45 protein-coding genes and 2 pseudogenes (1 of these 47 running past the window's edge) are annotated in these 57,671 nt (G+C 38.9%); 25 read left to right on the top strand and 22 right to left on the bottom strand.

Annotated elements, in window-relative coordinates; translation table 11 throughout:
• Positions 1-4,806, top strand: partial view of a WD40 domain-containing protein gene (locus AC2JBO_RS01915; protein WP_496951924.1) — the 3' portion only. It extends 300 nt beyond the left edge of the window; 4,806 of the gene's 5,106 nt are visible here — the last part of the coding sequence; its start codon lies beyond the left edge, outside the window; it ends in the stop codon at positions 4,804-4,806.
• A gap of 383 nt (positions 4,807-5,189) precedes the next feature.
• Here the strand turns inward: AC2JBO_RS01915 and AC2JBO_RS01910 are convergent, their stop codons facing one another.
• Positions 5,190-5,465, bottom strand: coding sequence for a hypothetical protein (locus tag AC2JBO_RS01910; RefSeq protein WP_496951923.1), 276 nt, complete (start codon positions 5,463-5,465; stop codon positions 5,190-5,192).
• 221 nt (positions 5,466-5,686) lie between these two features.
• On the opposite strand from AC2JBO_RS01910, the gene AC2JBO_RS01905 reads away from it, so the two are divergent.
• Positions 5,687-6,934 (top strand): Alr2735 family protein, encoded by a 1,248-nt coding sequence (locus AC2JBO_RS01905; protein ID WP_496951922.1) that lies wholly within the window; start codon positions 5,687-5,689, stop codon positions 6,932-6,934.
• 133 nt (positions 6,935-7,067) lie between these two features.
• Here the strand turns inward: AC2JBO_RS01905 and AC2JBO_RS01900 are convergent, their stop codons facing one another.
• From AC2JBO_RS01900 to AC2JBO_RS01875, 6 genes are all read right to left on the bottom strand, one after another.
• Positions 7,068-8,582 carry a GAF domain-containing sensor histidine kinase gene (locus AC2JBO_RS01900; protein WP_496951921.1) on the bottom strand — a complete coding sequence of 505 codons (1,515 nt, stop codon included), beginning with the start codon at positions 8,580-8,582 and terminating at the stop codon, positions 7,068-7,070.
• A 170-nt stretch (positions 8,583-8,752) separates the two neighbouring features.
• Positions 8,753-9,079: a fluorescence recovery protein gene (gene frp, locus AC2JBO_RS01895; RefSeq protein ID WP_496951920.1), complete on the bottom strand. Its 327-nt coding sequence runs from the start codon at positions 9,077-9,079 to the stop codon at positions 8,753-8,755.
• Positions 9,080-9,225: 146 nt separating this feature from the next.
• Positions 9,226-10,185 (bottom strand): orange carotenoid-binding protein, encoded by a 960-nt coding sequence (locus AC2JBO_RS01890; protein WP_496951919.1) that lies wholly within the window; start codon positions 10,183-10,185, stop codon positions 9,226-9,228.
• A 508-nt stretch (positions 10,186-10,693) separates the two neighbouring features.
• Positions 10,694-11,776, bottom strand: a complete 1,083-nt coding sequence (psbA, locus tag AC2JBO_RS01885) for a photosystem II q(b) protein (protein WP_496951918.1) — start codon at positions 11,774-11,776, stop codon at positions 10,694-10,696.
• A 207-nt stretch (positions 11,777-11,983) separates the two neighbouring features.
• The gene (locus tag AC2JBO_RS01880; protein ID WP_496951917.1) at positions 11,984-12,217 is read right to left on the bottom strand and encodes a hypothetical protein; all 234 of its coding nucleotides are present in this window, start codon (positions 12,215-12,217) and stop codon (positions 11,984-11,986) included.
• 46 nt (positions 12,218-12,263) lie between these two features.
• Positions 12,264-13,229 carry an HNH endonuclease gene (locus AC2JBO_RS01875; protein ID WP_496951916.1) on the bottom strand — a complete coding sequence of 322 codons (966 nt, stop codon included), beginning with the start codon at positions 13,227-13,229 and terminating at the stop codon, positions 12,264-12,266.
• 305 nt (positions 13,230-13,534) lie between these two features.
• On the opposite strand from AC2JBO_RS01875, the gene mazE reads away from it, so the two are divergent.
• From mazE to AC2JBO_RS01860, 3 genes are all read left to right on the top strand, one after another.
• Positions 13,535-13,711 (top strand): type II toxin-antitoxin system MazE family antitoxin, encoded by a 177-nt coding sequence (mazE, locus tag AC2JBO_RS01870; RefSeq protein WP_496951915.1) that lies wholly within the window; start codon positions 13,535-13,537, stop codon positions 13,709-13,711.
• On the top strand, positions 13,711-14,064 hold the full coding sequence (locus AC2JBO_RS01865; protein ID WP_496951959.1) for a type II toxin-antitoxin system PemK/MazF family toxin: 354 nt from the start codon (positions 13,711-13,713) through the stop codon (positions 14,062-14,064). The genes mazE and AC2JBO_RS01865 overlap by 1 nt, the downstream gene beginning before the upstream one ends.
• Before the next feature lie 186 nt (positions 14,065-14,250).
• On the top strand, positions 14,251-14,829 hold the full coding sequence (locus AC2JBO_RS01860) for a transposase (protein ID WP_496951914.1): 579 nt from the start codon (positions 14,251-14,253) through the stop codon (positions 14,827-14,829).
• 59 nt (positions 14,830-14,888) lie between these two features.
• Here the strand turns inward: AC2JBO_RS01860 and AC2JBO_RS01855 are convergent, their stop codons facing one another.
• A complete protein-coding gene (locus AC2JBO_RS01855; RefSeq protein WP_496951913.1) occupies positions 14,889-17,432 on the bottom strand; it encodes an AAA-like domain-containing protein in 2,544 nt (847 codons plus the stop codon).
• Between the two features lie 130 nt (positions 17,433-17,562).
• A complete protein-coding gene (locus tag AC2JBO_RS01850) occupies positions 17,563-19,200 on the bottom strand; it encodes an AAA-like domain-containing protein (RefSeq protein WP_496951912.1) in 1,638 nt (545 codons plus the stop codon).
• Positions 19,201-19,641: 441 nt separating this feature from the next.
• Here AC2JBO_RS01850 and AC2JBO_RS01845 point away from each other — a divergent pair, with 441 nt between their 5' ends.
• From AC2JBO_RS01845 to AC2JBO_RS01830, 4 genes are all read left to right on the top strand, one after another.
• Positions 19,642-20,217 (top strand): YdcF family protein, encoded by a 576-nt coding sequence (locus tag AC2JBO_RS01845; RefSeq protein WP_496951911.1) that lies wholly within the window; start codon positions 19,642-19,644, stop codon positions 20,215-20,217.
• Between the two features lie 535 nt (positions 20,218-20,752).
• Complete coding sequence (gene glgP / locus AC2JBO_RS01840; RefSeq protein ID WP_496951910.1) at positions 20,753-23,314, top strand: alpha-glucan family phosphorylase; 2,562 nt, start codon at positions 20,753-20,755, stop codon at positions 23,312-23,314.
• Between the two features lie 171 nt (positions 23,315-23,485).
• The gene (locus tag AC2JBO_RS01835; protein WP_496951909.1) at positions 23,486-23,740 is read left to right on the top strand and encodes a type II toxin-antitoxin system Phd/YefM family antitoxin; all 255 of its coding nucleotides are present in this window, start codon (positions 23,486-23,488) and stop codon (positions 23,738-23,740) included.
• A 5-nt stretch (positions 23,741-23,745) separates the two neighbouring features.
• Positions 23,746-24,144 carry a helix-turn-helix domain-containing protein gene (locus AC2JBO_RS01830; RefSeq protein WP_496951908.1) on the top strand — a complete coding sequence of 133 codons (399 nt, stop codon included), beginning with the start codon at positions 23,746-23,748 and terminating at the stop codon, positions 24,142-24,144.
• Here the strand turns inward: AC2JBO_RS01830 and AC2JBO_RS01825 are convergent.
• The 3 genes from AC2JBO_RS01825 to pip all read right to left on the bottom strand — a co-directional run bounded on the left by AC2JBO_RS01825 (position 24,087) and on the right by pip (position 26,006).
• Positions 24,087-24,509 (bottom strand): GNAT family N-acetyltransferase, encoded by a 423-nt coding sequence (locus AC2JBO_RS01825; RefSeq protein WP_496951907.1) that lies wholly within the window; start codon positions 24,507-24,509, stop codon positions 24,087-24,089. The genes AC2JBO_RS01830 and AC2JBO_RS01825 overlap by 58 nt on opposite strands.
• An 87-nt stretch (positions 24,510-24,596) precedes the next feature.
• Positions 24,597-24,887: a type II toxin-antitoxin system TacA family antitoxin gene (locus tag AC2JBO_RS01820; RefSeq protein WP_496951906.1), complete on the bottom strand. Its 291-nt coding sequence runs from the start codon at positions 24,885-24,887 to the stop codon at positions 24,597-24,599.
• 171 nt (positions 24,888-25,058) lie between these two features.
• Positions 25,059-26,006: a prolyl aminopeptidase gene (pip, locus tag AC2JBO_RS01815; RefSeq protein WP_496951905.1), complete on the bottom strand. Its 948-nt coding sequence runs from the start codon at positions 26,004-26,006 to the stop codon at positions 25,059-25,061.
• A 161-nt stretch (positions 26,007-26,167) separates the two neighbouring features.
• On the opposite strand from pip, the gene AC2JBO_RS01810 reads away from it, so the two are divergent.
• Positions 26,168-27,115 (top strand): malate dehydrogenase, encoded by a 948-nt coding sequence (locus AC2JBO_RS01810; RefSeq protein WP_496951904.1) that lies wholly within the window; start codon positions 26,168-26,170, stop codon positions 27,113-27,115.
• Between the two features lie 406 nt (positions 27,116-27,521).
• On the opposite strand, the gene AC2JBO_RS01805 is transcribed toward AC2JBO_RS01810, so the two are convergent.
• Positions 27,522-29,084, bottom strand: a complete 1,563-nt coding sequence (locus AC2JBO_RS01805) for a B12-binding domain-containing radical SAM protein (RefSeq protein WP_496951903.1) — start codon at positions 29,082-29,084, stop codon at positions 27,522-27,524.
• A gap of 247 nt (positions 29,085-29,331) precedes the next feature.
• On the opposite strand from AC2JBO_RS01805, the gene trpS reads away from it, so the two are divergent.
• From trpS to AC2JBO_RS01760, 9 genes are all read left to right on the top strand, one after another.
• The gene (gene trpS / locus AC2JBO_RS01800; RefSeq protein WP_496951902.1) at positions 29,332-30,339 is read left to right on the top strand and encodes a tryptophan--tRNA ligase; all 1,008 of its coding nucleotides are present in this window, start codon (positions 29,332-29,334) and stop codon (positions 30,337-30,339) included.
• A 48-nt stretch (positions 30,340-30,387) separates the two neighbouring features.
• Positions 30,388-31,338 (top strand): methylenetetrahydrofolate reductase, encoded by a 951-nt coding sequence (locus AC2JBO_RS01795; RefSeq protein WP_496951958.1) that lies wholly within the window; start codon positions 30,388-30,390, stop codon positions 31,336-31,338.
• Positions 31,339-31,656: 318 nt separating this feature from the next.
• Entirely contained in the window at positions 31,657-32,799 is a 1,143-nt protein-coding gene (locus tag AC2JBO_RS01790; protein ID WP_496951901.1) for a DUF262 domain-containing protein, read from the top strand.
• Positions 32,796-33,929 carry an AAA family ATPase gene (locus AC2JBO_RS01785; RefSeq protein ID WP_496951900.1) on the top strand — a complete coding sequence of 378 codons (1,134 nt, stop codon included), beginning with the start codon at positions 32,796-32,798 and terminating at the stop codon, positions 33,927-33,929. Before AC2JBO_RS01790 ends, AC2JBO_RS01785 begins: the two co-directional genes overlap by 4 nt.
• 15 nt (positions 33,930-33,944) lie before the next feature.
• The gene (locus AC2JBO_RS01780) at positions 33,945-34,868 is read left to right on the top strand and encodes a hypothetical protein (protein ID WP_496951957.1); all 924 of its coding nucleotides are present in this window, start codon (positions 33,945-33,947) and stop codon (positions 34,866-34,868) included.
• Positions 34,869-35,403: 535 nt separating this feature from the next.
• Positions 35,404-36,591: an AAA family ATPase gene (locus AC2JBO_RS01775; protein WP_496951899.1), complete on the top strand. Its 1,188-nt coding sequence runs from the start codon at positions 35,404-35,406 to the stop codon at positions 36,589-36,591.
• Positions 36,592-36,655: 64 nt separating this feature from the next.
• The gene (locus AC2JBO_RS01770) at positions 36,656-37,210 is read left to right on the top strand and encodes a Uma2 family endonuclease (RefSeq protein ID WP_496951898.1); all 555 of its coding nucleotides are present in this window, start codon (positions 36,656-36,658) and stop codon (positions 37,208-37,210) included.
• A 205-nt stretch (positions 37,211-37,415) separates the two neighbouring features.
• A complete protein-coding gene (locus tag AC2JBO_RS01765) occupies positions 37,416-38,207 on the top strand; it encodes a DUF3891 family protein (protein ID WP_496951897.1) in 792 nt (263 codons plus the stop codon).
• 100 nt (positions 38,208-38,307) lie between these two features.
• On the top strand, positions 38,308-38,847 hold the full coding sequence (locus AC2JBO_RS01760; protein WP_496951896.1) for a hypothetical protein: 540 nt from the start codon (positions 38,308-38,310) through the stop codon (positions 38,845-38,847).
• Positions 38,848-38,938: 91 nt separating this feature from the next.
• On the opposite strand, the gene AC2JBO_RS01755 is transcribed toward AC2JBO_RS01760, so the two are convergent.
• Positions 38,939-39,286, bottom strand: coding sequence for a cupin domain-containing protein (locus tag AC2JBO_RS01755; protein ID WP_496951895.1), 348 nt, complete (start codon positions 39,284-39,286; stop codon positions 38,939-38,941).
• Entirely contained in the window at positions 39,283-39,612 is a 330-nt protein-coding gene (locus AC2JBO_RS01750) for a hypothetical protein (protein WP_496951894.1), read from the bottom strand. The genes AC2JBO_RS01755 and AC2JBO_RS01750 overlap by 4 nt, the downstream gene beginning before the upstream one ends.
• Positions 39,613-39,842: 230 nt before the next feature.
• On the opposite strand from AC2JBO_RS01750, the gene AC2JBO_RS01745 reads away from it, so the two are divergent.
• The 4 genes and pseudogenes from AC2JBO_RS01745 (at position 39,843) to AC2JBO_RS01730 (ending at position 45,053) form a co-directional block, all read left to right on the top strand.
• Positions 39,843-41,126 (top strand): ATP-binding protein, encoded by a 1,284-nt coding sequence (locus AC2JBO_RS01745; RefSeq protein ID WP_496951893.1) that lies wholly within the window; start codon positions 39,843-39,845, stop codon positions 41,124-41,126.
• Between the two features lie 40 nt (positions 41,127-41,166).
• Positions 41,167-42,561 (top strand): annotated as a pseudogene (locus AC2JBO_RS01740) (tetratricopeptide repeat protein); the annotation flags it as partial.
• A gap of 111 nt (positions 42,562-42,672) precedes the next feature.
• Positions 42,673-44,016, top strand: coding sequence for a P-loop NTPase fold protein (locus AC2JBO_RS01735; RefSeq protein WP_496951956.1), 1,344 nt, complete (start codon positions 42,673-42,675; stop codon positions 44,014-44,016).
• A gap of 314 nt (positions 44,017-44,330) precedes the next feature.
• Positions 44,331-45,053, top strand: a complete 723-nt coding sequence (locus tag AC2JBO_RS01730) for a hypothetical protein (RefSeq protein WP_496951892.1) — start codon at positions 44,331-44,333, stop codon at positions 45,051-45,053.
• Positions 45,054-45,148: 95 nt separating this feature from the next.
• On the opposite strand, the gene AC2JBO_RS01725 is transcribed toward AC2JBO_RS01730, so the two are convergent.
• Together AC2JBO_RS01725 and AC2JBO_RS01720 are read right to left on the bottom strand one after the other, a co-directional pair.
• Entirely contained in the window at positions 45,149-46,207 is a 1,059-nt protein-coding gene (locus AC2JBO_RS01725) for a tetratricopeptide repeat protein (protein WP_496951891.1), read from the bottom strand.
• Between the two features lie 83 nt (positions 46,208-46,290).
• Positions 46,291-46,923 carry an RNA polymerase sigma factor gene (locus AC2JBO_RS01720; RefSeq protein ID WP_496951890.1) on the bottom strand — a complete coding sequence of 211 codons (633 nt, stop codon included), beginning with the start codon at positions 46,921-46,923 and terminating at the stop codon, positions 46,291-46,293.
• Positions 46,924-47,129: 206 nt separating this feature from the next.
• On the opposite strand from AC2JBO_RS01720, the gene AC2JBO_RS01715 reads away from it, so the two are divergent.
• Entirely contained in the window at positions 47,130-47,720 is a 591-nt protein-coding gene (locus AC2JBO_RS01715; protein WP_496951889.1) for a glyoxalase-like domain protein, read from the top strand.
• 79 nt (positions 47,721-47,799) lie between these two features.
• Here the strand turns inward: AC2JBO_RS01715 and AC2JBO_RS01710 are convergent, their stop codons facing one another.
• From AC2JBO_RS01710 to hisD, 4 genes are all read right to left on the bottom strand, one after another.
• On the bottom strand, positions 47,800-49,539 hold the full coding sequence (locus AC2JBO_RS01710; RefSeq protein WP_496951888.1) for a protein kinase domain-containing protein: 1,740 nt from the start codon (positions 49,537-49,539) through the stop codon (positions 47,800-47,802).
• A gap of 443 nt (positions 49,540-49,982) precedes the next feature.
• Entirely contained in the window at positions 49,983-51,761 is a 1,779-nt protein-coding gene (locus tag AC2JBO_RS01705; RefSeq protein WP_496951887.1) for a protein kinase domain-containing protein, read from the bottom strand.
• Positions 51,762-51,852: 91 nt separating this feature from the next.
• Positions 51,853-52,278: a universal stress protein gene (locus AC2JBO_RS01700; protein WP_496951886.1), complete on the bottom strand. Its 426-nt coding sequence runs from the start codon at positions 52,276-52,278 to the stop codon at positions 51,853-51,855.
• 260 nt (positions 52,279-52,538) lie between these two features.
• Positions 52,539-53,846 carry a histidinol dehydrogenase gene (gene hisD, locus AC2JBO_RS01695; protein WP_496951885.1) on the bottom strand — a complete coding sequence of 436 codons (1,308 nt, stop codon included), beginning with the start codon at positions 53,844-53,846 and terminating at the stop codon, positions 52,539-52,541.
• Positions 53,847-55,285: 1,439 nt separating this feature from the next.
• Here hisD and AC2JBO_RS01690 point away from each other — a divergent pair.
• Positions 55,286-56,905, top strand: a complete 1,620-nt coding sequence (locus AC2JBO_RS01690) for a cellulase family glycosylhydrolase (protein ID WP_496951884.1) — start codon at positions 55,286-55,288, stop codon at positions 56,903-56,905.
• Between the two features lie 60 nt (positions 56,906-56,965).
• Here AC2JBO_RS01690 and rpoC2 read toward each other — a convergent pair.
• Positions 56,966-57,671: pseudogene (gene rpoC2 / locus AC2JBO_RS01685) on the bottom strand (DNA-directed RNA polymerase subunit beta'); the annotation flags it as partial.

Here is a 57,671-nt window from a genome sequence, read left to right as displayed (position 1 = left end):
GAACTCGATGACTTACTGCGAACCATCAACCACATCCGCGATGAATTTCGTAAACGCCATCCTTTTCCAATGGTGTTTTGGGTTAACGACGAACTGCTGCGAAAACTGCGGCGGTTCGCACCAGATTTTACTAGTTGGGCAGCAACTCCCATTCGCTTCGAGATGACAACCGAGGAGTTGCGGAATTTTCTGCTCTCAAAAACCGATTCATTGTTCGCTAAAATTTTAGATTTAAATGGTGTTGCAGAAAGCGAGCATAATCCTCATAGTACTCTTGGCCAAGTTTGGGACTATAGTAGTTATGAATTTCGCACTAGCATCAAAGAGTTACAGCATCGCGGTATTAAATTAGAACCGGAACTCGACGCTTCAGTTAAATTTATCGCTGGGTTAGATTATTACGCTAGCAACCGTATCGATTTAGCTATCGAATATTTTCAGGACAGTTTGCAGTTTTGGCTTTCTTCCTCTGCTCCGCTTACCACTCGTGCCTTTACTAGTAACTTTCCAATACCTCCTTCTCCGTTTTTGCTTCGTCAAGGAGTGTTACTATTTTATTTAGGACTAAGTTACTACCGTCTTGCTGAACGGGTACATATTGAACATCAAGAACGTTGGCAAGAGGCTAGGTCTTATTTGCAACAGTGTCTCAATATTTTTGAGATCGCAGGGCGCCCAGATTTAATCGCTCAGATTATTGGGCTTTTGGGTGATGTTTTGCAACACCTGAAATTATGGAATGAGTTACAGGAGCTTGCCTTTAAGTCACAAAACTTACATCATGATTATGGTACTCATTTTCAGCTTGCATGTGATTCTGGGTTTTTGGCGCAAGTTGGCGTTGCTAATAAAAATTGGGATATTGCTATTAAACAAGCGCGCGTTGCATTATTGCGACTTGATGAAGCAAAAAGACATAACCACTCGCAGCCAAATTCGTTTCCTTTGTTAAAAGAGCAAATCTTTCGTCTGACTTTAGCAAAAGCATTACTGCATAAAAACGAGCAAAAAGCAGCTAATGAACAATTACAGTTAGCCAGTTCTCTTTTGGAAACTGCGTTAGAAGATAGTGATTTTAGGTACGAAGTTTATAAATATATTCGTTTGTTGAGATGGTTACGTACACTATATTTTGACTTAGGACGGTATCTTGAAGCTTTTACAATACGGCAAAGGCGCCGTTCGGTTGAACAGCAATATGGGTTACGCGCGTTTATTGGGGCAGGTCGGTTAAAACCACAACGTCACGCAACAACCCCAATAGTTAATTCGCCGGCGCCGAGTGGAAGTGTTGCCTTAGAAATTATCGCTTCTGGTCGGCAGCGTGACGTACAAAATTTGATTGCAAGAATTAGCCGTCCCGACCAAAAATTAACGGTTATACATGGTCCAAGTGGAGTTGGAAAAAGTTCGACGGTGACAGCAGGATTAATGCCAGCATTGCAACAGCGAGCAATTGGCGACCAAATTGCTGTTCCTGTAGTTTTACAAGTATATACGGATTGGGTACAAGGACTGGGGAAAGCATTGAGTGAGGCGATTGCTTCAACAAAACCTGCTGCAATTCGCAAAGCAGCACTTGAAGAGAATACCGGACTTTATCCAGCAACACCAATTACAATCGATGGGGTTTTGGAACTGTTACGAGAAAATGCTCAAAATCATATTATTACCGTTTTAATTTTTGACCAAGTAGAAGAGTTTTTATCCGGTTGTAAAAACTCAGTTCAGCTTTCTACGTTCGACAAGTTTTTATGTGAATGCATGAATGTGGCGTTTGTTAAGGTAATTTTGAGCTTACGCGAAGATTACTTACACAAATTACTTGAATTTAAATATCTTGACAAAATTGCACCAATTAACGAAAATATTTTAGACAAGAATATTCGTTATCAATTAAAGAACTTTTCACGAGCTGATGCTTCATCTGTAATTCGTGATTTGACGCAGCGTTCACAGTATCATCTTGAGCCAGAATTAATTGATGTTTTGGTTGAGGATTTATCTGCCGAGTTGGGAGAAGTACGACCAATTGAACTACAAGTTGTTGGCGCCCAGCTTCAAGATGAGCGAATTCTCACCCTTGCTAAATATCAGCAGTACCGTCCAAATAAATTAATTGAAAGATATTTGAGGGAATTAATACGCGACTGTGGAGAAGAAAATGAGCGTGCGGCACTGTTAGTATTATATTTATTGACCGACGAAAATAAAAAACGTCTATTCAAAACTCGTGCTGAATTAGCAATAGAACTTGAGGAATTAGAGGATGTTAAAAAGTTAGAGTTAGTTTTAGAAATATTAGTACGTTCCGGATTAGTCATTCTTTACCCCGATGTTCCCGAACGTTATCAGTTAATTCACGATTACCTTGTTGATTTAATTCGTACCCTTCAACAAGGAGAACGTAGTTTACAAGAGCAAGTTAGACAACTGCGCGCGCAAGTACAAAACAGTGAACAGGAAATTTCTCGTCTCAATAGCGCACTTCGTCATAATAAACAAGGTAAAATTCCAGCAGAACATACTGTTGTAGGTTTAGATTTATTAAGTGAATTAAAAGAACTGCGAAAGCGCGATGAGTTTAGTCGCATCGAACGCGAACGTTTGCATTCAGAAATAGAACACCAAAAACTGCAAGCAGAACTTCTTGAAACTGAAAAGCTGCGTACCAGTCAAGCAAAAACGAATCGTTTGCTCAAAAACGCGCTTTTTGCTTCGGTTTTGGGCATCTTCATATTGATGGGTTCTATATGGACTGCTATTTCTCAGGGTCGTCAAGCTGTTATTAGCGCTAGTGTTGCCGCAAGTGCATCAAGCGAGGCTTTATTTTCTTTAGGTAAAGATATTGATGCTTTACGAGCAGGATTGCGTGCAGGTAGAAAAATTGAAAGTGCATTCTTACCCGACGCTCGAACGCAGCAACTTGTAAGAACAGCATTATATCAAGCAACTTATGGAATGCGGGTGCGTGAAATCAACCGTTTGGAAGGACATCTTGCGGATGTCAATAGTGTTGTATTTAGTCCCGATAGTAGCTTAATTGCTTCTGCTAGCAGTGATGGAACGGTTATACTTTGGCAAGCAAACGGTAAACAATTACATGTATTAAAAGGACATAGTAAGCGTGTTAACAGCGTTGCATTTAGCCCTGACGGTACAATGCTCGTTTCTGGAAGTTCGGATAAAACAGTTAAATTATGGAGCATTGAGGGTAAATTCAAAAGAACATTTGCACATGGTGATGTGGTAAATAGTGTCGCGTTTAGTCCTGATGGGAAAACAATTGCATCAGGAGGCGCCGATAATATGATTAAATTATGGAATCGAGAAGGAAAGCTACTTACTAATTTCACAGGACATACCACACCTGTGACAAGTTTAGCCTGGGCACCAGATGGTAGTGCGATTGCTTCGGGTTCTAGCGATAAAACAGTTAGAGTGTGGAGTCGTGACGGTAAATTATTACAAACTCTTAAAGGACATTCAGATACAGTTCTTGCCGTAGCGTGGGCGCCGAATAGTAAAATGTTAGCGTCAACTTCTTGGGATAAAACCGTCAAGCTGTGGAGTCGTGATGGAAAATTACTTAATTCAATACCTGCACATAGAGAGGTAGTGATGAGTGTTGCTTTTAGTCCAGATGGTAAAACTCTTGCTTCTACTAGTTGGGATAAAACAGTAAAACTTTGGAACCTTGACGGTACTATAGGTAAACCGATAGACCAGCCAATAGAAATATTGAAAGGACATAATGACTGGGTGACTAGCGTTAACTTCAGCAGCGATGGACAAACTTTAGCTTCTGCGAGTCGTGATACTAGTATTAAACTGTGGCGCTGGAAATACCTACCGTTAAAAAGTATCCAAGCACACCGTCTGGATGTAACGATGTTGAATTATTCTCCTCAAGGTGACGCAATTGCGGACTCAAGTCTAGACGGTGCCGTAAAAATATGGAGTCTTGACGGTAAATTACAACATACTTTAACTGGGCAAAAAGAGGCAGTTTGGGATATAAGTTTTAGTCCAGATGGTAAAAAAATAGCTTCGGCTTCCAGCGATGGAACTGTAAAATTATGGAGTCGTGATGGTAAGCGAATTAATAGTTTAGAAGCGCATCTTGGTGGAGCATTGAGCGTTGATTGGGCGCCGGATGGAAAAATTTTAGCGTCCGCAGGCAAAGATAATACAGTAAGATTGTGGAGTCGTGATGGTAAGCTTTTAAGTAAGTTAGTAGAGCATACTAATGCCGTGAACTGGGTAAGTTTTAGTCCAAACGGTAAATATATAGCTTCGGCAAGCGATGATAATACTGTCAAAATATGGAGCATTGATGGAAAATTAGTTAAAAATATTACGGCTCACAACCGTCCAGTTTATGCTGCGGTATGGTCAAGGGATAATATATTAGCTACGGCAAGTCTTGATAGTACAGTCAAATTGTGGGATAAGAATTGGAAGCAAATCAAGACTCTGAATGGTGAAGGTGAAGGTTTTAGAAATGTTGTTTTCAGTCCTGACGGTCAAACTATTGCTACAATGAGCGAGGATAAAATCAAGCTATGGACTTCTAAGGGTGAATTAGAATTAGTTATAAATGCAGAAGACGATAAATTTACAACTCTAAGCTTCACTCCTGACAGTCAAACCTTAGTAACAGGTAACAGTAAAGGTAAGGTAGTTTTCCGCAACTTAGCGGATACAAAAACCGATAAATTGATGGAAAAAGGATGCGAATTACTACGAGACTATTTACAAAATAATACTAAAGTTTCCGATAGCGACCGTCATTTATGCTCTTAAATAAAATTGAGGAATATCTTGCGCGGTTGTAATTCAACACAGGGATTTTAGGCGCCACGAAGGAAGCTTTTGCAGGGGGACCAAGCGAAACAACTTCAAGTTCTTCCGAGTCGGTTGGTATGCCAAATACTAAAACGGTGCCTTTCTTAGTAGGAGGTGGACGCTTCTAACCTACTTGTTGCGAGTTATCTTCAAGAAAGATTGTGGCATCCACCTGTGCAATTGAGATGATAATGATTGTAAATACTTAAATACTTGTAGTCAGGCGCCATCATAATAAACGGCGCCTGCTTGATAACGTGGCACTTAATATTTGGGTGACACCTTTAATTAAATTAATAGACGCGCGCTTCTAGAACAAACTTGAAAAAATAATTTTTCGGTTACAGTTTGATTTCGTCGTGCCCTACAACAACTTCTTCTACATTTGGCCATCGGATAACAACTTCTCCACCCATCGCGCGAATAGCTGCTTCAACATTCTTAAAACTACAATTATTCGGATTATCTAGTACTTTTGCTACAGAGGTTACGAGACTACCCGTCCTTTTACTCTCCTCACCAAAAAGCGAAACGCGGACGCGGTTGACTTCTCGCGCGAGCTTGTAAGTAGTCCATCCTAGCTTCTTAAACCTATCTGAGAGAATTTTACTATCCACGTTTACAATATAGATTTCATTTTACTTCTTCTATTATTTCACTATCATGAGATGTATCAAACACTACTACAATGAAATAAATATACTATTTATCTCATGTAATATATCTTAATTTTAATTTTTTTAGTTCATGTTAGTGATAATATTACTATAGCAAAAGCGCCTGCTGTTTTTGTTATTTAGCTTCAACAGCAGGCGCCAAACTTTAAAAAAGCACTACTATGTTCGCACAATTACAGGGTTTTAGCATTACCAGTTTAGATGAACTAGTGATATCTCCATCGCAGTTCAACGATTTTATGACCGATGCAGATAGTTGTTTGCATCCAATTGGCGCCATATATATGTCAAGCGCGCGTCTTTTACGTTATTCGTTCTGGTTAGCGGAGCAAAAAGCAACGTTACCTAGAAAAGAATATAAAGAATTGTTAAGTCAACTTAACTGGAAAGGTGAAGAAAAAGCTTATCTCAAGGTAGATGCAGCTTTTAACACCTTTACGCCATACGAACTGGCGCAAATTGAACCGCGTACTATCTTTCAAATCGCTCTTAACTTCAAAAAATATCAGTCAGTTATCCCGCAAATGAAAGCTTTGCCTCAAATCACCCAAGATAAGGTTCGTGGCTTCATGAAACAATGCCATAAACCAAGGGCGTCTAGGGAAGAACAGGCGCCGACTATTTGGCAATTAATGCCAGACGGTCAACGAGCTTGTCAGATTGGTCCAATATACAATCAGTCTGTGGGTGTGATGCTAGAAGCCATGATGACTGCTGAAGGCAGAACTGCACAATCAATCGTTGAAGAAGCACTACTCGCCCTTTATGAATCCAAATATGGTTTTCCAACCGAACAGGAAGCAGTATCTTCGGAGCTTACCCAAGATATCTCCTCGTCGGCACCTTATTGCAATGTTGTAAGTGAAAATCAAACGGCACCTGACTTCCCGACTAACTTCGTAACTTTAGATGAATCTACTTCTTGGGATGCTGGCCAAGTAACTATAGAAGATTTAAAAGAGGAAAGCTCTTTTTATGATATTCAGTTTGACAAAGACGAAGGTAATCAAGATGTTTGGAGTTTCGAGCCTCTTGAAAAAGACGATTTTATAGAAGATTACGAATTTTTAACGTCAGCAATAGAAGCACAGTCTAAAATTCCGGCGCCAGTTGATTTATTAATTCAAACATTCCAAACAGCTAACTCATGGGAGGAAATTAGCAACGTTCTTAAAACTCATGAAGAATATAAGCAAGAAGCTTGGGATGCTCTTACACCAATAGAACGTAAGAAAATTATAAAAATAACTCCTCCGACTATCACAAGATTAAGCAATGCTAAACGTGAAGGATTAATAATGGATTTCCGGTTCGTGCGTGAAGGTGTGTATCACATCAAGGGAAATGGTAGCTTGTTCTGGGACACCGTTTTTGAATATCGAGTAGAGGAGTATCTCGCACGCTTGTAAATCAATACGGAAATTTATAGGTGCTGATTTCAATGTTAATCAAATACGCACGTTTTAAGCATCTAAATTTATTTCTGAATTGGTACAATTAATCGTATTGACTCACCGTGCGGATATTAATCTTTAAATACTTTTAAATAGACACGATGTTATTACTACCTGGAATTTCAATCCAAAACTCTGTTCCTTGACATGGTGTAGTTTTATACTTTAATTTACCTCCATGCTTTTGGACAATGATTTGATAGCTAATCGATAATCCTAAACCAGTACCTTTTCCTATTGGTTTTGTAGTAAAAAAAGGGTCAAATATGCTTTTATTTATTTCTTCACTAATGCCAATTCCGTTGTCAGCAATTCTAACGACTAAAGATTTTTCATGAGTCAGTTCAGTTTTAATCCTGATTTTACCTACTTTTGAAGATGGTAATTTTTTATTAAGATTTTGATAATCATTATTGTCTAATTTTTTTTGTGTAGATTTACTAATGTCGTTCGATTCGATTTCCGAATTAGTTGAAAATAACTCTTCAATTGCATCGATTGCATTAGCTATTATATTCATAAATACTTGATTAAGCGGCGCCGGATAACACTCGAATTTAGGAATGATACCATACTCTCGAATAATTTGAATCTCAGGACGTGTTTTTGTGGCTTTGAGCCGATGCTTCAAAATTAACAGGGTATTGTTGATTCCTTCGTGGATATCAACAGGCTTTGTCTCAACTTCTTCCAAACGCGAAAAGTTACGTAAAGATGAAACAATTTGCTGAATACGTTCAGTACCAATTTCCATTGAAGATATAATTTTTGGTAAATCTTCTGTCAAAAATTCTACGTCAGTTAACTTGACTTGTTGTTTCATTTGTGCATTAAGGTTAGGGTAATGTAATTGGTAAAGAGATAATAAATCTAGTAAGTCTTTAACATAAGTTTTAACATGGCTTAGATTTGCTTCAATAAAGTTGACAGGGTTGTTGATTTCGTGAGCGACACCTGCAACGACTTGACCCAAACTAGACATTTTTTCACTTTGAATTAGTTGAACTTGAATTTGACGTAACTTTTTGAGAGTTTGACTTAACTCCTCATTTGTGCTGCTTAAATTCTGTTCAATTTGCTCGCGTACTTTAATATCATTTTTCAAACTGTCTAAGTTAATTCGTAGTTCTAGCTGACTAATAACTTGACGACTTAGAGCTTGTAAAGCAATGATTTGCTCGTCTGTTAGCTCCCTTGGTACTACATCGATACTGCATAAAGTCCCAAGAGCATAACCATCTGGTGTAATTAGAGGGGCGCCAGCATAAAATCGAATATTAGGTTCGGATAGGACTAAGGAGTTAGTCGCAAATCGTTTGTCTTCTAAAGCATTCGGCACTATTAACACAGATTCTGGCTGACATATTGTATAAGCACAAAATGCTAATTCTCTTGGAGTTTGGGATACTTCTAAGCCAAATCTTGACTTGAACCACTGTCGATTAGCATCCACCAAGCTAATCAAAGCAATGGGAGTACCGCAAATATAAGCAGCCAAAGCTGTCAAGTCATCAAATGCTTGCTCAGAAATAGTATCCAGAATTTGATATCGCTGGAGGGCTTTGAGTCTTTCAGGTTCATCAGCAGGTGTTGGTGGTTTCATCTAGATTTATTACAAGCTTTACTGTACCAGCATAGATTTTTACTGATGACAGAGAGCTTACTCTCATCTGCTGAAGAGAGAACAGCGCAAAAACACCTAAATTTCTTCCTATTAGCAATACATGTAAATAGTAGAAACCCGGTTTCTTATAAAAACCCGGTTTCTTGTAACTACATGCGTGACAAAGCAACTACCTTTTTGATTTTGTTTTCTTCTAACCCTTCTAACTCATCAACATGGAGCCAACCTTCTTTAAGTAATCTGGCAAAAACAAAGATGAGAACTGAATATCTATAATCATACTTGCCATCAATGTCATGCCTTCTTGCGCTTAAAAAATCGTGCATACCCCACATATCATTGAGTTGTGTTATGTGATTTGCTTGTCGGCGGACTTCTTGCATTAAAGCATTGATTTCTCGTTCATATGCTTTATCAAAGGCAGCTTTAGCTACATCTTTTTCTATCTGAGACCACTGGCTATCTATCGCTTGCATTGTCAAACTTGAAAAATATGTTTTATTTAGATTCCTAATAATACTTATTGTACCAGATTATAGTATTTAGTGAACAAATAATAAAGCGCTCTATTATTAAGAGCGCTGACTCCATCACTAAAAATTAACTAGTATTTAGTATCTATCTAGCGAGCTAAATTCAACAGTTCTTTAGGAGAAGCAAGCAAATCGATAGCAACAAAGAAAATCTTTCCGTTGGGGTTCAACAAAAATCTCCAAGCCATATTCATTCCGACAGCGGCGCCGAACCAAGGAGTTTGGACTTTACCAGTGACTTTGATTTGGGTATAGTCTTCTTCAGCAGGTTCAACAATTCCTCGTTCTGGAAGTAAGTTGAGGTTTTGACAGTCTTCACGGAAGAAGCGTAATACAGCTTCTTTTCCAACAATTGGTCTTTGGAAAGGAGGTTGTAAAGCTCCATCTGGTTCAAATAACTCAATTAGCGCATCGAAGTCATTTGCATTCATGTTGTTCATATAACTCAACACGGTTGCATTATCAATACCTTCGATATTGACTTTAACTCGTTGTGATATTTCTTTTGCAACAACAACAGGTTCAGAAACCCGCTCATAATTACCCATTTTATTAGGGTCATAGCCCATATCAACAACAAAATTACGTAGTACTGTAATTTGTTGTCCAGAGTCTAGATTTCTGATTGCTTGTAATACTGCTGAAGCATTAGCAGAAAGCTGATAACCTTCTGGAATTGGCGCCACAATTCCTTCATCCATCCATTCTCCAAGCTGATACCAAAAACCTAACTTAATATTTGCAGACCAAGTTCCATAGGTTCGGCAAATAGGAGTATCAGTACCGTTTGTCAAATCACACATTACCTGCGCTTGCTCGCGAAAGTCCATTTTGCGGATTTGATTCAGAGTTGCTTCAGCGAACTGCATGTTAGCGGCGCCAGGAGCTGCAATTGTGATAGTTTTACCCATCTCTAGATAAGCAAACCAAATTAAAGCAAGTTGGTCTTCTGCATTAAGTTGAGCGAATCTCGCAATCGTAGCAGGCACTGCATCAGCAGATAGAGTATTAGGGAATATACTACGGGCTGAATCAATGGTAAATGGCATAGCAGGATTTTCCTAAACAGGTTTACTACTGTCAAAAAGCTTTTAGGGACAGAAATGTATCGCCCACTACTTAAATATATCACAACTTTGTTTACAAAGTTACATAAAACTTTACAAACTTTGATGTTAATTTCTTATCTCAGTCATTAAAACAATAATTATTTGAGTTGATTCAAAAGATGTCTAAATGTGATAGAAGCTTGGCAACGGATACAACGGATGTAACGGATAATTTTTTGTTACAGACAAAACTTTTGCTCCGGGCGCCTCCATTGGCGAGTTAAGATTCCCAAATTCTTTAAGAAGTCGGGAATCTTAGGGACTTCCAAAAATTTAATTCTCCCGGAATGTGGAATGGGCATCCTTGCCCGTTCCAAGCATCGGCGCCACTCCACAAGAAAATTTTGAAGATTTTTTAATTTGGAAGTCCCTTACTTGTTGGCGCCTATGCAAAAAGCGCCCCTATCTCTAGAGACGCTCTTGCGTTACTTATTTAGTTATCAATTTTTTAACCGTTAATCGCAGGTGCGGTTAGTGCTACAGGAGCAGCTTCGCCAGAAGCTAGGTCTAATGGGAAGTTGTGAGCATTGCGTTCGTGCATCACTTCCATACCTAAGTTAGCGCGGTTAATGATGTCTGCCCATGTGTTGATTACGCGACCTTGGCTGTCAATTACTGATTGGTTGAAGTTGAAACCGTTCAGGTTGAATGCCATTGTCGAGATACCTAAAGAGGTAAACCAAATTCCAACTACTGGCCAAGCAGCTAACAAAAAGTGCAAGCTACGGCTGTTGTTGAATGAAGCGTATTGGAATATCAAGCGACCGAAGTAACCGTGCGCTGCAACGATGTTGTAGGTTTCTTCTTCTTGACCGAACTTGTAACCATAGTTTTGGCTTTCGGTTTCAGTTGTTTCACGAACTAAAGAAGAGGTTACAAGTGAACCGTGCATTGCACTGAACAAGCTACCACCGAATACACCTGCTACACCGAGCTGGTGGAAGGGGTGCATTAAAATATTGTGTTCTGCTTGGAATACCAACATGAAGTTGAATGTTCCACTGATACCCAAAGGCATACCGTCAGAGAATGAACCTTGACCAATTGGGTAGATTAAGAATACTGCGGTTGCTGCTGCTACAGGTGCAGAGTAAGCAACACAAATCCAAGGACGCATACCTAAACGGTATGAAAGTTCCCACTCACGACCCATGTAGCAAAATACGCCGATGAGGAAGTGGAATACTACCAACTGGTAAGGACCACCGTTGTAAAGCCACTCATCTAATGAAGCTGCTTCCCAGATTGGGTAGAAGTGTAAACCGATAGCGTTAGAAGAAGGAACAACTGCACCAGAGATGATGTTGTTTCCGTAAACAAGTGAACCAGCTACTGGTTCACGGATACCGTCGATGTCAACTGGGGGTGCTGCTACAAATGCGATGATGAAGCAGGTGGTTGCTGCCAAAAGGGTTGGAATCATTAATACACCGAACCAGCCTATGTAAAGGCGGTTTTCTGTAGAAGCGACCCAACGGCAGAACTGTTCCCACACGTTCGCGGTTTCGCGACGTTGTAAAGTTGCGGTCATGTCTTTATAATTGCTACGAAAATGAAATGTATGTATACAAGCTGTCTGCTTGCTTGTTTCTAATATAGTTTACATTGCTTAACATTTTCAAGTAATTTGTAATTATTGTTGGTTATAAAATATATCAGTGTTACTTATATAACTAGTAATTGCCTTGTGTAATGGTCTTGTAGAATGGAGAAAACTTGCCCGTTCCATACCAAGCTTCTAAGAAGAACACCGCGCGTAAATCATATTTATATCAACGGCGCCAAATGAAGCAGTTGCATCACCTTGAGTTTGCGCTTCTAGCTCAAAGGTAACTTTTGGTGTTGGACCTCTAAATGATTTAGAGCATTGTTTCGACCGTGTGTTATCTCGGTTGATTGAACGAGGTTGTGAGTAAGTCGTCCATTCAGGCGCCGATTGTACAAGTATTAACGATGAAACCAGCGCGCTCATTAAAAGATTCATAAATGTAATATAAATTGTAGTATAAAATGAAATATTAAGAAAAACCTAGCTTTTTGTATTCGCTCACTGTTTCTTCTCCAAATCCACCAGCTTTAATATGGCGAATTATGGACTGTATAATAGGTGTTGCAATGCTGATTCCAAATAAAGCATTGAATCCAGCTATCACAATAGGCGCCGACAATAGTACAGTTAGTTCAGGAATGAGTGCTAAAACAAGCACGAAAATCAGAAAGAAGATAGGGGTTGCAATACCTGTCTTAATTACTTCCTGAATAATTAAGTCTTTGTACTGCTCAACTGTAATATCTCCACGCTGCAAATCAAGTGAGTAAGATATAGCAACGACTATTGCTTGTGTTAACATAGCGGCGCCAGTAGCTGTAATACCAAGTTTTGCTATCGTGGCTGAATTTCTAAGTATTGAGTCAACTGCATTGTAGACTCGAATATAAACTTGCTCACCTGGTGTCATAACTTTGGCACCACGACGTATATTATCGGTGCCTATTTCCCAAACTATATTATCGGCACCGTTACCACCACCTTTTGAGTGAGGATAAATATGGCTACCATGTTTGTCGGATAGAAACTCTCGAATGTTTCTCTCGTTGGCGCCTAACTTTGATGTACCAGGTATTTTGTTAAATAATTTCATTACATCAGCATCGCTTCTAGGTGCTTCTCCAACTCTTACACCTGCTCGATACTTCAACCTGTTAGCAATTTTGGGCATCTCAGCTAATAGTTGTTGTGCTGTTTGGGGTAGGTCTTTGAGAGCGGCGCCAATAACTACACTTGATGTTGCAAATGCCACTGTTGCAGAAGCTGTATTACTGATAGACTTTCCAACGTTTTGAATTGCTTCAATACCTGGTTGAACTGTCGTAATTGCTTCTGCCGTGGTGTTTTCTATAACTAATTTGATTTCATTCGCTGTATCTGAAACAGTATTGATAGCATTTACAGTAGTCTTTTTGACTTGATTAATAAAATCCATTTTTATACCACTTAATTTTGATTATCAGTAATGTTTACAGTTTGACATTACAAAATCAGGTTTGTCTAGATTATATGTATATATAGTTACATAAACACGAAAAAGGAGATGTGTAGTACACATCCCCCAATTGAGGTGCAATAATGTGGAATATTAAACTAGCTTTGAAAACGGCGCCATTTAAAAATTAATAAACTAAGTTAGTTTCGCCGCGCTTTATTAAAACAACTTGCTTATGAATACACCTGGAGTTTTGGCTGTTACGGAAAAAGTCAAATATTTTTAGTTGCTATTATCTAGGTACTTTGTATAGTGAGAACCAGGGAAACCGTAGCGCTTTCATTAATAGTGTATTGAAAGAATTAAAAAAGCAACGTTTACAGGAAGAACTAAAGGCGGCATATATAGAAGATTCACAAGATGAAACTTATAGAAAAGAAGTTGCTGCGTGGGATAGAACTGTAGGTGATGGTATTGAGTGATGCCAAATGGTTATTTAACTTACCGACGTGGAGAAATACGTTGGGTTGATTTAGAACCGACAATAGGTAAAGAAGGAAAAAAAACTCGTGCTTATTTGATTGTTCAGAATAATGTTGGAAATCGTTACAGTTTTTTAACCGTAGTAATACCATTGCTGCCAGGAACTAAAAATGTACCCGATGTTGTGAATGTAAAAGCTACACCTAACAACGGTTTAGACCAAAACCGATATCTTGATGTTGGGCAAATTCGGGGTCTTGACAATAGTCGAGTTCTTGATTTAGTGGAAGTATTGGAAGATGAGTATTGGCAATTAATACGCACTTCTTTAAATATAGTGTTAGATTTTTGAATCTTTACCCGACCGATTCATTTGTCAAGGATATACCCCTCTCCGTCACAGAGAGGGGTTGGGGAGAGGTATTTCACCACGATTACGAATAAATACAATATCAACCAAAAACTTTTGACTAATGTAGGACTGTTGTTACAAAAACGTTGGGTTGCGCTATCGCATAACCAACCTACAAATAGATATATGTCCCGCAAACCACGCGACCTCAAACCCGGATACTGCTACCACATCACTACCCGTTGTAACAATCGTGAGTTCAACATAATACATCATGAGTGTCGGGAGGTTTTTATTTTCGTGATAAAAAAGGTTATGGATAAATTTGATTTTAAGCTTTATGCTCTATGCTTAATGTCTAACCACGTTCACTACCTACTCGAACCAGCATCACCCGAAGACTTACCTAGAATAATGCAATTGCTGAACTGGTACACTGCAATGTGCTTTAATAGTATGCTGAACCGTACTGGGCATTTTTGGGAAGAGAGGTATTACAGTTCAGGTTTTCCTAAGCACGATAACCGACGGGTATTATACACACTACGTTATATTCACGCTAATCCCAAAGCCGCAGGAATGCAACAAGGTTTTTTCTACGATTTTAGCAACTACGGTACTCATGACAGGTTAACCGATGATGGTTTAACAAAATGGCATCCTGCTTTTTTGTCTTTGGGGAAAACCCTTGAAGAATGTGCTGCAAAATACCGCGCGTTTTGCCAGTGCCAGGTATTGAAATCTGAGAATGCTGATGAATGCTGATTATTTCGTAGAAAATGCTTGTGTAATAAATCTTAATAAAAGTCTGAAGCCTTTATATGTTACAGTTTACAAGTCGCAACGCGCGAGAAAAGAATAGACCCACGCACGTATCCCCCCTCCCGTCCCACTAGCCTGTAGTACATAATAGTACTAGGTAGTCCCCCTGTACCATAAGACGAAGGTTCGTTCTTAATACGCTCTATAAAGTCTTCGTAGCGCATAAACCCGCTGCTCGTAAACCCGCTGCTGCTCTCTGTTTCTTTCAGCTTATCATCAGACCACCCAACTGCACGAGCAAATTCTACATAATTTTTATAATCTTTTTCATTCCACTCTGCTGCACTAACTCCTAACCTATTCTCTTTGCTTTGGTAAATCTCTTTTTGTACACTGAAGCCAAAACGTCCTTTTGAGTTTTGCACCCAATAATTATTAATTTCTTTTAATTCAGGACAGGAAAAATTTTTAATATCTTGGATATCAAGGAATCCCTGTGTTTCTCTATTAGCAATATAGAGCATTAGTTGGTAGGTTGTTCTGTCTGCTTTTTGCCAGTCTCCCGCTTCTAAAGAATATTTCAATCCAGCGTATAAGTGATTTCTGAGATAATCTTTAACTACTATTTTTAAATCTTTTTGTTCCGGCTTTTTTTCGAGTAACTTAATTAATTCTCGATAAACAGATTCAATATCGGTTGCTGTAAGAATTTGATTCTTTTGATTTTTATGAAATGGATTTATTTCTTTGGAATATTTTTTTAAAATATCAAATGCTTCATTATACGCTTTTAATGCGTTTATAGTATCTTGTTTCTTTTCAAGCAAATTACCTTGCGTTCTCTTTACTAAAACTTCAATTTGTAATTTTTGATTCAAAATATTTGTATTTTCTTGGCTTTTTAAGAAGTCTAAACTTTTTTTGATTGCCTTATCTGCTTCATCCCACTTGTCAAGTTGCTGATATGCTTTGGAAATAGAAGCGAGTAGAAATGCTTGCTTAAGTTGGTAGTTTTGGATTTCATAAGCTAAACCAATCTTTTTTCTAGCTTCATCACTAGCTTCTTCAGGTTTAGATAACTTATCATTGTTATACAGTTTACCGCTAAGTTCTGATAACTTTGAGAGATATTCTGTATTTTCGCGTATTTCTTGATATGCTTGATTTGCTTTCCACCCTGATAAACCGGAAATGACTGCTCCGATAAAAGTCAATACTAAAATAGTAGAACCAACACTAATACGTTGTCTAGCCTTTTTATTTGCCTCAGTTAGTACTTTATTTCTCTCTTCCGTTGCTTCCCTATCTTTCCTTTCCCGCTCAATTTGCGCTGCAATTTCTTTTTTCTCGATTTCTTCTTGAATTTCCTTCTCTTTACTCGCAGCTAAAAACTGTCTATCCTGATAACTAATGTTCTTATCGCTTGCCCACACCTCTGCACCTTGCAATGCTTTACCCCGCAACAGTCTTGACTCATCGCTGCACCCGGAAGCAACCCAAGCTCGAAACGCTTCGGAATAAGGACGCAGTTTTTTTAATTCTATATCAACCCAGTTTTGATTAAAAACCTGATAATAAATTGGATTTAAAACTTGTAATTTATTTTCCTCCTTTACTACTAACCCAGAGAGCATTAACTCGCTTTGCTCAATGCTGTCATTATTGGTTACTTCTTCATACGCGCGCACTTGCTGGTACAATTCCAATAAATACCCCGCGCGTTCCTCATTTGTGAGAATTCTGTTACGGATGGTGCGTAAATGTTCGGGAAAATCTTGTGATTCCCAATTTTCAATTATTTTGGCTTTGACTACCTGCTCAACAGTACGGGGATTTGCTGTTTTTGATTCTTCAACCATGAACTGACATAGCTTTTGCGTCAAAAATGGTTGTCCCCCTGTCCAGTGTAATATCTCTTTTACTAGCGCGCGGGAATTTTCAAAGTAAGGATGTAACCCTTTTTCTAGCGGTTCTACTTCATGTAGTTGAAAACCTCTAAGTATAATTGCTTGACCAATATTAAACGGGGTGCGATTTTTATCTTCGATCAAATTACTCGGCGATGCTACCCCTAGTAAACAAAAGGTGAGACGGTTATACTCAGGATTATCGACTCGTTGATTGTGACACGCGCGGATAAACGCGAAAAAGTCATCAGTGGGAAACTTGAAACTGAGAACACTGTCTATCTCATCAAGAAAAATAATTATATTCTCGCGAACCTCAACAAGCAAAACCTCTTCGATAAACTTGCGAAACCGTGTCAAGGGTGAATGCAACTGATGTTTATTCCACCACTCCTTTAACTCAACATCCAAATCAAAACTTTCAATTAAATAATCTATTAAACCCACATACCACTGTTCCGGTGTTGCATCTTGAACACTATCGCTAGATAAATCTATCGACACACAAGCAACTTCTGCATCTCGCAACCGTTGCATCGTTCGTACTCGCAAACTAGATTTTCCCGACTGTCGAGAGTTGAGAACATAGCAGAATTTTCCTGCTTTTAGTCCTTCAAATAGTTCTTTGTCTGCTTCGCGCGTGACGTAAGTGCTAGCATTTTCTGGGAGACTACCGGAAAAAATATATTCTTCAAGCATAATCAAAATTAGCAGTACTGGCAACGGATGATGAACGGATGTAACGGATAGTTGATTTTAAATAACTAGACTTTGTTTGCAACAAATTACCCATCCGTTACATCCTTTGTATCCGTTGCAAACTAACCTACTACTCAATTAAACGCGCGGAGAAATATTGTTTATATAAATTGCAGCTGGGAATGCAGTCGTTACCGGAAAGCTTGACTAAACCTAAGCTTTGCAATTTGAAACCAACTTCTGAGTCAACTGGTACGGGGAATTTAGCCATCACCACCTTTTTATATGCATCCTTGAGTGAAGGATTATGTTGTAAGTTCCAAAGTAACTGACGTAAATGGTTGGCAAAAATACCTTGCTCGGTTGGTGCAAGTTGTAAAAGCTGTTTGAGGGTAGTTTGTGGGTTTGTCAGTTGATTTTTTAAACTTGAAAATGTTTGTTGTACTAAGTAAGGGTGTCCTCCTACTAGTTCCATGAGTTGATTTATTCCTTGTTCTCCAACTTTCCCGTTTAAATGGTATCCTTGGGCTACTGCTTCTACCTGACTCCGGGTAAATTCGGGTAAATCAACCGCTAACCCAACGTTAAAAGGTGAATAGTTAGTATCGAGTGTAGGATAAGCATCTGTGGAATGAACCACGAGTAAGCGCATTTTTTTCCAAATATTACCTACTTTGTCCCCTTGTTTGGCTTTTTCATACCAACTTCGCAGGAGTTTACAAAATTCGGAGAAGGTATCAGGGTATTCAAATAGCAGTTCAAAGTTGTCTATACCAATTACGAGCGGATTTTCAATACTGTTTAATATGTAGCGTTGAAAGTAACGAGTGCAGTTTTTATTTAGTCCATATATATCTTCCCAATATTCATCAAGCTTGACTTCCATATCTAAGCTGTCGGAAACATCCGCACACAACCACTGTAAAAATTTTTCTAAGTCCGCAAGAACTGACTTATCCGCAAGCTTTAAATCTAATTTCGCGCTTTGGTAACCCTGCTTGCTTGCATAAGTAAGCAAATTTTCCAATAGTGCAGTTTTACCCATTTTTTGAGGCGCCTTAATTCGGATCAAGGCGCCTGTATGTAAAATGGTCTCATAGCATTTTGCCTCAATTGGCGGTCGATTAATATATATATCTGTATCTGCCTCTACCTCAGATTCAGAATCGCGCGGTAAAATCTGTAAACTATCCTTTGTAACTAACTGGGGTATTAACTCCTGTGGTATTCCGGCAATCTTAATCAAACTGCAACCTAAGTCATACGCAAACTTATAACCTTTACCTGCTCCCAGCGCATCATAAAAACCCACAGCAAACTCTAACGCGGCTTTATCTTGAATTGTATTACTCATACCCACTACATAATTTATATGTTGGGCAATTTCCTTTGCTTGATACTCTGAATAGCAAGCATTGAGAATAACACACTCAACTTGCTCGCTAAATAGTTGAAACAATTGAGCCAAAGCAGCTGCATCAATTAATCTAGTTTGACCTGTCTCATCTTCAAAAATCAACCCTTCCTCACCCACACCATGTCCCGAAAAGTGTATAATTTGTGGCTCATAATCTAAAATAGCTCTGTGAATATCCCGATACTTAACTGCTTCTGTGCTGTTGATTAAATATCTATCACGCTGCTTAGAACGCTTCAAACCCTCTTTAATTTCACGCATTTCCTCATCTAGACGCAACCTAGATGTACTGAGAGGATTTGCCGACATTAATAGGATTTTGGTATAAAAGTTATCGTCCGTACTATTCATAAAGTAAAAATATAAGGACTATTTAAATCGGATATACAAATCTATTTGGGTTAATTTCAGATAAATACCCAGATTTAAGCTAGTTCATTTATATATTACTTCAGTAAACATTCTCAAGGAATTTAGGTATTGTTAAGATATTTTGTCCAGTTTCTTGTGGGATAGGCAATCTCTTGTGGAACGGGCATCCTCGCCCGTCTTATTATTATCCTATGCTAACTACTCATTTAAGTACAAAAGTACGATTTAGCAACCTCATTGGCATAAATAGTAGCTTCAGTAATACCAATACGACGCGCTTCCACTCCGTTGGCAAGGACATAATATACAAACTTAGTAATTACTTGTGTCTACATATATTTCTGAGACGTCTCTACAATTGCGTAAAATTAGCTTGCTAGCTTGTATTTATATAAATAATCACAGTATAAAATCTGATTAATGAGCAGGCGCCTTTTTAAAATAATTCTTGCAGTTGGAGTAGTTTCAACACTTTGTGTGACACCAGCAGCAATTTTAGTAATTGATGGATTGAGTGATAATATTCGTCAAGCCGATAGTGCTGTAGTGCTTGGTAATAAAGTTGAAACTAATGGGCAACCTTCACCTCGTTTGCAAGCCAGGTTAGATAAAACACTTCAATTATATCAACAAGGTTTGTTTGCAAATGTAATTGTAAGTGGTGGAGTGGGGATCGAAGGTTTTGATGAAGCATTACTAATGAAACAGTATCTTGTTGCTCATGGAATACCTGAAGCGCGTATTTATGTAGATAGCAACGGTAAGACAACTTATTTAACTGCTCAAAATACTGCTCGCATTATGAAAGAAAATAATTGGCAGAGTGTTATGGTTATTTCTCAATATTTCCATATTCCTCGCTCTAGGTTAGCTTTAAATAAATTTGGTGTTTCTCAAGTATATTCGGCACATGCTGATTTTTATGAGTTGCGAGATGTTTATTCTACTGCCAGAGAGGTTGTTGGTTATGCGTCTTATTTATTTCGGTATGTTTAAAACCTCTCCCCCAACCCCTCTCCTGCAAGGAGAGGGGAGCTAATGTACTCCCCCTTTCCTCGTAGGAAAGGGGGTCGGGGAGTTAGGTTTTACGTTAGTCACAATCATGAGTCGGTGCTACGTTTTTATGTGCCACGCGCGTTACTTTTATGTTTTCATATGGAATTTTAAACCTTGCATCATCAGGAAACGTTGACAATTTTAGGGTTGGACGCAGTATTAATTAACTGTTAGGGGCACCATTTCTATCGTCCCATAACACATATGCTTATTTTATTCAAGAGAAGTTATTAAAATTCCGAAATTACAGGTAGTTAAACAGGCGTCAAACGTTAAGTTTTTCTTTAGTAAATACGCAGAAAATAGGCAATATAGAATCAAGAAGGGATTTGAGGCTTGTTTAGAGCGAAAATTTAAAGGGTTAACAAAACTTTACTTTGTCAGGATAATCTCACAAAGTTAGTATAAATAATAAACAAGATCGGGTTAAGACAGTGAACAATACCCATAGCTAGATATTAGAGTAGGCATCTCTATGCAGCCAATTCGCACTTTTAACGTATCACCATCTTTACCATCTCGACTTGAGCCATTGCGAAAACTCGCATATAACTTGCATTGGGATTGGAGCGTCGAAGCAAAAGACTTATTTCGGCGCCTAGACCCCGATTTATGGGAAACTAGTCGTCATAACCCGGTTTTAATGCTGGGTACAATTAACCAAGCGCGTTTAACGGAAGTAGTGGAAGATGAAGGCTTCCTCGCGCAAATGGACCGTGCAGCGCAACAATTAGAAGAGTATCTCAAAGAACGCACTTGGTTCCAAAAACAGCGTGCTGGGAAACCAAAGGAATGTTACGCTTACTTTTCTGCTGAATTTGGTTTGGCTGACTGCTTACCTGTATATTCAGGTGGTTTAGGGGTATTAGCTGGAGACCATCTAAAGAGCGCTAGTGACTTAGGTTTACCTTTAGTTGGTGTAGGTTTACTTTATCAGCAAGGTTATTTTGCACAGTATCTTAACGCTGATGGTTGGCAGCAAGAACGCTACCCCATCAACGATTTTTACAACATGCCGTTACACCTCGAACGCAAAGAGGACGGTTCGGAGTTAATAATTGAGGTAGAATACCCTGGACGCAAGGTTTACGCGCGCGTGTGGCGAGTTCAGGTAGGGTCTGTACCTTTGTACATGCTCGATACTAATATTGAGCCAAATAATCCTTACGACCACAATATTACCGACCAGCTATATGGTGGTGATATCGACATGCGTATCCACCAAGAAATTATGCTGGGTATTGGTGGTGTACGAATGCTCAAAGCTTTAGGCTACGATGTAACCGCGTACCACATGAACGAAGGACATGCGGCGTTTTCTGCTTTAGAACGTATCCGCATATATATTCAAGAGAAAGGTTTGAATTATTCAACCGCGCGACAAGTTGTAATTTCCTCCAATATCTTTACTACCCATACTCCTGTACCTGCTGGGATCGATTTGTTCTCACCAGATAAGATGCTGTATTACCTGGGGTATTACGCTGATATTTTTGGAATGAACAAAGAGCAGTTTCTTGGTTTAGGACGAGATAACACAGGTGATTTATCATCGCCGTTTAGTATGGCTGTACTGGCGTTAAAGATGGCAACTTTCTCAAACGGTGTAGCGCAGTTACACGGGGTTGTATCGCGTCAGATGTTTAAAGGGTTGTGGCAAGGTGTACCTGTTGACGAAGTACCTATTGGCGCCATTACCAACGGTGTACATGCTCGTAGCTGTGTGGCAAAATCAACTCAAGAACTATACGACCGCTATTTGGGACCAAACTGGTCATCGGTTCCTGTTGATAGTCCGTTGTGGGAACGTATGGACGCAATACCCGATGAGGAATTGTGGCGTAACCATGAACGCTGTCGTTTGGATATGGTACTTTATGTACGCGACCGTTTGGTTAAACACCTGCGTGATAGAGGCGCCTCACCATCAGAAATTGCCCAAGCGCAAGAAGTTCTCGACCCGAAAGTATTTACAATTGGTTTTGCTCGTCGTTTTGCTACCTACAAACGTGCGACATTGTGGATGAGCGATGTTGAGCGCATTAGAAAGATTATATTGGCAAACAAAGACCGCAAAGTACAGTTTGTAATTGCCGGTAAAGCACACCCCAAAGATATCCCAGGTAAAGAACTTATCCGCGATATCAACCACTTTATTGAAGAAGAAGGCTTACAAAAACAAATCGTCTTTGTTCCTAACTATGATATTTACATCGCGCGGTTGATGGTGTCGGGTTGCGATATCTGGTTAAATACACCTCGGCGCCCGCGCGAAGCTTCCGGAACAAGCGGTATGAAAGCAGCAATGAACGGCTTACCTAACTTAAGCGTTCTTGATGGTTGGTGGGATGAAGCAGACTATGTACGCACAGGTTGGGCAATAGGACATGGTGAAATGTATGATGACCCAGCTTATCAAGACCAAATCGAAGCAAATGCGCTGTACGATTTATTAGAGAAAGAAGTTGTACCATTGTTCTACGACCGTGACGCTGACGCTTTACCGAGACATTGGGTAGCAAAAATGAAAGATGCAATTCGTTTGAATTGTCCATTCTTCAACACCGCGCGGATGGTAGGAGAATATGCACAGCGCGCGTATTTCCCAGCTAGCGACCGTTACTATAATCTCATCGCAGAAAACTACGCACCAGCTAAAGAACTTGCAGATTGGAAAGATAAACTCAGAGCTAGTTGGTTCAATATCAAAATTAAAGATATTGATGTATCTTCTGAAACTGATATTTTGGTTAACCAAACTGTTGAAGTCAAAGCAAAAGTTGACTTGGCAGGCTTGAGTAAAGATGACGTACAAGTCGAATTATATCAAGGCGCAATTGATGCAAACGGCGAAATTGTCAACGGTGTACCTGTTGTAATGGAAAATAAAGGCGCCGATGAACACGATTTAAGTACTTACACTGCTGAGATTGTATACAATACATCCGGCTTACAAGGCTTATCACTGCGCGTACTTCCAAAACACGAGTACCTATCAAGCGCTTATGAACCCAGATTAATCGTTTGGGCAGAATAAGAGTAGAAAGTGCTGAGTGCTGAGTGCTGAGTAGTAAGTACTGAGTAGTGAGTGCTGAGTGAATAATAACTCTTGTGGGGTGGGCATCCTTGCCCGCCCTTTTAATTAGAGTTTATTGTTAGCTTTCACCACAGTTGCTAGCATTAACATAATCTATATATAAACAAACATATGCATGACTCAACTACCTATATCGAAGCTTGCAACAACTTTGATAAAATTTACGAGCAAGCACTCTCAAGCCGTAAACCAGTTGTAGTGACGAAGGAAGGCGCCGAAAGCGTTGCAGTCATCCCAACCGCAGAACTTAACAGCATTATTGAAACTGCCTATTTATTTCAGTCACCCGAAAATGCATCACGTTTAGTTGCTGCTATTGAACGCGCAAAAGCAAAAACGTTTAAACCAAGAACAGTAGAATTGTAAAAACAATGACTACTTTTCCTCCACGTCCAATTACTAACGAAGCAGAGTTAGTTACTACTCAAGAACGTATCGATTCTATTTTAGATAAAAGAAATATTACTCAGGATGATAAAGACTACTTAAGAGTGCTTGGTACTTTAGTTTATGATTATGAACAGCAACATGAACCGATGCCTGTTCTAAAAGGAATTGAGATGATAGAAGCTCTGCTGGAAGAATCTAACCTTCAACCTAAAGACTTGGTAGGAATTGTTGGTACTGAGATGGATGTTGAAGATATCTTGAGCGGTAAGCGGGCGCCTAGTCAAGATGAAATTGAAAAACTAGCAAATTTTTTCAAGATATCTCAATCGCTTCTTAGTATTGTTGACATCGGAAGCAAAAGAGATAATTCTTTTTTTTGAAACCGTATAAAACCATAATGAAGATAAAATCTCTTTGCTTCTTCATCTATTGCATCAACTTTTACTGCAAAAATAGCCATTTCTGAGCTTACACGCACTGCTCTCTCTAATGCGTGTATTAAAAGCGTTTCTCGAAGCCCTTGACCTTGCATTCGTCTATCTGCTGCTAACCTTCCAATCAGCATAGCAGGCGCCGGATACTTTGGTAATTTTTTAGACAGATGTAGCGGAATATTCTCAAACTTAATAATAGAAGCACTTGTAGAGTAGTAACCAACAACTTCTGGATTATCAACGCTATCCAAAGTTGCAACAAAGGTTTTTGAATACCCGCGCTTGGCATCCTGCCTAGCTATTTTTTTCAAATAGTCGTTTAACGTAGGTTTTCCACAATCAAAAGATTCCCTATTGTGACAGCTGGTGTTTAACGGTGAAATATAAAAGTTCACTATTTATTCACCCTTGTACTCATCCTTAAATCTAGCCATAGCTGACTTTAAAGCTTGATTTGGTTCTGGTGGATTTTCTATTAAATATAAGAATAAGTCACGGTCTTCATCGCTTAAAACACATTCATGATAAGTTTCTATATCTCTTCTTGCTGCTTCTAGACAATTGGAAACAACATAAGAACTTAAGCTCAGTCCTTTTATCGATGCAGCTTTTTCCAGTAATTCTTTTTCGTCAGGGCTAATTCTCAAGTCTACTCTATTATGTTTCAGCTTCTTGATTGCGTCTGTCAAGTTACAAATTTTCCTTCTATTCAAGCAGTTAATAGTGCGTTACGGCTTACAGTTACTTATGCAAGCAGCTAGTTTATCGTGCCGTAACGCACCCTACGACCTTAAAATCCATCATACACGCTATATATCGTTTTGTGGTAAATGTACACACAAAAATTTGAGAGCTAAAGATTACAATTCGCTAAATTTATCTGTGGCGCCTATTAAAGCGCTGGTAATACCTGGTTCGCTCATTGAGTGTCCAGCATCGGGTACTACAATAAATTCAGCTTCTGGCCATGCTTTGTGTAATTCCCATGCTGATATCATTGGGCACACTACATCATATCGACCTTGGACTATTACAGCAGGAATATTACGAATGCGGTCAACGTTTCTGAGTAATTGGTCATCATGTTCAAAAAAGCCTTTATTCATAAAGTAGTGACACTCGATACGCGCGAAGGCATCGGCAAATTGACTTTCACCGAAGATTTGCATTAAGCCTTTATCCAGAAATAGTCTACTTGTACTTGCTTCCCATATAGACCACGCGCACGCAGCTTCGAGTCTTACTTTCATATCATCGCTGGTTAAGCGCTTGTAATATGCCGTGAGCATATCGTGTCTTTCTTCAGGTGGAATAGGTTTTAAGTATTCTTCCCAAGCATCGGGGAAAATATTACTGGCACCTTCTTGATAAAACCAGTCAATTTCCTTTTTCCGCAGCATAAAAATACCACGCAATATTAAGCCTTTACAGCGTTCGGGATGAGTTTGACTGTAAGCGAGCGATAACGTACTTCCCCAACTGCCACCAAAAACTACCCACTGATCTATATTTAAGTGTTCGCGTAGCTTTTCTATATCAGCAACTAATGAGTAAGTTGTATTTTCGTGTAATTCGGCGTGAGGTGTACTTTTACCGCACCCTCGCTGGTCAAACATAATTAGGCACCATTTTTCTGGGTTGAAGAACTGACGATAGTAAGGGGGACACCCACCACCTGGACCACCGTGTAATAGTACAATCGTTTTACCTTGGAGATTACCAGATTCCTCATAATATATAGTGTGTAAATCTGAAACTTGTAACTTACCTTCTTTTAAAGGTTCTCGGTGTGGATATAACTCACGCATTGTAAAAATTAAATAATCCAAAAAACAATTATAATCTTTTTCCTCTTCCTCTGTGCCCTCTGCGTCTAATAAGGTAAAAAACTCAAACTATCGGTATAAACAAGACTTCCCTTCTTTTATTACTATGCACACAGAAAAAGAAATAGATGTGGGAGCTTTCTATGAATAGCAAAGTATCGAAAGTTGGCGTAGTTGGTGCAGGTCGTGTAGGCGCCGCAGTTGCAAGTGCTTTAATAATAATGCGTGTATGTGTATCGGTTGTACTATATAATCGTACAGAAGATAAAGCAGAAGGTGAAGCGTGGGATATTGAAGATGCGATTCCCTTACTTGAAGAATGCGATATATTACCTACAGATAAATACGAAGACTTCACTGATTGTGATGTAATTGTTCTTACAATTGGAGCGCCCTCAAAAGACAGTCAAAGTCGCTTAGAGTTATTAAAAGATAATACTGATATTGTACGCTCGACAATTCAAGAACTTGACAGAGTGGCGCCGAATGCTATTTTAATTATTATAAGTAATCCAGTTGACGTATTAACACGAATAGCCATTAAAACCTCAACTAGACCAGAACACTTAATAATTGGTTCTGGAACAGTTTTAGATACTGCACGAGTACGTTACCAGCTTGGTAAGCTACTTAATGTTAGTAAGCAGGATGCCAATATATATGTTATTGGTGAACATGGAAACACTTCATTAATTGTGTGGTCTAACGCCCAAATAGGCGCCATCCCTTTAGAAAAATTTCCGCTTCCACAAGGTATATCTTTAGATAATATAAAAGCTGAATATATAGATAACACACGTCAGCGCGCGTATGCAATTAGCGAACGTAAAGGAGGTACTAGTTACGGTATCTCAACTGTAGCTGCTCAACTAGTAGATACTGTTCTGCGCGACGAGAAAAAAATATTTACTGTATCAGTAAGAGCAGATGCCGAATATAAAATAGGTGATGAAGTAGTTTTAGGTCTTCCTTGTATTATTGGTGAAAAAGGTATCGAGCGCAAATTGTATATACCATTAAATCAGGAAGAACAACGCGCGCTTGCACATTCAGCAGAAGAATTAAATAAAGCTTATAAGTCTGTAATGTAGTTTTGATCCCCCTTAATAAGGCTACCGTGTACACACATCTCAAAAAAAATCCCGAATTTATAATCCTCTCACCCTATAAGGGTGGGACTACACGGACAAAGCCCAACCCTTCAGGGTAAAGGAGATTTATGTGTATACACATCTTTTAATCAACCCTTACATTCCCCTCTTTGCGCTATGAAGCGACCTTTGCGGTTCGTAAAAAAAAAACCGCAAAATACGCTCTTTTTTGTCCAAAATGTGAATATATTAAGTTAGCCACGTAGGTTAGGCGTCCCGCCTGACCTTCGCACAGGCTTTCCGGCCTATGCTACAAGAACTTATCACATTTTATATAAAGACCAGAACTTAGCACCAATATAAAGATAATTAAAATCAGAATTCCAAAGTCAAAAGTTGAATTTAACTAACTGGCAACTTCTAGCACATAGGTTTCTTGTTTCTCTACCTGTTTAAGCGCTACGAGTTTTTGCCGTAGTTGTGTTCTCACTTCATAGCGGTAGTTAAAAAAGTGTTCGCCAACACCTAATACTGTTAAGTAATCGTAGACAAGACGTGGCTTAAAAATTACCAATAGTAACAATTGCCACCAATACAGTAACCTTGTCGAACGTACTAAACCTTGGCGCCAACAAATAGCAGCAAACATGCGAATTTCATGCCAAGTGATAGGACGGTTCGTTTTACCTCGCCAACCGTTCATCATCATAAAGTGGCGGAATGTACGCTTTAAATAGGGCATTGGTTCGTAAATGTTCCAAAAAGCATTGATGTACTCTTCGGTTATTTCTTCCACGGGACGTGTGGGCACAAAATTCATTATTGCACCTTGGTGGAATGTTCCTAACCCATCAACGAGGCGCCCTTCCTGTTGTAAACGGTTCCACATTGCAGTGTTTTGTAAAGCTTGCAGCAAACTAAACTGTCCTTGGGGAATACCTGTTTCCTCAATAAATTCGCTAATACGCTGACCTGCACCTGGACGTTCGTTATCAAAACCCATGATAAACCCAGACATAATCTGTAATCCCATCCGCGTAATTTTATGACAGGACTCTATCAAGTCATTGCGGGTATTTTGGTTTTTATGGATGCCCAAAAGACTATCAGTATCAGGTGTTTCGATGCCCATGAACACCATAGTGAACCCAGCTTTCACCATCAACTCTATTAACTCGTCATCCTCTGCCAAATTTAACGAAGCTTCCGTTAACAGAATAAAGGGGTAGTTATGTTCTTCCATCCACGGGATAAGTGCTTGTAGAAATATCTTGGCATTGCGCTTGTTGCCGATAAAATTATCATCGACAATAAATACATATCGGCGCCAGCCTAAATCATAGAGAACTTGCAATTCCCGTAACATCTGTTCAGGTGTTTTGGTACGTGGTTTACGACCGTACAAGTTAATAATGTCGCAGAACTCACATTGAAAAGGACAACCACGAGAAAATTGCACTGTCATTGCCAAATAAGCATCCAAGTCAAGCAAATCAAATCGTGCAATTGGGGTTTGGGTAACATCTGGCTTTTCGCTTGCTTTAAAAATACCACGTTCGTCACCTCGTGCTAACGCTTCCAAAAACATTGGAATAGTACATTCGCCTTCATCTAAAATTAGATAGTGGGCGCCATACGTTAAAGGGAATTCTGGTACAGATGTTGGGAAAGGACCACCGACAGCAACTTTCTTACCTAAAGCAACACCTTTTTGAATCAACTCAGAAAAATCTTGCTTCTGAATAATCATTGCAGAAATAATGACAATATCGCACCACGCCCAATCATCATCAGTTTCTGAACGAACATTTCGATCTACAAATCTAATTTCCCAGTCTTGAGGCAACATTGCCGCTACCGTTATTAAACCCAATGGTGAATTTGTCGAGCGTAAATTCGCCAAATTAAGGGTTTCTTGGTAAGACCAGAAAGAATTAGGCATTATAGGCCAGAGGAGTAAAGCTTTCATGGTTACATACTCCGGGGTGAATAAATACTTAACTCTTACGTTACTCCTAAGATTGCTGACAGAAACTTAAGTTTTATCGAGTTTTGTAAAGAAAGATGATCCCCCCAACCCCCTTAATAAGAGGGCTTAGATTTGTTTGTGTATGGGGCTAAGATTATTGCTTCTTATCTTGTTCCCCCTTTATTAAGGGGGGCTAGGGGGGATCTTTAAGTTAATTTATAATGACTAAATCATTAAACTAAAGGCTATGGGCAGGCAACGTATTCTTTCTGGAGTTCAACCAACTGGTAACTTGCATTTAGGTAACTACTTCGGTGCCATCCGTAACTGGGTGGAAATTCAAGACCAGTTTGATAGTTATTTTTGCGTGGTGGACTTGCACGCTATCACTGCACCTCACAACCCGGCAACGCTGGCAAACGATACATACACTATTGCAGCGTTATATTTGGCGTGTGGTATTGATTTACAATATTCCAGTATCTTTGTACAGTCGCATGTTTCTGCCCACAGCGAACTAACTTGGCTACTTAACTGTATTACCCCGATGAACTGGCTTACTGATATGATTCAGTTTAAGGAAAAAGCTGTTAAGCAAGGAGAAAACGTTGGTGTTGGGTTACTCGACTATCCTGTGTTGATGGCATCGGATATTTTGCTGTACAACGCTGATAAAGTACCTGTGGGTGAAGACCAAAAGCAGCATCTTGAATTAACGCGCGATATTACAGACCGTTTCAACCATCTATTTGGTAAGGGCAAAAAGGTATTAAAGTCTCCCGAACCAATGATTCGCAAAGATGGTGCCCGTATAATGAGTCTCACTGACGGCACTAAAAAAATGTCGAAGTCAGACCCTGCTGAAGGTAGTCGCATTAATTTGCTTGACTCAGCCGATGAAATTACTAAGAAAATTAAACGGTGTAAAACTGACCCGATACGCGGTATTGTGTTCGATGACCCCGCACGTCCCGAATGTCAGAATTTGCTGACAATATATATGTTGTTGTCGGGTAAGGCAAAAGAAGACGTAGCGGCAGAATGTGCGGATATGGGATGGGGAGATTTTAAGAAGTTACTAACCGAAACAACGATAAATGCCCTAAAACCAATTCAAGACAAATACACCGAAGTCATGGCTGATAAGGGTTATATCGAGTCAGTGTTGCGTGAAGGGCGCCAAAAGGCCGAAGAAGTTGCAAACCAAACATTAAAAGACGTAAAGATTGCAATGGGGTATTCTCTGCCACAATGAGCTTTCCACTTGGGGTCAAATTGTGTTACAGCTGTACTTAGAGTGAAAATGCTCATTGTTATGCTTGATACACTAACACCAATTACTCCAGTTAAAGTCAGTTCATTTCGTGCTGCTGCTAGGAACGGCGAGTTTCTAGTAACAGCAGAGGTTTGCCCACCGAAAGGAGGTAATCCGCAACACATGCTCCAAATGGCGGCGACCCTTAAGGGGAGGGTTCATGCCGTCAACATCACTGATGGTAGCCGAGCAGTGTTACGTATGTCTCCGCTAGTGGTGTCAGCAATTTTACTTCAAAACGGTATCGAGCCGATATGTCAATTCGCATGTCGGGACAGGAACCGTATTGGTTTACAAGCTGATTTGATGGGCGCCCATGCTTTAGGAATTCAAAATATCTTAGCTTTAACAGGCGACCCTGTAAAAGCAGGCGACCACCCCGACTGTAAAGGTGTCTTTGACCTTGAAGCGGTGCGTTTGTTGCAAGTTATTCAGAAACTTAATTTGGGCGTAGATTATAACGATAAACCCCTGACCGATGGGGCGTTAGATTTATTTGTAGGCGCCGCAGTTGACCCGCAATGTAAAAGTTGGTCGGGGTTGCAAAGTCGGTTTGAAAAGAAAGTAGAAGCAGGCGCCCAATTTTTCCAAAGTCAGCTAATCACCGATTTTGAGAGATTGGAAAAATTCATGGATACCATTGCCGCTGGGTGTAATAAACCAATACTTGCTGGAATATTTCTGTTGAAATCAGCCAAAAACGCCGAATTCATCAACCGGGCAGTACCAGGTGTAAATATACCTCAGCACATAATCGATAGATTAGCGCAAGCCAAAGATCCCTTAGACGAGGGAATGAAAATTGCTGCTGAACAAGTGCAAATCGCGCGGCAACTGTGCCAAGGCGTGCATATGATGGCAGTCAAGCGCGAAGATTTAATCGCACCAATCTTAGATATGGCTGGGGTTAAATCAGTAAGTATGGTTGTAGCAAAGTAAATTAATCATCTTGTGGGGTGGGCATCCTTGCCCGCCCGCTTGTTTAGGACGGCTTTGCCCTACTCATCTGCCAGCCACTTTTCGTAGCCGCAACTCATCAGCTTTTGTTTAACAGAATCAATAACATTCGATGAATTAGACACCAAATAAAATAGTATATAATTACCAAAAACTATATAGTACACAGAGAGGAGGCATTGTTTCGTAGATCAAAATTTAGTTGTATTAACCATGTATCAACGGTTGCTAGCTGATGTAGTATAACAAAAGACTGTTAGTACAAGAACAGGCTTAGTATATATATCAACAGGAGCATACATGGCTAATTTGGATAAATATGACGAAGAATTAACAGAAGATGATTCCGATGAAGAAATAAGCGGGGATGGATATCGTCCACCAGATGATTTTCGTTATGACCCTGAAGAAATAAATATTGTTACTAGGGAACCTACCATAGAGCAGTTACTAAGGCGAATAGATGAAGAAGCGCTAAATTTAGCACCTGATTTTCAACGTCAAGCTGGTATCTGGAACCAAGATGCGAAAAGTCGGCTGATTGAATCGGTTCTAATTCGTATCCCTCTTCCAGCATTTTATATAGATGCAACTGATGAAGAAAATTGGCTAGTAGTAGATGGGTTACAAAGATTATCTGCTCTAAAATCATTTGTTACCGATAAAACCAATAAAAGATTAAGACTAAGTGGACTGGAATATCTTAAAGAATTAAATAATAAAACCTATGATGATTTAGAACGTAGATATCAACGTCGAATATTGGAAACTCAGGTTAATGTTTATCTGATTGAGAAAGGTACACCTATTGAGGTAAAATACAATATATTTAAAAGGATAAATACGGGTGGCGTTCCTCTTTCTCCTCAAGAATTACGTCATGCTTTAAACCCGGGTAAATCAAGTAAATTCTTAGTTAAACTTGCAGATTTAAAAGAATTTCAGAGAGTAGTTAAACTCAATGATTCTAAGATAAAACGCATGGATGATAGAGAATTTGTTCTTGGCTTTATCGCTTTTTATCTTACGCCTTATACTGAATATTATAAAGATAAAACCAGAGACTCGTTCTTGAGTAAAGCTCTGTTAAAATCAAATCATCTTTCAGATGAAGAGTTTAACCAGTTAGAGTTAAACTTTAAAAAAACTATGATTACAGCATTTGATATTTTTGGATCCAAAGCATTTCGTAAAATCTCTAGTAAAAATCCAAGAACATTTCCTGTAAATAAATCATTATTTGAAGCTTGGTCAGTTTCTTTGAGTAAGTTAAATGAGCAACAAATTGAAACACTGAAGCATAAAAAACAGCAGTTAATACATATTTTTAGTAATTATGTAGATGACGATAAAGATTTTCTTTCTTCCATATCTCAAGCCGCAAATAAAGTTGAGTATAGATTTGCTACTATTCAGAAAATTATTCAAGAAGTGTTGTCATGATTAATTCCCTTCGTTTAGTTAACTTCAAAACTTTTGAAAATCAGTTGCTTGAATTTAAACCATTAACTCTGCTTTCTGGGATAAATAGTACAGGTAAATCATCAGTTTTACAATCACTACTGCTGCTGCGTCAATCTTACCAGCAAGAATTATTACCAGAAATTGGTTTAGCTTTAAATGGTGGATTAGTTTGTATTGGTACGGCTCAAGACGCATTTAGCGAGAGAGCTAAAGAAGACTACATAGGCTTTGAAGTGACTTGGAAAGATAATAGTAAAGGGGCATGGCATTTTACTTATGACTTAGATATTGATGGTTTAAAGAATAAAAGAGCTGACATACTAAATTTGGCCTCAAAATCAGTTGATGAGCCAGTTTATAAAAGCAGTCTGTTCAGTCGAAATTTTCATTATCTTCATGCAGAACGTATTGGTCCACGCCCATTCAATGAAATTTCGGATTATCAAGTAAAAAGACTTGGGCAAATTGGTACTAAAGGTGAATATACAGTGCATTATCTAGCAGTACATAGACGTAATAGAATTCCTAATCCAGGTGTAAGTTACCCAGAAGCTAAATCAATGGATTTAATAGACCAAGTTGAAGCTTGGATGAGAGAAGTAAGTCCTGGTACCCGCATCAAAATTAATTCAAATCCAGATATGGATTTAGTGAGCATACAATTATTTTATGGAGATGGTAATCCTTATAGGGCTACTAATGTAGGATTTGGAATTAGTTATACATTGCCTATTCTTGTAGCTGTTTTAGCTTCAAAACCAGGCACCCTTATTCTAATTGAAAATCCAGAAGCCCACCTTCACCCTAGAGGACAAGCAAAAATGGGTGAATTATTAGCGCTGGCTGCAAATTCTGGAGTCCAAGTTGTTATAGAGACTCATAGCGACCATGTTTTAAATGGAATTCGGTTAGCTGTCCATGATGGAAAAATAAATCATGAAGATGTTCAATTACATTATTTTCAGAGAAAAGAAGAACAAAGACAAGCTTTTACAGATGTAGTGTCGCCACATATTGATAGAAACGGTAGAATCGACAAATGGCCTGACGGTTTTTTCGATCAATGGGAAAAAAATTTAATAACCTTACTAAAACCAAGGAATGCATAAAACATGGACTTGGAGATGGTTTTGAATGAGTTGTCTTTGCGAGTTCCTGCTGAGAATGCCCAAATAGCACAGCAAAGGATGTCGAAACTTATAGCAACAGCACGAGAAGCAGCAGAACTCGGTGTAAAACCGATAATTCGTACTCATGACGATTTTTATGCTAGTGTACTTGCTAATAATTATTCTTTATCTGATTGGTGGGCAGACCCTAATACGGATAGAGACGAATTACGATTTCTTCTTACAGCAGCCAAAACTCCTTTTTTACAAGATATTCAGAATTCTGAAATAGAAGAAAAAAATATACTCTCTGATTTTTGTTATGAAGGGGTAAACTGTCAAGGTTTAGGGATTGCTTATTTATTAGAGTCGCTTGCTTTAAGCATTACATCAGAGCTTCGGTGGGAGTGTAGCAATATTACTCTAGAAGTTACTTGCCTTGAAGATGATGACTTGAATACTGATACAGTAACAATTTTTCATGCTAGCTGTAAGGGTCATGTACAAGGGCACATCTCTTGGATACAGGAACGTCTCAAAACCTTTGTGCAAGATGGATTGGAGCTTTGGAACCGTAAGGAAGAATTATTTCCTTCTTTAACTTTTTGTCAGAGTATAAGTCAGCAATTGCAAAGTCTTAATACAGGCAATCCTTTACTAAGGCAGGTTGTAAACAGATTGTTTGCACTAGAGAAATCGTGCAAAAGTTGGACAGAAGGCGCCTTTGATTTTGATACACTTCCTTGTAAAGCATCTCCAGAAAGTGAGTCCAGATTAAGACGGTTTCAATCACAGCTAACCTTTAAATGCCCTGATGGCGTAAATCGAAACTTCAGCTTACATGTGCGAATGACACCAGGAGCTTGGCGCCTTTATTTTTCTACAGAATTAGGACCTGGGAAGCTGATAATAGGTTACATCGGTCTCAAAATTCAATAATCTTAGTTCCTAGAGCGTCGGTTTAGTAGAAGTGGTTGACACAAAAGTCTAACTATGAGTGTTGCTTTAATCGAGTATTTAGGTGCCTTGATATTGATGCGAAGGCTAAATAATTTAACCGAAAAATAAGCGTTTTGCCCCAACTCATAAATTTACGCTTCCGTTAATATATTACTAGATCAATGCTTTAGAACTCTAGGTAAGTAAGTAAGAATTATTTGTTACACAATATTGCTGTAAGTTTAAATGTTGCAAAGCGACATTTAAAGCTAAATAATTGGAGTGATGGGTAATATTGACTTGCGTAACATTATTTAATTTTATTTGCTATGAAGGTAAATATTTTTACCTTGATGTATCTTGAAAATACTGTGTATTATAAAATAGCTTCATTTACTACTTTATATAACTACCCACACGCTATAATTTAAACAAAGAATTTAATAAATAAGAACCAACTATGTGTCAAGTTGTATATAAATCTCACACATAATAGCTACGTCTCTGAGAGAACAACTTACGTGCGGAGTTTTTTATGATACATTCTTTATTATTAAGAAATTTCAAACTTTTTGAAAAGCAGCTTTTAAAGTTTCGTCCACTGACTATAATGTCAGGATTTAATAATACAGGTAAATCATCGGCATTACAATCATTGTTACTGTTAAGACAATCGTATCTGCAAGGAGTTTTAAACGAAAGTTTGGCATTGAATGGTGATTTAGTATATTTAGAAACACTGCAAGATGTATTTTTTGAAGAAGCAAAAGATAAATTTATTGAATTTGAACTTTTTACTAATAATCAAGAGAAAAGCTGGCAATGGCGTTTTGCATATGAGTTAGAAGCTAATATTTTAAAAACTAAAACGGCGCCTGTAACTTTAGAAATAAGCAACTTTTGTCTCTTCGGTAGCTCTTTTCACTATCTCCAAGCAGAAAGGATAGGTTACTGCAATCTTTCTGTTCATGATTCTGTAGCATCACAAGATTTTAAAATTGGAATAAAGGGTGAGTACACAGCACATTTTTTAAATGCTTTTGGCAACTGGAATATTAATACAGTTAGTTATCAAAAAGATGATTTACAAGAAGTTAATGATACTGATAAATATTCTCAGCAAAACATTCAGAATAAATTGTGTCATCCGCAGGCAAGCTCACTTTGTTTAAAAGACCAAGTGGAAGCATGGGTAAATGAAATAAGTTCAGGAGCGCAGATTTTTAGTACTTCAAAAGAAAATATTGATTCAATCAACCTAAAATATTCTTATAGAAATAAAAATCATATTAGTAAAAAATATAATGCTAATAACGTAGGATTTGGGATTTCTTCTACTTTGCCAATTGTTGTTGCGCTACTTGCATCTCCTCCGGGTTCTTTAATTATTATTGAACATCCAGAGGGACATTTACATCCTAGTGGTCAAACTAAAATGGGTAAGTTAATAGCACTTGCAGCAAGCAGTGGAATTCAAGTAATTATTGAAACTCATAGTGACCATATTTTAAATGGTATCCGCGTATCAGTTCATGGAGGTTTAATTAAACCAGATGATGTTCAATTCAACCACTTTCAACGTCGTGAAAAACAAGAGCAAGTTGTAACAGAAGTAATATCACCACGAATTGATAGAAATGGTAGAATTGACCGATGGCCTGACGGTTTTTTTGATGAGATTGAAAATAGCTTAATAATTTTGTTAGCACCAGCAAAACATTAAAAATTGCAAACGCATTTGATATAACAGCTAGAATTGGTATAAGAGATAAGAACAAAAAACAATTATGACTACAGCAGTCAAACCCATTACCTTAGACGAATTCCTCCAATTACCCGAAACTGAACCTGCTTCTGAATATATTAATGGAGAAATTAATCAAAAACCAATGCCACAAGGAGAACACAGCCGACTTCAAGGTAAACTTGTTTCTACTATTAACGAAGTTGCAGAACCTCAAAAAATTGCTTTAGCATTACCTGAACTACGCTGTACATTTGGCGGTGCCACCGTAGTTCCCGATGTTGCTATATTTCGATGGGAACGCATACCCCGTACTGAGTCAGGGAGAATTGCCAACCGCTTTGAAAGCCATCCTGACTGGGCAATAGAAATTCTCTCACCAGAGCAAAGCCAAACTAAAGTTCTCCGTAACCTGCTACATTGCAGTAAAAATGGTACAGAATTAGGGTGGTTAATTCTTCCAGATGAAGACGGCATTTTGGTTGTACATCCTAACCAACGTGTTGAACTTCTAGAAGGAACAGATATACTTCCCATCCTCAGTAATATTGACCTATCTCTAACCGTTGAGCAAATTTTTAGCTGGCTAAATATTTAAAATGCAATTAGGTTTTAAGAATTTTCTTGTGGAATGGGCGTCCTCGCCCGTCCTGAACGAGTGGGCGGGCAAGGATGCCTACTCCACAAGATTATTAATTTAATTTTTGGAAATTCCCAATTCAAATAAATTTTATTCCTTCAGCTATAAAACTCACTTCCTCACCACACCTATCTTAAAAGTGAGAAGTAGTTAGGTTTTTCTCATGCTGCATCGCTTTACAGAACAAGGCTTAGTTTGCATTACTCAACCTCATCATGCTTGGCTTGCGGGAGAACTAGCGCGCGCTTGGGGTAACGAACAATTTGGTAACTTTGCTCCTTTCGATGAAGTTTGTCTAGGCGCCTCTTTACATGATATTGGTTGGGTTAAATGGGAGCAAAAGCCAACGCTAAACCCTGAAACTGGCTATCCCCACAAATTTACACAGTTGCCAACACAAGTACATATAGATATATGGTTGAGTGCGAAACAGCTTGCGCTGACCTTTGGGAGATACGCAGCATTACTCGTCTCGTTGCATGGTACAGGGTTGTATGAAAGGTTTACTAGCTGGCGAAACTCGACCGATGCTATTCCGATAGTACAAAGTTTTCTTAATCAAGAGTCAGCATTTCAAGAGCAAGTTATCAATATTCTTAATCAAGATGAATATTTTGCACCATATACGGCACCGTCAATTATCAAACGTAACCAACAACTTGTAGCAACCTGGGATAGTCTCTCAATAATTTTATGCCAAGGATTTACTGATAAAAAGCAAGTAGCAAAAATTACAACAATTAACGGAGAAACTACACTCGAATTAACCTTGCTAGAAAAAGAAGGCAATTGTAATCATATAGCAGTATCTCCTTGGCCATTTCAGCAAAGCGAAGTCAAACTCGTTTATGAAGGAAGACTTTTACCCCACACCTTTGACGACGAGGCAGCTATGCAAGATTATCTAAACAGTAATTGCTGGATAAGTTTAAGCACTGTATTGAAATCACGTTAAGTTTTGATACTCATATTACAAACAAAACTCTCTGTGTCCTCTGTGATGGGCGTGGTAAAAAACGGTAATATAAGTGATATGAGTTGTTTCAGACATCGCCATGAAAATTACTGTCAGAGATAGCACTGTCCTTAAAACTGTAGAACCTCATATATTAGAAGCGCACTTACGAACTGCTGGTTGGCGAGAAACTGCTCGAATTCTAGATGGCGCCGCTAGTGTATGGAGATTAAAAAAAGATGGATTTGATGAATTTGAAATATTACTACCTTTAAAGCCAGATTGGGTTGATTATGCCCCGCGCATTAGCGATGCTTTGAAAACTTTGGAAGAAGTAGAAAAACGTTCGCAAATAGAAATACTAGGGGAATTAATTACTAACGCTAATAATATTAAAATTCAGGGATTAGTTACGCATGTTGAAAAATATAATAATAGAATGAGTGGTCAAATAACATTATTCGGTATTATTTTTGACAAACTGCGAAAGATTAATGTTTCGCTTGCAGATGATGAATATATTTTAGCAATTATAGCTTATCAAGAACGTATACCAGTTTTATGTATTGGTGATTTGACGAAAGTAGATAATATTTTTACTTTAAATAACTTACAAAAATTTGAACTGGACAATATTTGAAAATTTTTCAACACTGGTGTAGAGACGCGAGGAACATCGCGTCTCTACGTGGATATAATTTTTTACAATCCATATAATATTGTTATATATTTCAATCACACAAAGTTCTGTCTCCATGACTTGGTGGTTGAGAAACTACTATAAATTCAAGATTTTGCTGCGACTCATTAAATACCTGATGCGGTTGACCAGGTGAAATTTCTATTCCTTCATGCGCGCGTAACACTTGGCGCCAACCATCTATTTCTATTGTAGCTTCACCTGATAAAATAAAGAAAAATTGTCGAGAGTGTTTATGATAGTGTCGTACTTCTGATGTATTTGGTGGCATTTCTTCTTGAATAATGCTTAGTTCAAGTTGTTTCACAAGATGCCAACCCTGGCAATTCTTACCCCAAAAGTAATGCTCGGCAGTATGTTTATTAATTTTTTTTGTCATGGCAGTATTTGAAGTTTGACTTTACCTGTAGAGAGCATAGTATAACCACCGCTAACTGCAAAGAATGATAATGCAAATGATATTAATGAGATGGGAGTAATGAAAATTGTGCCGCTTGCAATAGCGTAAGTGGCGCCACCAGCAATGAACAACCATCCATATTTACGATATTGTTGCGCGTAAGTTAAAGTCCATACTCCGCATATAGTCAGAATAATTACGGGTAAGCTTTGAATTAAGTGCCCAGATAAAATGACACTGCCTGCTAATACTTTAATACCGATAAGCATAAGTGCTAGTCCTGCAATTCTAATTATAAGTCTCATATTTGTATATGTTGTTACTGTGGATTAACAATGAAACTTATGTCTGGTTTTGTGGAATTATGCAGTTACTCTTTCTTTGCGTACTTTGCGTCCTTTGCGGTTTAATATATTTTTATGAATAATTAAAAATGTTGATGTTGGGTTGCGCTGCATTCCACCCAACCTACAAAATTTTAATACTCTTGTGGGGTGGGCATCCTTGCCCGCCCTTCATCTAAAATATTTGTAGTATGTCACGCTCTTTACATATAATGCCAAACCCTTACTACGTCGGTGGTCCCGTTCCTCTAGAATACTTTTTTGGACGCGCGTCAGAAATTACAACAGCTTTCGACCAAATATCCAAACGCGCGCATTTAGCTATATATGGTAGTCCCGGTATGGGAAAATCCTCTTTACTGAGATACCTAGCAGCGCCTGAAATTTGGCGTCTTCGAGGAAAGGACATTTCAAAAGTATTTATTGTTTCACTTAGCTGTGCTGGTATTAGTCCTTTTACTGCTTCAGGGTTTTGGCGTGAAATACTCAGCCGTTTATATGATGATGCGGATGAAGCTTTACAAGCTGATATTCAACAGATATTGGACGAAGAAACTGTAGAAAAAGGTGATTTACGTCGTATTCTTAGAAAAATTGGGCAACAAAATAAATTTCTGCTGCTGCTACTTGATGACTATGATGTGGCGCTACGTACTAATGAGCAGTACACTGAAGTTGAAATGCTAACGTTTTTGAGCGAGTTTCGCGACTTAGCGGTTCACAGCAACGAAGGTAGATACCTCTCTACAGTTGTTACTACTTTCCGGCGCCTAAATGAACTAGGTCCAACCATCACACCCGGTGGTTCCCCGTGGTACAATCACTACCTATTTCGACTACTGCGACCGTTAACGACCGATGAAGTTAGTACCCAGCTTTTTGTTCAAATACCAGCTTTATTTAGACTAGGTGTTTTAAAGATTATCAATGGACACCCAGCTTTACTACAAAATGCTGGTTATTTACTATATGAAACACTTGAAGCTAAACAACCTCTTAATATTGATGTATTTACACGAGATTTTGAAAGTGCTACCGAACAGTATTTTCGAGATACGTGGAGATTTTCGACTGAAGAAGAGCAAATTTTGCTAATGTTAATCGCACTTTCTAATTTGCAAGGTCGCTTGAATAGAAATACTCGTTATGGGTTGGGTGATATTGATTTAGTTTTTAGTCAGCGCAGTCGAGAACTTGTTGACTTGGAGGAACGAGGTGTTATTTTACACGCAACTAGTGAAGGTAAAACTGTTTATAGTTTCGCTTCATCGATGATGGAGTGGTGGGTAATTCAAGAAATTCAAAATAGTAATGAAGAGAAGCTTTTAGCGCGCGAGAGAGTTTTCCATAATTTGATGAGTCGTGAACAAGCAGGAAAAGTACAACAAGCTATTCGCTGGCTATGGCAAAATCGTGATGTTGTTCAAACTACTGTTTTCGCTATTATTCGTCAATTTTTTGGCGCCCCCGCTTAATAACATCTTCGGTTAAAATAGAAGTGGGGAGGTATGAATAATGGTGTTCTCTGCGACTAAGTACTCGGATAAATGGGAAGAAAATCCTTACATTATTGGGCGCCCAATTTATGAACCGGAATTATTTTTTGGACGGGAAGAACTATTTCAGTTTATCAAGGATAATTTAAATCAAAGGGTACAGGTTATTTTACTGCATGGTCAGCGGCGAATTGGCAAGACTTCTGTTTTATCTCAGATACCTAATTTTGTATGTTTAGAAAACTTTGCTTTCGTACTTTTATCGTTAGAAGGTAAAAGTCGAAAGTTGTTATATGAAGTTTTATACGAATTGAGTCAGGATATTTTTGAGTATTTAGATTTACCACGTGATTCTGTAAAAGTACCGACTCAGGCGGCGTTTAAAGAAGATAACTTAATATTTTTTGATGAGTTTTTGCCTCAAGTATATCAGGCACTAGGTAATAAAAACTTAGTACTTTTACTTGATGAGTTTGATGTTTTGGGTGACTCAAACTCAGATTCCGCGATTACTCATTTTTTCCCTTTTTTGTTGTCGATGATTTTTCGACAACAGCAGCTTTATATTATACCTGTAGTGGGACGGCGCCTTTCGGATATGCCAAACCTACTGACTTTGTTTCGACAGGCGCCAACCCAGGAAATAGCTTTACTAGATAAAATTAGTGCAGAACGGTTAATTCGTAAACCTGCTCTTAATGTATTAATTTACGATTCTGACGCTATTGATGCTATCTTAGAATTATCCGCAGGACATCCTTATTTTACTCAGGTGCTATGCTTTGCGCTGTTTAGCCATGCGAGAGAAAAACAGCAACCCAATATTACGCGCACCGATGTATATAACATTATTAATCAGGCAATCGAAATTGGCGAAGCCGGATTAACATGGTTTAGAGATGGACTACCAATACCAGAACGAGTTATTTTCTCTACGGTTGCAGCAATTCAGCAAGAAAAACTTTCTAGCTCATCAAATCAAATACATACATCAACTGTAACTCAAGGCGAACCTTTAGCGTTACTACAAAAGCATGGAGTTATAGCTACTGAAATATTACACAAAGCTGAAACCCTTTTACTTGAATGGAATTTCTTAAAAATTTGTGATGACGCACGAATGCTGCAAGCTATTAGCTATCAAGTAACCGTCGAGTTAGTTCGTCGCTGGTTAATTAAACGCTCCCCACTACGTCAAGAAATATGGCAACTTGAAAAAATCGACGAAAAAACAACTAGTACTATTTACGAACAAGCTACTAAAGAACGGCTGAGTGGAAATGTATCAGCAGCGTTGGAATTATATCAGAAAGTTTTAACGATAAATTCCAATTACTTTCATGCGCTGTTTAACTTAGCTGAGTTATATTTTGATATTGGAGATTATTCTCAATCTTTAGAACTTTATGCTAGAGCGCAGACAATTGACCCAATTCGTTATCGAGAAGGATTTGAGCGCGCGCGGCAAAGCTATATAAATCAACAAAGAGATAAGAATGTATACCGTGGTACGAATAATTTTCTTATTGACATAGATAGATTTTCTCAAGCTTTTAATCCGAGCAAACCCTTACTCTTATCAAACGCTTTAGATAAAAAATACTACATTGATTTTTCACCAGTACGAGGCGGCAAAATCGTAGAATCTTTAGGACGCACGATTACACGAATATCTCCAGAGGCGCCGACGTGTCAATTATTTACAGGTCACATTGGTTCAGGGAAGTCAACAGAGTTGTTGCGTCTCAAAGCTGAGTTGGAGCAGCAAAACTTTTACGTAGTATATTTTGAATCTACCCATGTCCTTGATATGGTCGATGTTGATTTAATAGATATCTTGCTTGCCATCGTCGAACAAGTTAGCGAAAGTCTTAAAGCTATCAATGTTCGTTTTGAATCTACCTACTTTACCAAGCTACTTGGAGAAATTAATAGTTTTTTAAAAACACCTCTCGACTTAAAGCTAGAAAGCGAGTTCTCAGTTGGTGCTGCTAAAGTTACCGCTAAAACTAAACAAAACCAGAACCAAAGACACCAACTACGTGATTACCTCGAACCACGCACTGATATTATCCTGCAATCAATCAATCAAGAACTTGGAAACGTTAATAAAGAGTTGGCGGCTAGAGGTAAAAAAGGACTTGTCGTCATTATCGATAATCTTGACCGTGTAGATATTCGCCCCCTACCTTCAGGACGTTCCCTCCCTGAACACATATTTATCGACCACAGCGAGGAATTACGAAGTATAAATTGTCATATTATATACACAATACCAATGTCTTTGGTTTTATCGAATGATAATGCTCTACTACAGAACCGTTTGGGAGGAGGTATGGCGCCGAGGGTGTTGTCTGTAATACCAGTACGGCGAAGAAATGGGGAAATAAACAGTGCAGGACTAGCTATGATGCGACAAATGGTATTGGCACGAGCTTTTCCAGATGTGAGTTCAGATATTCCGCAAGCAGAGAAATTAAAGTTGATCAAACAAGTGTTTGACTCACAAGAAACACTCGATAGGTTGTGTTTGATGAGTGGGGGTCATATTAAAGATTTACTTGGACTGATATTTGAATGCTTACGCGAGCAAGACCCACCATTTGAGCGCGACACAGTAGAAGCGATTATTCGACGATACCGCGATTTTCGCGCAAATCCTATTGACTCCCACGAATGGGATTTGATATTTGAAGTTTTAGAAGCGCAGCATATCAAAGATGATATTAAGTACCATACGTTATTAAATAGTTTATTCATCTTCGAGTACCGTGATGCTCATGGTTCCTGGTTTGTTATTAACCCTCTGTTGGCAGAAACGAAGCAATTTCAATCATGGCTAGAGAATAGAGCCTCATCAACAAAGTAGTTTATGACAAGTTTTAATCTTTCTAAGGGCTGATTATTCCCTCCCATAGACTTATTTAAACTCGTTTCAACTTCACTTCTACAGTTAGAGGTAAATGTTGTGACGATTTGTTAACTTTTTAATAGAGCTAATGACTAATTTTTGTGTGTTTAACTTAATGTTAAATGCATGTTCTAAAATGTTTTATAAATATTTTCATCAATGTGTTTACATTGGACAATAAAAATAGTCATAAGCAGCATTTTTTTGACTGACTTAGGTGTTTAGTAATCGTTAATTTTTTTAACTGTATTAACTTGATAGGAGAAATAACAATGAATATTGAATCTAGAAAATTACGTAATTCCGTAAAATTTTTAGGTGCTATATTTGGTGGAATGCTAATAGGCTTACCAGCAATTTCAGTAGCACAAACACAACAGGTGCCTATTAACCGTGCAGGTTCAAAAATAAATCCTTGTCCAAGCATTTTTTACGAAGAACCTCACAACAGCCAAGTAATGGTTCCACAAGGATGTCCTGCAAATGCGTTTACAACCCAGATGAACGCTGCTGGTGGTATGTCTAACTCCGCAGTGGCGCCAACTCCTGAGCAAACACGCTTAGGTGTAGGTGGTGAAGCACCTGGTGACAATTCGTATAATACCCAGCAAAACGATAACACCACAAATCAATCAAATCAGCAAAACACACAAACCAATTTAGGTGGTCGATATCAGAATGCTGTTGCAGCAGTAACCCCTAACGATGGTCGCATAACTGTTCGTCTAGTTAATAAAACAAATGCACCAATTACTTTCCAAGCAGTTGGAGATACACAAGTACGTACCTTAGCTGGACGTTCAGAAATTGCATTACAAGGTCTACGAGTTCCTACAACAGTTACTTTCTATCGTCAAGACCGTGGGTTATTAATGGTAACACCAAGAAGTTCTGAGTCTGGAGTATTGGAAGTCAGTATGCAGGAAACTACCGATTTTGCAATGGACAGAACTGCACTAAGGGTTGAAAATAATGGTTCTGTTTACCTAAATTAGTAAAAAGTAGAAAGTGCTGAGTGCTAAGTAAAGTTAGGAGTTAGGAGTTAGAAGTTATGACTCAAAACTCAGCACTCAGCACTCAGCACTCATTACTATTTTTTGAGTATTCGCGTTAGCCTATCAACTAAATAAATCTCTTTTTTGCTGTCTTCGAGGGTACGTGATAAGACTATCGCGCGTTCATAGAAATTACGTGCGGTTTGATATTTGCCTTGCTGTTCATAAAATTGAGCATACGACTCGAAGGTTCTCAGTTCCTCTCCCAAGTTTTGCTGTTCTTTGGCTAGTTCTAAACGTTCCGCTAGCAAGTCAAACGCGCGCTCGTTACGTCCAACTGAGGTATGCGCTGTAACTAGCCCATCAATAGCACGATATTCGTTTACACGGTCTCTTGTCATTTTCGCTAATCGTAAAGCATAGCCAAACGTACCAATGGTGTTTTGGTAATCTCCAGTGGCTAGGTATGCTTCACCCAAATTATTATATGTGTTCGCTTCCGCAATCGGGTTTCCGATTTGGCGACGGTATGTTAAAGCGTTTTCATAAAGTTTTATCGCTTTGTTATAATCACTAAGCCGCGCGGTTGCTAAACCCAAGTTACTTAAAGATAATCCTTGAGCTTCAATATCTTTAATATTATTAGCTATACTAACTGCTTCTGTGAATGCTTCAAATGCTGGCGACGTTTCTCCTTGTTGTAATAGTAAGCTACCAACATTATTTAAACCAAAAACTTGACCCCGAAGGTCTTTGGTATCACGTGCAACAGCTAAACGGCGCCGAGCTGCATCTTCTGCTTCTTTAAAGCGTCCAAGCTGAATATAAGCTTGACTAAGTAAATCAAAAGTTAAACCCTCTGCCTTCAAATCATTTTTGGCATGGTAAAGTTCTAGTGCTTGGAGTAATGAGTCTACCGCTTTAGCTGGCGCTTTCTGTTGTAGGTGTTTCTTAGCTATACTCAGCAACTCATCAGAGTCGTCACGCATTTCAGGCATTACCCGTATTTGCCTGGGATAATGAAGTTGTTGCGTGATATCAGCCGCGTTTGCCGCAACTGGCGCCAACAAAGTAGTTAAAAAAAGTATGTATATATAGTGCTTTATATCCATTCTTCGCCCGTTTGATCGCAATACCTGTGTTTGACGTTTCATAAAAACGAACCGTAGTCGAGTTTAAGTAGCAGACTTTACACACTATTTTATTGCCAACAAATTAAACATGTAATATAGCAATATTACTTAGAAGCAGGTGGAAGAAGATTTTCGCCTAAATATATAGCTCGTATATCAGTTGGTAATTTATCCTCTAGCATACGATAGCCTTCTTGAAGAAAATTTGTTACTTCGTGAGGCGCAATACCCTCACCTTCTGCTTGAAGGTAAGCAGCAATGCGGGTTTCGCTCCAGTGGAATGTTTGTGCCATCAGCACCATTAAGCGCAACACAGGAGGTAACTGTTCCAAAGCTTGTTCTACATAACACCATAGTGGTGGTGATGTCGCTTTGAGTGAATAGTGAATTGCTTCTGTAGGCGGTAACTCAATTTCATTGATACAATAAGCCGTCATATTAATCAGCCAATTTTGCAAGGTAAGGTTCTCGTTACTTGGCTGGTTTAAGTCGAGACCACCTAATTCGTGATACACGTGTTTCCATGTCAGCGCAAATAAATAATCTGCTTGTACTGGCGAGCGCGCGGAATGACGAATCAAGGTGTAGACTATAGGACTATAGCGGCAAAACATCGCCGTAAAAAACTTACCAGCTTCGGGATGCTGCTGGAATAAAGTCAAAAGTTCACGGTCGCTATGATGAAACAGCGATTTTACAAGCGGGTGGTTAGCTTCGGGGAAGTGTGGTATTTGCACAATCTTTAAGAATTAATAATGGTTGGTAAAATATCACAGTATAAGGGTGTTAAGTATAGTTATCTGCCTATTTTGGGGAAGGATGATGTTTGAGTCAACCGCGCTTAACTTGCTTGTAATTGATACACTGGAAACACAGACTTATAATTTAAGTCCTAATTCCTAAAATATAATCATTGCTCCCTTATATATAACTAGATGTTTCCATGTTCATAGCAGTTAGTTTGCCTCTCCTTCATCCCGTGACCCTAGCGTCGTTCCTACCTTTTCTACCCTTGGATGGTATTTTTTCTACCCAAGGTATCATGGTTATGTTACTGGCTGCTTACGCCGGCGCCATGTGGATGTTTTTAACTAGTGCGCCAAAAGTATACACGGTAATGGTGTCAGATTTAGAAATTGCCCGACAATTGTATGAAGGATTACTCGATTTACCTGCCGCCGAAGTACCTCTGCACTATTATTACAATTACGAACAAACTATTGGCGCCGCAGGAATTGACCCCTTATACATGTCTACTACTCCTAGCTATTCGGGAAGTCGTATGAGCAACGCTAGCGAGGGACTTTGGTATCAACTCAAGAAAAATACTCAACTACATGTTATTACTGGTGCCAGTCTCGGCGCCAAAAATCAACAGCGTCACGTTTGTTTCGACAACGATGCACTAGAGCTTATTTTAATGCGTGTTGAAGTGCGCGGCTTGAAGTTCAAAATTCGCAGTCGTAAGCCCATAAACTTTTTGGTTAAAGATTACGATGGTCGTGTTATCGAAATGGCAGAAGTTGCAAATTAATAATTAGTATAAAGTGCTGAGTGCTGAGTGCTGAGTTGGAAAAAGAATTATCACTCAGCACTCAGCACTCATAACTCAATTACTGAACATCACTAATCAACCATTGATTTGTAGCTGCGTCCCATTGCAAAGTAAAACGTACTGAAGTTGTGAATAGTTTACCGTTTCTAAGCACGTAATTCAACTGCGCGTCTACTGTGGCAGAAGAATTATTTTGTTCTAATAAGTTAATTTGATTTACTTCGACTTGATCAACTTTTCCATCCCACCAACCAGTGTATGAATCAAAACCGTTGGGGTGAAGTTTACGGTTACTTCGTAAAGTTGGAGTTAGTTGATTCCAAGTTTTTTGTAAGTTTTTATTATTAATGCCGTTGTAGTAATTTTGTATAAACTGTGTAGGTGATGATTTCGCTTGCGGTGAATTTGGTGGTGATTGTGTTGGTTTTTGTGTAGGAACAACTACATCGGGTTTTTTATCTGGAGTTTGTTGAGTTTGGGTTGGAGAAGATGAGGGGTAAGGTTCTTTTGTATTAATTTGTTCTGGTGTATCGGTTGGTAATTCTGAGTATATAGGAGTTGGGACTACTTCTGGTTCGCGCGTTCGAGTTGGTTTAGGAGTAATTCTATTTCTCGGTTTTGATCTTACTACAGGTGGTTCGGAGTCTTCTTGTGTGGGAGAAGGTGTTGGTGTCCGCGCGTTCGATGTTGCAATTGGTGTAGGTTCAGTATTGTCTGCGACTTGTTGACCCTGACGATTTAGCATTGAAGCTAGAACAATAGCACCACTAAGTAAGCCAGCACCAACTAAGGCGCCTACTATAATTCCCTGTGTGTTGCTTCGCGGTATTTGAGGTGCATTGTTTTGATTGATGGGTGGGGTATTTGGTGGATTACTTGGTTGTTGATATGGCTGTTGATGGGCAGGACTGATGGGAATAGTATTTTGCTGTGGTTGATTGTAAACAGGGGGTTGAGAATAAGGTACTGTTGGTATAGAAGCCGAATTGCCTGACAAAGCTAAAAGCATTTCTCTGGAACTGTTGAAGCGGTGCTGAGGTACAAACTGTATTGCTTTATCTAACACCATTGCAAAACCTGGAGTTAAAGAACCAGCAAACTGGCGCCATAAAATTACACCAGTTGAAGGGTCGTTTGGTATTTCCTGGGGTAATTTACCCGTGAGTAAATAAATTGCCGTCATTCCCAGACTATAAATATCACTAGCAAACATCGGTCTACCTACCGACTGTTCACTAGGCATAAACCCTGGTGTTCCAATGACTATTGACCTTGTAGAATTTCCAGAAGGTGTGACTACTGTACCAATCGTCTCCTTCACGGCGCCAAAATCTATTAGTATTGGCTTACCATCAAAGTGACGAATTATAATGTTGTCAGGTTTAATATCACGGTGAACAATACCTTTACTGTGAACGTAATCAAGAACTGGTAAAAGGCTGACTAAAAGATTCAGGACGGCATTTTCACTCATCACACCTGAAGATTGAACTTTAGCGCTGAGAGTTTGCCCTTCGATATATTCTTGAACTAGGTAAAACTGCCCATTCTCTGAAAAATAAGCGTACAAACGGGGAATTTGATTACTATTGTCACCAAGTTCCTCTAAAATAGCCGCTTCGCGCTGAAACCGTTCCTTAACAAGTTGGTAAATTTCAGGATTATTATTGATAGGTCTTAGCTGTTTGATGACACAGCGACGTTGGGATGGCATTTGAGTATCTTCAGCAAGGAAGGTTTCTCCAAACCCACCACTTCCTAAAGTCTGTATCACGCGATAGCGGTTATTGAGAAGCATTGCAGTAACGAGCGTTCATGACATAGGTGTTGCCCTCATATTTTACTGTTAATTAAAAATCTTTACTGTACAGCACATGCTTGCTTAACCTAGCAAAGTATAAATTCTAATTATTAAGAGCAGTAACTGGTGTAGCTACGCTTGAATTATTTGATTTTTGGTAGGTTTTGGCTCTAGTAGCGATTGTTCAGCAGCATTAGTGTGTATGTAAATTAGGATTATAATAAAATTTAGCCGTAGATAATTTTCCGTCTGTTTGTAGATGCTTCTAAGAGACGCGAAATTTACCTGCGGTACACTCCGCTCTGCGCGTCTCTACATACCCGAAATCACGGAAACAATCGTTAACCGAGCAGTATTGCTACATATCTTGTAATTGATATTGTAGTATCAGTAATTTAAATACTCAAACATGCCTAGAAATAAAGAACCCGATTTATGATTTATCTAAAATACTGTAAATTATTTTCTGTTTGATATTTCTGAATATACGTAGCGTTACTCATTTCTAAATCTGATAGCAGCTTTAAAGAGTCAAATTCTTCAGGTGAATACTTAGGACGATACCAAGATTGTTTATCAAAATAGCTTTGTAATCCCGGAGTACTAAAACGGCGCCCAAGACGTGCAAAAATGGAGTTACGCATAATATCCAATTCAAAAGCGCTTTTACCAATCAAATCAGTATTGTTTACTGGTCGCTGTGATAGCCAAACATAATCACTAACTGTAACTGTAGGATTACTAGTTGTTGTTGGACTAGGTGTGGCGCCAACTGAAAACTGTTTAAAGTAAAATTTGTCAGCTAGTGCAGAAGCGTCTTTACTCGCAAACGTACAGTATGCGTTTTGATTTTGTGTGCCGAAACTTCGTAACAAATCTACACACTCTGTACGTGTGCTAAATTTTCCACCATATACTGCGTATAATTCTTTGCCAGAAAGATTCGGATAATCTGGTATCCAAAACACCCCAGCTCGTTGATATCCAGCAGCTTTTAATTTGTCTACTTGTTTATTTGCTGTTGCAAGTTTTACGTAAGCTGAATCTATAAGAAAATAAGAAGAGTTAGGAAGATTTGAAGTTGGCTTATTACTAGTGTCAGGTAATACGTTTGATGATGGTTTGGGTGTAGCAAGTGATTGCTGTTCTTTTTGGTTATTTTGGTTATTTTGATCTATAGCTTCTACAGAACTATTGGGTGTTACAGGTATCTCTTTATCTGTAACTTTTTGTGAAGGAAATTTTGTGATTGCGAATATAATGCCACCGCCGATTATCCCTGCTGCAATGAGACTACCAATAAAACCTTTCCGATTTTCATTTATAGCAGGTAATGTTGCCGTTTGATTTACAGGAACTTGTACTGTTTTACGTACTGTTTCTTGTACAGGAGATATTGTTTGTGCAGTACTTTGTAAATCGTAGAGCATATCCGATGCACTGGAGTAGCGCTCGCGCGGATGATATCTAGTTGCTTTATCTAAAATCTGCCTTAACATAGGACTAATATAAGGAGCGAAATTATGCCAAACAATTTCCCCTGTTTGGACATCGGTTTCTAACTCGTGCGGTTGTTTGCCTGTTAGTAGATAAATCGCTGTTACACCTAAGCTATATAAATCACTTCCATACATAGGTCTACCAGCAGCTTGTTCAGATGGCATGTACCCAGGTGTACCAATAATAATCGAACTAGTAGGTGTACCTTGCGAGTTTAATATTGTCCCCATCGATTCGCGCACGGCGCCAAAATCAATCAAAACAGGTTTGTCGTCTTGGTGCCGTAAAATAATATTATCGGGTTTAATATCACGGTGGACTATACGTTTGCTATGAACGTAAGATAATACAGGTAACAAATTTACCAATAGTTCACGAACTTGATTCTCGTTCCATAATCCTTGATGTAAAAGCTTACGCGTTAGAGTTTCACCTTCTATCCACTCTTGAACTAAGTAAAATTGCCCATTTGCTTGAAAATAAGCGTATAAACTGGGAATTTGATTACTGGCGCCGCCTAAATCTTCTAATGTTGCAGCTTCGCGTTGAAAGCGTTCTTGTACTAACTGATAAATTTGAGGATTATTGTGAATCGGTTTGAGCTGCTTAACTACACAACGACGAAGTGATGGCATTTGGGTGTCTTCCGCTAGAAAGGTTTCACCAAATCCACCACTTCCCAAAGTTTGTATTACACGGTAGCGATAGTTAAGGAGCATTCGTATTACATATTTTTTTTATACTAGCAATGAATCGCACCTTTTCACGGTATCTTAAAAACCTCTCCCCCAACCCCGGAACGCACAAATTTTATCCTGGTTTTACAACTAGAACAGAACAGGGTGCATCTTCAACTACTTGACTGCTAACAGAACCTTGGACAATTCGTGTCATCCCTGTTAACCCACGACTACCTATTATGATCAAATCGGCTTTATAAATATTGGCAAGACGAATAATTTCTTCTGCGGGGTCTCCGGCAACTAGTTCAATGTCGCTATCAACTGTTAATTCGCTTTGGTATGATTGGAGCTGTTTTTCAACTTGTTGATATAATGTCGGCGATGGTTCCGGCTGTGGACGGTCACTAGGAATCTCTAAGAGTGAATTTGATGTTGGAAACACATGGCAAAAAATAACTTTGCTATCGCTTGGAAGTGCCAAACGATGTAATGTTTCAATTACTCGGTCTGCTCGAACCGAATCATCCAAAGCTACTAAAATTTTTTTAAGCACCGCTGTCAACCTCCGAGGAGCGCTTCCAAGCTAAAAGTACTAGGCAAGTACTAGGCATAGGCTAATTTTAGGTTTAACAAACAATAACATTCGCGTTAGCTAGAGTTTGGCAAGCCCTAAACTTTTAGTTTGCAGCCACAACGGCAGTTTTAATAGAAGTAAGCAGGAAAAATTAACAATTGATTCATTGAGCTGGGAAACAGACGCAACGGTAAGGAAGCGTCTTTACTTTTTGCTCGGTAATATTTGAATCAGATTGATTATAAATCAGATTCTTTTTGTACTCGGCGCCGTACTGAGTCAGCGTGAGAAGGTAAACCTTCGGCAGTTGCGAGAGAGTCGATGGCGCCAGCAACTTTTGCGAGTGCAGTTTGCGAGTACTGAATAATACTTGAGTGTTTGAGAAAAGTCTCAACGCCAAGGGCTGAAGCATACCTAGCAGCACCTGAAGTGGGAAGCGTATGGTTTGGGCCAGCAAGGTAGTCGCCAACAGCTTCGGGTGTGGAATGTCCTAGGAAAATCGCGCCTGCGTGGCGTATGTCGGTTAACAACGCCCAAGGGTCTTCGACTTCTAGCTCCAAATGTTCGGGTGCAAATTCATTCGACAGTTCAGCTGCTGCTTTGAGCGATTCGACTACAACGATTAACCCATAATGAGCAATCGATTTCTCAGTATCAAGCTGTCGCGGATGGTCTACTAGTTGCCTTTCGACGGCGACTTGGACATTTTTGGCGAGTGCTGTATCGGTTGTTATCAATATTGCTGCTGCCATTGGGTCATGTTCGGCTTGCGCTAGTAAGTCAGCGGCGATATGTACGGGATTAGCCGTTTCATCAGCGATGATTAATACTTCGCTAGGTCCTGCGAGTGAGTCAATGCCAACAGTACCATATACAAGCTTTTTGGCTAGGGTAACGTAAATGTTACCTGGTCCTGTTATGACATCAACTTTTGGTATTGTTTCAGTACCATATGCCAGCGCTCCGATTGCTTGGGCGCCGCCGATTCGATATATCTCAGTCACTCCAGCTTCGTGTGCTGCGACCAGCACGGCTGGTGAAATGCCTTTTCCGGCGCCTGGTGGTGTTACCATTACCACACGAGGTACACCCGCTACAAAGGCTGGTATAGCGTTCATCATCACCGTACTTGGGTATGATGCACGACCACCAGGTACATATAATCCTGCACGGTCTACAGGAGTATAGCGTTTGCCAAGAACAATATCATCATCGCCGAAGTGTACCCAGCTTTTTGGTACACGCTGACGATGAAATGCCTCGATTTGCCGACACGCTAGCCGAATAGATTCAAGTAGGTCTTTTGATACCACTTGGTAAGCAGCGTCGATTTCTGAGGTAGTAACGCGCAGCTCGGATGGTTTAAATACTTGCTTGTCAAATTCGGCAGTGTAATGCAAAACAGCTCTGTCGCCTTGGCGTTGGACTGCTTGCAACACTTCGCGTACTGTTGCTTCTTTGTGAACAACTTGTTCTGAGTGAGTGCGATCGCAGATGCGTTGTAGTTCTGCTCGAACATCTGCCTGCTGAGTGATGATTCGCAGCATGGAGTAAGGACAATGCCAACTTAAGAATATACCCGCTTGAGAATGAGTGCCACCTCTTTCCTAATGATGGTGGAAGCGTTACTCAAACTCTCTTTTCTAGCTTAACCTGGATTTTTTTGATACTACAAGCGCGAGTTGACTTACTGCACTTGAGCGAGCATTCGATTTGACGCTAGCTAGTAGTCGATAGCCTTCAGTAATTAGCGAAGAGCCATTACGGTCGGACAATCATATAAATTATATTGTTAGAAGCAAGTAGTCATATCTACTTCTGGATAAAATTCATTGTATCAAGACAGCTTATTTTTCTACCTGCAACGGAGCGCGTGAATTTGCACTGCGGCAAAAGTATATGCTTCTACTTACTTAATACTCCTAGAATGAACAGCCATGTCCCATTCGCTTAACTCATACAGTACATCACTCGTTATGAGATGAACCATAGTGTAAGGTAACTGGCACTTTACTGAGTAAGGTCAAGGCGACGTATAAGTCACTTCGGGCTGAAGTAACTAATTCTAACTCATTTTTTGTCTAATTAACACATCCAATATCACAGTTTAATAATTACCAAGTAAATGGACATAACAAGTGGACTGTTTCTCTGACTTTTAAATAACCAATAACTATCTGTTCATTCTTGCTAACCTTTTTGTGAAGCCAATTTCAATTAGATTCTATCTCAAAACGTGTTCAACACTATATTTGAGGAAAAATGCCTGTATTTGCAACATTATTATATTAGCAAATATTTAACAAACGTGACTATTCTGCCATCGCTTTGTAATATCCATACTTAGAAAGGCATTTTTTCGCCTGTTGAAATATTCTGGTTAAAAACTCTATGGTTAGGAACTTTTTCAATATGTTCATAATCTAACTACATATACTATCTAAATAAGTATCTTGCGATTCATGCTAATCACGTATATAAATATGCTGTGATTTATTTCATATAGACGGCTCCTAGTTACAGCATTATATTCAGATAATTAAAATAGCTTTGAAATCTCATCTGAAAATTTATGATAAACAATTTAAATTTGTAATTTGCAATATTTTAATCATAGAAGCTTGGTTATCAATATAAGTAAATAGCATAATCAGCGCAAGCAAATTTAACTACTTTCTTCGCTTTTAACATAATAAAAATAGAGTTAGGTAAAGAAAATGTGAAGTATATGTGAAGTAAATATATATTTTGTGTTTTTTTGCATCAAGTTTTGACGTTGTATTTATAAGCGTTTAAAAAACATTATTAAATGATTATTTGACCAAAAATATTCTCCTTGTAGACGGATAATGGTGCCGTGTATATGATGGAAACGAGATACATGGCTGATTAATAGAAAAATAAATAAACATACGCGCTCGTTTTTCTTAAAATTATTTTCCATAAGCAAGGCAAAGACTTATATATTATGCTATACACCTTCAATATGAAAAGACGAAGAATTCAGTTTTACCAACGATTGTTTGTATTTACGGCTGCATTAGTTGTATTTTTGAGTGGGTTAGTAGCAAAATTGCCAATAAGCGCAAGCGATACAGTTATGGCTGCTACTATTAGCTCATTACCACTATCAACAAACTCTTCAAGAATTATTGATGCAAAAGGGCAAACGGTCTTACTCAAAGGTGTGAACTGGTTTGGGATGGAAACTGAAACCCATGTACCGCATGGATTGTGGTCACGTGATTATAAGGAAATGCTTTCCCAAATCAAAAGTTTGGGGTACAACACTATTCGCTTACCATATTCAGTAGAAGCACTGCGGAGTAGCAATATTTCTGGTGTAAATTATACACTTGGCAGCAATAAAGAACTTGAGGGTAAAACACCTCTTGAAGTTATGGACTTTATTGTAACTGAGGCTTCTAGTCAGGGATTGATGATTGTTCTTGATAGTCATCGTCTTAACGACAAACGTATTCCAGAACTGTGGTATGGTGATGGTTTTACTGAAGCTGACTGGATTGATACTTGGTTACTGCTTGCACGACGCTACTTTAACCAATCTAATGTTATTGGCGCCGATTTAAAAAACGAACCTCATGGTATAGCTAGCTGGGGTACAAATGACCTTGCTACCGACTGGCGCCTAGCAGCAGAACGCGCGGGAAATGCGATTTTGAGTGTTAATCCCAACTGGCTGATAATTGTCGAGGGGGTAGAACTGAATGTTCCGGGTCAAAAATTATTGAAACATTGGCAAGGAGGTAATTTAGAAGGTGTTAGACGTTTCCCAGTACGGTTAACGCGACCGAATAAACTAGTTTATTCGCCTCATGAATATGGACCAGGTGTATTCAATATGCCTTATTTCTCCGATAAAAACTTTCCCAAGAATATGCCACAGCGTTGGGAAACAGGTTTTTATTACATTGCACGTCAAAATATAGCACCTATTTGGATTGGGGAATTTGGTGGTAAGCAGGTAGATAACGTCTCAATAGAAGGTATTTGGCAAAATCAGCTAGTTGATTTTATTCGTGATAAAAATTTAGGCTTTGCTTACTGGAGTTGGAATCCTAATAGTTCTGATACTGCGGGTATTTTACTAACAGATTGGCTAACTATTGATGCTCCTAAACAAGTAATGCTTTCAAGGTTATTACCTGTTAAATATACTCCTCCATTAACACCTGTTGTTAGCTCGAATCAACCACAAAAGCCTTTAATGGCGCCAACAACTGCAGAAAAATTACCCCAAAATAATTCAGTAGTAACAACAAGCAATTCGCAATCTGACTCTAAACAACTTCAAGTTATAAGTAAAATTGACTCGGATTGGCAATCAGGATTTTGTGCAAGTTTCAAAGTCGGAAATAAAGATACTAAAGTTCAAGATTGGCAACTTAAATTCAATATGAATCAAGCTACCATTTATAATTCTTGGAATGCCACTTTCAAACAACAAGGCAATCAGTACATATTTACCCCATTAGAATGGGGAAGGGTTATTGAACCAAACCAAGTTCGCGATTTTGGATTTTGCGCGAATAAGTCAGGCGCCGACTATAAGCCGCAACAAGTTGAAGTAAAAATTGGTAGATAAGAAAAAGGGAAAAGGTTTTTACGTAAAAACCTTCTCCCTTTTATTTAAACTAAATTGTTTTTATTCCTCAAAATCATCCTCATCATCGACATCATCTACGTCATCTTCCTCATATTCATCTGGATCAGCGAGGTCGCTAACTTCTGATACCATGAAGTCGTCATCGTCGAGAATGGAAGTATTACGACGAGTACTACCACCGTAACTACCATCAACAAGACCGGGTGATTCTAAGTTGTAGTTACGCGCGGTACGGTCATCAAGAACCATGTCGAGAGAGTCTTCAACTTCATCTAAAACGCCGCTATTAATATCGGTTGAATAGTCATCTACGATACCTGGTTCGTCATAAGTATTGAAGCCTGTACCTGCGGGAATTAAGCGTCCAATAATTACGTTTTCTTTCAAACCACGCAGCCAGTCGGATTTTCCTTCTATCGCTGCTTCGGTTAATACGCGCGTTGTTTCTTGGAACGATGCTGCTGAAATAAAGCTGTCGGTATTCAAAGATGCTTTGGTGATACCTAGCAACATTGGAGTGTACTGCGCGCGGGCGCCTCCAGTAATTGCCATTGCTTCATTAACCTGTTCAATTTGGCGCAACTCTACTAACTCACCAGGTAGCATTGTTGTATCACCACCATCATCAACACGAACTTTCGAGGTCATCTGACGCACGATAACTTCGATGTGTTTGTCGGCGATGTCGATACCTTGTGATTGGTATACTGATTGCACTTGGTTAACAAGGAAGTTTTGCACTTCT

Source organism: Calothrix sp. CBUCES-K 9914 (assembly GCF_059640475.1).
This window is presented reverse-complemented; position numbering and strand designations above follow the sequence as displayed.

What these genes read in the sequence shown, in the direction of transcription:
- AC2JBO_RS01905 (WP_496951922.1), top strand. Translation starts at nt 5,687, where the DNA reads ATGTTCGCACAATTACAGGGTTTTAGCATTACCAGTTTAGATGAACTA.
- hisD (WP_496951885.1), bottom strand. Translation starts at nt 53,846, where the DNA reads ATGCTGCGAATCATCACTCAGCAGGCAGATGTTCGAGCAGAACTACAA.
- AC2JBO_RS01785 (WP_496951900.1), top strand. Translation starts at nt 32,796, where the DNA reads ATGATTAATTCCCTTCGTTTAGTTAACTTCAAAACTTTTGAAAATCAG.
- glgP (WP_496951910.1), top strand. Translation starts at nt 20,753, where the DNA reads ATGCAGCCAATTCGCACTTTTAACGTATCACCATCTTTACCATCTCGA.
- pip (WP_496951905.1), bottom strand. Translation starts at nt 26,006, where the DNA reads ATGCGTGAGTTATATCCACACCGAGAACCTTTAAAAGAAGGTAAGTTA.
- AC2JBO_RS01795 (WP_496951958.1), top strand. Translation starts at nt 30,388, where the DNA reads ATGCTCATTGTTATGCTTGATACACTAACACCAATTACTCCAGTTAAA.
- AC2JBO_RS01690 (WP_496951884.1), top strand. Translation starts at nt 55,286, where the DNA reads ATGAAAAGACGAAGAATTCAGTTTTACCAACGATTGTTTGTATTTACG.
- AC2JBO_RS01855 (WP_496951913.1), bottom strand. Translation starts at nt 17,432, where the DNA reads ATGCTTGAAGAATATATTTTTTCCGGTAGTCTCCCAGAAAATGCTAGC.
- AC2JBO_RS01745 (WP_496951893.1), top strand. Translation starts at nt 39,843, where the DNA reads ATGTCACGCTCTTTACATATAATGCCAAACCCTTACTACGTCGGTGGT.
- AC2JBO_RS01710 (WP_496951888.1), bottom strand. Translation starts at nt 49,539, where the DNA reads ATGCTTCTCAATAACCGCTATCGCGTGATACAGACTTTAGGAAGTGGT.
- AC2JBO_RS01750 (WP_496951894.1), bottom strand. Translation starts at nt 39,612, where the DNA reads ATGAGACTTATAATTAGAATTGCAGGACTAGCACTTATGCTTATCGGT.
- AC2JBO_RS01835 (WP_496951909.1), top strand. Translation starts at nt 23,486, where the DNA reads ATGCATGACTCAACTACCTATATCGAAGCTTGCAACAACTTTGATAAA.
- frp (WP_496951920.1), bottom strand. Translation starts at nt 9,079, where the DNA reads ATGCAAGCGATAGATAGCCAGTGGTCTCAGATAGAAAAAGATGTAGCT.
- AC2JBO_RS01705 (WP_496951887.1), bottom strand. Translation starts at nt 51,761, where the DNA reads ATGCTCCTTAACTATCGCTACCGTGTAATACAAACTTTGGGAAGTGGT.
- AC2JBO_RS01860 (WP_496951914.1), top strand. Translation starts at nt 14,251, where the DNA reads ATGTCCCGCAAACCACGCGACCTCAAACCCGGATACTGCTACCACATC.
- AC2JBO_RS01805 (WP_496951903.1), bottom strand. Translation starts at nt 29,084, where the DNA reads ATGAAAGCTTTACTCCTCTGGCCTATAATGCCTAATTCTTTCTGGTCT.
- AC2JBO_RS01730 (WP_496951892.1), top strand. Translation starts at nt 44,331, where the DNA reads ATGAATATTGAATCTAGAAAATTACGTAATTCCGTAAAATTTTTAGGT.
- AC2JBO_RS01880 (WP_496951917.1), bottom strand. Translation starts at nt 12,217, where the DNA reads ATGAGCGCGCTGGTTTCATCGTTAATACTTGTACAATCGGCGCCTGAA.
- AC2JBO_RS01770 (WP_496951898.1), top strand. Translation starts at nt 36,656, where the DNA reads ATGACTACAGCAGTCAAACCCATTACCTTAGACGAATTCCTCCAATTA.
- AC2JBO_RS01875 (WP_496951916.1), bottom strand. Translation starts at nt 13,229, where the DNA reads ATGGATTTTATTAATCAAGTCAAAAAGACTACTGTAAATGCTATCAAT.
- AC2JBO_RS01865 (WP_496951959.1), top strand. Translation starts at nt 13,711, where the DNA reads ATGCCAAATGGTTATTTAACTTACCGACGTGGAGAAATACGTTGGGTT.
- AC2JBO_RS01765 (WP_496951897.1), top strand. Translation starts at nt 37,416, where the DNA reads ATGCTGCATCGCTTTACAGAACAAGGCTTAGTTTGCATTACTCAACCT.
- AC2JBO_RS01755 (WP_496951895.1), bottom strand. Translation starts at nt 39,286, where the DNA reads ATGACAAAAAAAATTAATAAACATACTGCCGAGCATTACTTTTGGGGT.
- AC2JBO_RS01780 (WP_496951957.1), top strand. Translation starts at nt 33,945, where the DNA reads ATGGTTTTGAATGAGTTGTCTTTGCGAGTTCCTGCTGAGAATGCCCAA.
- AC2JBO_RS01725 (WP_496951891.1), bottom strand. Translation starts at nt 46,207, where the DNA reads ATGAAACGTCAAACACAGGTATTGCGATCAAACGGGCGAAGAATGGAT.
- AC2JBO_RS01850 (WP_496951912.1), bottom strand. Translation starts at nt 19,200, where the DNA reads ATGAATAGTACGGACGATAACTTTTATACCAAAATCCTATTAATGTCG.
- AC2JBO_RS01790 (WP_496951901.1), top strand. Translation starts at nt 31,657, where the DNA reads ATGGCTAATTTGGATAAATATGACGAAGAATTAACAGAAGATGATTCC.
- AC2JBO_RS01810 (WP_496951904.1), top strand. Translation starts at nt 26,168, where the DNA reads ATGAATAGCAAAGTATCGAAAGTTGGCGTAGTTGGTGCAGGTCGTGTA.
- AC2JBO_RS01775 (WP_496951899.1), top strand. Translation starts at nt 35,404, where the DNA reads ATGATACATTCTTTATTATTAAGAAATTTCAAACTTTTTGAAAAGCAG.
- AC2JBO_RS01900 (WP_496951921.1), bottom strand. Translation starts at nt 8,582, where the DNA reads ATGAAACCACCAACACCTGCTGATGAACCTGAAAGACTCAAAGCCCTC.
- AC2JBO_RS01845 (WP_496951911.1), top strand. Translation starts at nt 19,642, where the DNA reads ATGAGCAGGCGCCTTTTTAAAATAATTCTTGCAGTTGGAGTAGTTTCA.
- AC2JBO_RS01715 (WP_496951889.1), top strand. Translation starts at nt 47,130, where the DNA reads ATGTTCATAGCAGTTAGTTTGCCTCTCCTTCATCCCGTGACCCTAGCG.
- AC2JBO_RS01830 (WP_496951908.1), top strand. Translation starts at nt 23,746, where the DNA reads ATGACTACTTTTCCTCCACGTCCAATTACTAACGAAGCAGAGTTAGTT.
- trpS (WP_496951902.1), top strand. Translation starts at nt 29,332, where the DNA reads ATGGGCAGGCAACGTATTCTTTCTGGAGTTCAACCAACTGGTAACTTG.
- AC2JBO_RS01890 (WP_496951919.1), bottom strand. Translation starts at nt 10,185, where the DNA reads ATGCCATTTACCATTGATTCAGCCCGTAGTATATTCCCTAATACTCTA.
- AC2JBO_RS01760 (WP_496951896.1), top strand. Translation starts at nt 38,308, where the DNA reads ATGAAAATTACTGTCAGAGATAGCACTGTCCTTAAAACTGTAGAACCT.
- psbA (WP_496951918.1), bottom strand. Translation starts at nt 11,776, where the DNA reads ATGACCGCAACTTTACAACGTCGCGAAACCGCGAACGTGTGGGAACAG.